The 56,863-nt window shown below is 69.9% G+C and carries 52 protein-coding genes (2 of these 52 only partly in view); 23 read left to right on the forward strand and 29 right to left on the reverse strand.

Features of this window, described 5'->3' with window-relative positions; genetic code table 11:
- A protein-coding gene (locus ASH02_RS17585) for a hypothetical protein (RefSeq protein WP_057295186.1) crosses the window boundary here: on the forward strand, positions 1–119 show its 3' end. 1,738 nt of this gene lie to the left of the window's left edge; 119 of the gene's 1,857 nt are visible here — the last part of the coding sequence; its start codon lies off the left edge, out of view; it ends in the stop codon at positions 117–119.
- A 138-nt stretch (positions 120–257) separates the two neighbouring features.
- Positions 258–551 (forward strand): hypothetical protein, encoded by a 294-nt coding sequence (locus ASH02_RS17590; protein ID WP_056678689.1) that lies wholly within the window; start codon positions 258–260, stop codon positions 549–551.
- A gap of 93 nt (positions 552–644) precedes the next feature.
- On the opposite strand, the gene sucD is transcribed toward ASH02_RS17590, so the two are convergent.
- Both sucD and sucC read right to left on the reverse strand, forming a co-directional pair.
- On the reverse strand, positions 645–1,526 hold the full coding sequence (gene sucD, locus ASH02_RS17595; protein ID WP_056678692.1) for a succinate--CoA ligase subunit alpha: 882 nt from the start codon (positions 1,524–1,526) through the stop codon (positions 645–647).
- 13 nt (positions 1,527–1,539) lie between these two features.
- Positions 1,540–2,709, reverse strand: a complete 1,170-nt coding sequence (gene sucC, locus ASH02_RS17600) for an ADP-forming succinate--CoA ligase subunit beta (RefSeq protein ID WP_200950139.1) — start codon at positions 2,707–2,709, stop codon at positions 1,540–1,542.
- 255 nt (positions 2,710–2,964) lie between these two features.
- Between sucC and ASH02_RS17605 the strand changes: the two genes are divergently transcribed.
- On the forward strand, positions 2,965–3,840 hold the full coding sequence (locus ASH02_RS17605) for a M23 family metallopeptidase (RefSeq protein ID WP_056678695.1): 876 nt from the start codon (positions 2,965–2,967) through the stop codon (positions 3,838–3,840).
- Between the two features lie 226 nt (positions 3,841–4,066).
- On the opposite strand, the gene pcrA is transcribed toward ASH02_RS17605, so the two are convergent.
- Both pcrA and ASH02_RS17615 read right to left on the reverse strand, forming a co-directional pair.
- Positions 4,067–6,505, reverse strand: a complete 2,439-nt coding sequence (gene pcrA, locus ASH02_RS17610) for a DNA helicase PcrA (protein ID WP_057295187.1) — start codon at positions 6,503–6,505, stop codon at positions 4,067–4,069.
- A 140-nt stretch (positions 6,506–6,645) separates the two neighbouring features.
- The gene (locus ASH02_RS17615; protein WP_057295400.1) at positions 6,646–7,818 is read right to left on the reverse strand and encodes a GAF domain-containing protein; all 1,173 of its coding nucleotides are present in this window, start codon (positions 7,816–7,818) and stop codon (positions 6,646–6,648) included.
- A 143-nt stretch (positions 7,819–7,961) separates the two neighbouring features.
- On the opposite strand from ASH02_RS17615, the gene ASH02_RS17620 reads away from it, so the two are divergent.
- Positions 7,962–9,785 carry a flavin-containing monooxygenase gene (locus tag ASH02_RS17620; RefSeq protein WP_056678703.1) on the forward strand — a complete coding sequence of 608 codons (1,824 nt, stop codon included), beginning with the start codon at positions 7,962–7,964 and terminating at the stop codon, positions 9,783–9,785.
- Positions 9,786–9,874: 89 nt separating this feature from the next.
- On the opposite strand, the gene lpdA is transcribed toward ASH02_RS17620, so the two are convergent.
- The gene (gene lpdA, locus ASH02_RS17625) at positions 9,875–11,284 is read right to left on the reverse strand and encodes a dihydrolipoyl dehydrogenase (protein WP_056678707.1); all 1,410 of its coding nucleotides are present in this window, start codon (positions 11,282–11,284) and stop codon (positions 9,875–9,877) included.
- A 104-nt stretch (positions 11,285–11,388) separates the two neighbouring features.
- Here lpdA and ASH02_RS17630 point away from each other — a divergent pair, with 104 nt between their 5' ends.
- On the forward strand, positions 11,389–11,841 hold the full coding sequence (locus ASH02_RS17630; RefSeq protein WP_056678711.1) for a gamma-glutamylcyclotransferase: 453 nt from the start codon (positions 11,389–11,391) through the stop codon (positions 11,839–11,841).
- A 22-nt stretch (positions 11,842–11,863) separates the two neighbouring features.
- Here ASH02_RS17630 and ASH02_RS17635 read toward each other — a convergent pair whose 3' ends face one another.
- Complete coding sequence (locus tag ASH02_RS17635; RefSeq protein WP_056678714.1) at positions 11,864–12,622, reverse strand: alpha/beta hydrolase family protein; 759 nt, start codon at positions 12,620–12,622, stop codon at positions 11,864–11,866.
- A 109-nt stretch (positions 12,623–12,731) separates the two neighbouring features.
- Between ASH02_RS17635 and ASH02_RS17640 the strand changes: the two genes are divergently transcribed.
- Genes ASH02_RS17640 through ASH02_RS17665 form a run of 6 tightly spaced genes read left to right on the forward strand, consistent with a single transcriptional unit; the run spans position 12,732 to position 17,178 of the window.
- On the forward strand, positions 12,732–13,535 hold the full coding sequence (locus ASH02_RS17640; RefSeq protein ID WP_156388834.1) for a purine-nucleoside phosphorylase: 804 nt from the start codon (positions 12,732–12,734) through the stop codon (positions 13,533–13,535).
- Between the two features lie 13 nt (positions 13,536–13,548).
- Positions 13,549–14,346, forward strand: a complete 798-nt coding sequence (locus tag ASH02_RS17645) for an NAD-dependent epimerase/dehydratase family protein (RefSeq protein ID WP_057295188.1) — start codon at positions 13,549–13,551, stop codon at positions 14,344–14,346.
- A gap of 31 nt (positions 14,347–14,377) precedes the next feature.
- Positions 14,378–15,379: an aldo/keto reductase gene (locus tag ASH02_RS17650; protein WP_057295189.1), complete on the forward strand. Its 1,002-nt coding sequence runs from the start codon at positions 14,378–14,380 to the stop codon at positions 15,377–15,379.
- Between the two features lie 15 nt (positions 15,380–15,394).
- Positions 15,395–15,901 carry a mycothiol transferase gene (locus tag ASH02_RS17655; protein ID WP_056678723.1) on the forward strand — a complete coding sequence of 169 codons (507 nt, stop codon included), beginning with the start codon at positions 15,395–15,397 and terminating at the stop codon, positions 15,899–15,901.
- Positions 15,901–16,371: a VOC family protein gene (locus tag ASH02_RS17660; RefSeq protein WP_156393534.1), complete on the forward strand. Its 471-nt coding sequence runs from the start codon at positions 15,901–15,903 to the stop codon at positions 16,369–16,371. The genes ASH02_RS17655 and ASH02_RS17660 overlap by 1 nt, the downstream gene beginning before the upstream one ends.
- 24 nt (positions 16,372–16,395) lie before the next feature.
- A complete protein-coding gene (locus tag ASH02_RS17665; protein ID WP_056678725.1) occupies positions 16,396–17,178 on the forward strand; it encodes an alpha/beta hydrolase in 783 nt (260 codons plus the stop codon).
- On the opposite strand, the gene ASH02_RS17670 is transcribed toward ASH02_RS17665, so the two are convergent.
- Together ASH02_RS17670 and ASH02_RS17675 are read right to left on the reverse strand one after the other, a co-directional pair.
- Complete coding sequence (locus tag ASH02_RS17670; RefSeq protein WP_235532525.1) at positions 17,162–17,623, reverse strand: SRPBCC family protein; 462 nt, start codon at positions 17,621–17,623, stop codon at positions 17,162–17,164. The two genes, ASH02_RS17665 and ASH02_RS17670, sit on opposite strands and share 17 nt — an antisense overlap.
- Positions 17,624–17,666: 43 nt before the next feature.
- Entirely contained in the window at positions 17,667–18,962 is a 1,296-nt protein-coding gene (locus ASH02_RS17675) for an RNA-guided endonuclease InsQ/TnpB family protein (protein ID WP_056678727.1), read from the reverse strand.
- 367 nt (positions 18,963–19,329) lie between these two features.
- On the opposite strand from ASH02_RS17675, the gene ASH02_RS17680 reads away from it, so the two are divergent.
- The 3 genes from ASH02_RS17680 to ASH02_RS17690 are packed head-to-tail and all read left to right on the forward strand — an operon-like array spanning position 19,330 to position 22,698.
- On the forward strand, positions 19,330–20,142 hold the full coding sequence (locus ASH02_RS17680; protein ID WP_056678731.1) for a crotonase/enoyl-CoA hydratase family protein: 813 nt from the start codon (positions 19,330–19,332) through the stop codon (positions 20,140–20,142).
- A 6-nt stretch (positions 20,143–20,148) separates the two neighbouring features.
- Positions 20,149–20,952: an alpha/beta fold hydrolase gene (locus tag ASH02_RS17685; RefSeq protein ID WP_056678734.1), complete on the forward strand. Its 804-nt coding sequence runs from the start codon at positions 20,149–20,151 to the stop codon at positions 20,950–20,952.
- A 39-nt stretch (positions 20,953–20,991) separates the two neighbouring features.
- Positions 20,992–22,698, forward strand: a complete 1,707-nt coding sequence (locus ASH02_RS17690) for a phospho-sugar mutase (protein ID WP_057295190.1) — start codon at positions 20,992–20,994, stop codon at positions 22,696–22,698.
- Between the two features lie 75 nt (positions 22,699–22,773).
- Here ASH02_RS17690 and ASH02_RS17695 read toward each other — a convergent pair whose 3' ends face one another.
- The gene (locus ASH02_RS17695; RefSeq protein ID WP_056678740.1) at positions 22,774–23,322 is read right to left on the reverse strand and encodes a hypothetical protein; all 549 of its coding nucleotides are present in this window, start codon (positions 23,320–23,322) and stop codon (positions 22,774–22,776) included.
- A 53-nt stretch (positions 23,323–23,375) separates the two neighbouring features.
- Between ASH02_RS17695 and deoC the strand changes: the two genes are divergently transcribed.
- Genes deoC through ASH02_RS17710 form a run of 3 tightly spaced genes read left to right on the forward strand, consistent with a single transcriptional unit; the run spans position 23,376 to position 26,711 of the window.
- On the forward strand, positions 23,376–24,356 hold the full coding sequence (gene deoC, locus ASH02_RS17700; protein ID WP_057295191.1) for a deoxyribose-phosphate aldolase: 981 nt from the start codon (positions 23,376–23,378) through the stop codon (positions 24,354–24,356).
- A 7-nt stretch (positions 24,357–24,363) separates the two neighbouring features.
- Positions 24,364–25,842 (forward strand): aldehyde dehydrogenase family protein, encoded by a 1,479-nt coding sequence (locus ASH02_RS17705; RefSeq protein ID WP_056892124.1) that lies wholly within the window; start codon positions 24,364–24,366, stop codon positions 25,840–25,842.
- The gene (locus ASH02_RS17710; RefSeq protein ID WP_056678749.1) at positions 25,842–26,711 is read left to right on the forward strand and encodes an aldehyde dehydrogenase family protein; all 870 of its coding nucleotides are present in this window, start codon (positions 25,842–25,844) and stop codon (positions 26,709–26,711) included. The genes ASH02_RS17705 and ASH02_RS17710 overlap by 1 nt, the downstream gene beginning before the upstream one ends.
- A 29-nt stretch (positions 26,712–26,740) precedes the next feature.
- On the opposite strand, the gene ASH02_RS17715 is transcribed toward ASH02_RS17710, so the two are convergent.
- Positions 26,741–28,333 carry a substrate-binding domain-containing protein gene (locus tag ASH02_RS17715; protein WP_056678752.1) on the reverse strand — a complete coding sequence of 531 codons (1,593 nt, stop codon included), beginning with the start codon at positions 28,331–28,333 and terminating at the stop codon, positions 26,741–26,743.
- Positions 28,334–28,485: 152 nt separating this feature from the next.
- On the opposite strand from ASH02_RS17715, the gene ASH02_RS17720 reads away from it, so the two are divergent.
- Both ASH02_RS17720 and ASH02_RS17725 read left to right on the forward strand, forming a co-directional pair.
- Positions 28,486–29,094, forward strand: coding sequence for a hypothetical protein (locus tag ASH02_RS17720; RefSeq protein ID WP_056678754.1), 609 nt, complete (start codon positions 28,486–28,488; stop codon positions 29,092–29,094).
- Positions 29,091–29,630: a hypothetical protein gene (locus ASH02_RS17725; protein ID WP_056678756.1), complete on the forward strand. Its 540-nt coding sequence runs from the start codon at positions 29,091–29,093 to the stop codon at positions 29,628–29,630. Before ASH02_RS17720 ends, ASH02_RS17725 begins: the two co-directional genes overlap by 4 nt.
- A gap of 10 nt (positions 29,631–29,640) precedes the next feature.
- On the opposite strand, the gene ASH02_RS17730 is transcribed toward ASH02_RS17725, so the two are convergent.
- Positions 29,641–30,717, reverse strand: coding sequence for an adenosine deaminase (locus tag ASH02_RS17730; RefSeq protein ID WP_200951080.1), 1,077 nt, complete (start codon positions 30,715–30,717; stop codon positions 29,641–29,643).
- A 91-nt stretch (positions 30,718–30,808) separates the two neighbouring features.
- Between ASH02_RS17730 and ASH02_RS17735 the strand changes: the two genes are divergently transcribed.
- On the forward strand, positions 30,809–31,261 hold the full coding sequence (locus ASH02_RS17735; protein WP_056678760.1) for a MaoC family dehydratase: 453 nt from the start codon (positions 30,809–30,811) through the stop codon (positions 31,259–31,261).
- 133 nt (positions 31,262–31,394) lie between these two features.
- Here ASH02_RS17735 and ASH02_RS17740 read toward each other — a convergent pair whose 3' ends face one another.
- The 17 genes from ASH02_RS17740 to ASH02_RS17820 form a co-directional block, all read right to left on the reverse strand.
- Positions 31,395–32,681, reverse strand: a complete 1,287-nt coding sequence (locus ASH02_RS17740) for a thymidine phosphorylase (RefSeq protein ID WP_056678763.1) — start codon at positions 32,679–32,681, stop codon at positions 31,395–31,397.
- The gene (locus ASH02_RS26695; protein WP_056678767.1) at positions 32,678–33,076 is read right to left on the reverse strand and encodes a cytidine deaminase; all 399 of its coding nucleotides are present in this window, start codon (positions 33,074–33,076) and stop codon (positions 32,678–32,680) included. The genes ASH02_RS17740 and ASH02_RS26695 overlap by 4 nt, the downstream gene beginning before the upstream one ends.
- Before the next feature lie 2 nt (positions 33,077–33,078).
- A complete protein-coding gene (locus tag ASH02_RS26700) occupies positions 33,079–34,386 on the reverse strand; it encodes an ABC transporter permease (protein ID WP_056678770.1) in 1,308 nt (435 codons plus the stop codon).
- Positions 34,383–35,549, reverse strand: a complete 1,167-nt coding sequence (locus tag ASH02_RS17755) for an ABC transporter permease (protein WP_056678773.1) — start codon at positions 35,547–35,549, stop codon at positions 34,383–34,385. Before ASH02_RS17755 ends, ASH02_RS26700 begins: the two co-directional genes overlap by 4 nt.
- Complete coding sequence (locus ASH02_RS17760; protein ID WP_056678776.1) at positions 35,546–37,054, reverse strand: ABC transporter ATP-binding protein; 1,509 nt, start codon at positions 37,052–37,054, stop codon at positions 35,546–35,548. Before ASH02_RS17760 ends, ASH02_RS17755 begins: the two co-directional genes overlap by 4 nt.
- A gap of 101 nt (positions 37,055–37,155) precedes the next feature.
- Positions 37,156–38,247: a BMP family lipoprotein gene (locus ASH02_RS17765; protein ID WP_056892116.1), complete on the reverse strand. Its 1,092-nt coding sequence runs from the start codon at positions 38,245–38,247 to the stop codon at positions 37,156–37,158.
- 132 nt (positions 38,248–38,379) lie between these two features.
- Entirely contained in the window at positions 38,380–39,555 is a 1,176-nt protein-coding gene (locus tag ASH02_RS17770) for an amidohydrolase (RefSeq protein ID WP_056678781.1), read from the reverse strand.
- 95 nt (positions 39,556–39,650) lie between these two features.
- Positions 39,651–42,419 carry a hypothetical protein gene (locus ASH02_RS17775; protein WP_156388832.1) on the reverse strand — a complete coding sequence of 923 codons (2,769 nt, stop codon included), beginning with the start codon at positions 42,417–42,419 and terminating at the stop codon, positions 39,651–39,653.
- A 26-nt stretch (positions 42,420–42,445) separates the two neighbouring features.
- Positions 42,446–42,877, reverse strand: a complete 432-nt coding sequence (locus tag ASH02_RS17780) for a TadE/TadG family type IV pilus assembly protein (protein WP_056678789.1) — start codon at positions 42,875–42,877, stop codon at positions 42,446–42,448.
- The gene (locus ASH02_RS17785) at positions 42,874–43,287 is read right to left on the reverse strand and encodes a TadE/TadG family type IV pilus assembly protein (protein ID WP_056678792.1); all 414 of its coding nucleotides are present in this window, start codon (positions 43,285–43,287) and stop codon (positions 42,874–42,876) included. The genes ASH02_RS17780 and ASH02_RS17785 overlap by 4 nt, the downstream gene beginning before the upstream one ends.
- Positions 43,284–43,679, reverse strand: a complete 396-nt coding sequence (locus ASH02_RS17790; RefSeq protein WP_056678796.1) for a TadE/TadG family type IV pilus assembly protein — start codon at positions 43,677–43,679, stop codon at positions 43,284–43,286. The genes ASH02_RS17785 and ASH02_RS17790 overlap by 4 nt, the downstream gene beginning before the upstream one ends.
- Positions 43,676–43,867 carry a Flp family type IVb pilin gene (locus tag ASH02_RS17795; protein ID WP_056678799.1) on the reverse strand — a complete coding sequence of 64 codons (192 nt, stop codon included), beginning with the start codon at positions 43,865–43,867 and terminating at the stop codon, positions 43,676–43,678. The genes ASH02_RS17790 and ASH02_RS17795 overlap by 4 nt, the downstream gene beginning before the upstream one ends.
- A 58-nt stretch (positions 43,868–43,925) precedes the next feature.
- Positions 43,926–44,843: a type II secretion system F family protein gene (locus ASH02_RS17800; protein ID WP_056678802.1), complete on the reverse strand. Its 918-nt coding sequence runs from the start codon at positions 44,841–44,843 to the stop codon at positions 43,926–43,928.
- Positions 44,843–45,712 (reverse strand): type II secretion system F family protein, encoded by an 870-nt coding sequence (locus ASH02_RS17805; protein WP_056678806.1) that lies wholly within the window; start codon positions 45,710–45,712, stop codon positions 44,843–44,845. Before ASH02_RS17805 ends, ASH02_RS17800 begins: the two co-directional genes overlap by 1 nt.
- Positions 45,709–47,025, reverse strand: coding sequence for a CpaF family protein (locus tag ASH02_RS17810; protein WP_056678808.1), 1,317 nt, complete (start codon positions 47,023–47,025; stop codon positions 45,709–45,711). The genes ASH02_RS17805 and ASH02_RS17810 overlap by 4 nt, the downstream gene beginning before the upstream one ends.
- Position 47,026: 1 nt before the next feature.
- The gene (locus ASH02_RS17815) at positions 47,027–47,806 is read right to left on the reverse strand and encodes a MinD/ParA family ATP-binding protein (RefSeq protein WP_056892115.1); all 780 of its coding nucleotides are present in this window, start codon (positions 47,804–47,806) and stop codon (positions 47,027–47,029) included.
- Positions 47,803–48,558: an SAF domain-containing protein gene (locus ASH02_RS17820; protein WP_056678814.1), complete on the reverse strand. Its 756-nt coding sequence runs from the start codon at positions 48,556–48,558 to the stop codon at positions 47,803–47,805. The genes ASH02_RS17815 and ASH02_RS17820 overlap by 4 nt, the downstream gene beginning before the upstream one ends.
- Before the next feature lie 220 nt (positions 48,559–48,778).
- Here ASH02_RS17820 and ASH02_RS17825 point away from each other — a divergent pair, with 220 nt between their 5' ends.
- Positions 48,779–49,069 carry a WXG100 family type VII secretion target gene (locus ASH02_RS17825; RefSeq protein WP_056678818.1) on the forward strand — a complete coding sequence of 97 codons (291 nt, stop codon included), beginning with the start codon at positions 48,779–48,781 and terminating at the stop codon, positions 49,067–49,069.
- Between the two features lie 106 nt (positions 49,070–49,175).
- Here ASH02_RS17825 and ASH02_RS17830 read toward each other — a convergent pair whose 3' ends face one another.
- Positions 49,176–53,561 (reverse strand): FtsK/SpoIIIE domain-containing protein, encoded by a 4,386-nt coding sequence (locus tag ASH02_RS17830; protein WP_056678821.1) that lies wholly within the window; start codon positions 53,559–53,561, stop codon positions 49,176–49,178.
- A gap of 233 nt (positions 53,562–53,794) precedes the next feature.
- On the opposite strand from ASH02_RS17830, the gene ASH02_RS17835 reads away from it, so the two are divergent.
- Both ASH02_RS17835 and ASH02_RS17840 read left to right on the forward strand, forming a co-directional pair.
- The gene (locus ASH02_RS17835) at positions 53,795–54,172 is read left to right on the forward strand and encodes a hypothetical protein (protein ID WP_156388830.1); all 378 of its coding nucleotides are present in this window, start codon (positions 53,795–53,797) and stop codon (positions 54,170–54,172) included.
- Between the two features lie 4 nt (positions 54,173–54,176).
- Positions 54,177–56,863, forward strand: the 5' portion of a protein-coding gene (locus tag ASH02_RS17840) for an alpha/beta hydrolase (RefSeq protein WP_056678828.1). The gene runs 49 nt beyond the window's last position; 2,687 of the gene's 2,736 nt are visible here — the first part of the coding sequence; its start codon is at positions 54,177–54,179; the stop codon falls past the right edge of the window.

Here is a 56,863-nt window from a genome sequence, read left to right on the forward strand (position 1 = left end):
GCGGCCAGGACGCCTACAACACCGCACCCGTCGACGGGAAGAGCTGGTTCTTCCTGACTGACGGTGGATCAGTGACCGCCTTCCAGCTCGAGCACGCAGACCAGGACTGCATGGACTGATCGCGAAGCACGCGGCGCCCCGGACCCGAGTGGGTCCGGGGCGCTCGTCGTACAGGTGGAGGCTCTCGTCGCTGGCGTCCGAGCCGGCGGCGTACCCTGACGGCAGCAACGGTGAGTCACCAACGGAGGCAGGACGCAGTGAACTTCGACGCCAGTGACCCCGACCTCCTCGACGCGGTGTGCCGCATGTGCGAGGAGCCGGCATCCTTCGCGGTCATGCTGCGCGGTGCCGCGGCGGAGGAGCTGAGCGACCGGGTGATGTTGTGCAAGGTCTGCGAGCACTACGCCTCGGGCGGGCAGGTCGACTCCCTGATCGCCAGGTCGTCGGACGCATCGGCCGAGACGGACCGGGTGGCCGAGATGATCATCCGGGACCTCGACCAGTCGGTGCCCTTCGACCTCGACCTGCCGGGTGCCGACGACTGGGGCTGACCCGTCGCCAGTTCGGCAACAAATGACACCGACCCGTCGCCAGTTGGCGACGGGTCGGTGTGTCTCCCGCCGACGAGCGGCGGGAACGGTGGATCAGAGGCTCTGCAAGATCTCCCGCATGAGCGCGGCGGTCTCGGACGGCGTCTTGCCGACCTTGACGCCCACGGCCTCGAGGGCTTCCTTCTTCGCCTGCGCGGTGCCGGAGGAACCCGACACGATCGCGCCGGCGTGGCCCATCGTCTTGCCCTCGGGGGCGGTGAAGCCCGCGACGTAGCCGACGACCGGCTTGGTGACGTTGTCCTTGATGTACGCCGCGGCACGCTCCTCGGCGTCGCCACCGATCTCGCCGATCATCACGATCGCCTTGGTCTCCGGGTCGTTCTCGAAGGCCTCGAGCGCGTCGATGTGCGTCGTGCCGATGACGGGGTCACCGCCGATGCCGATGGCGGTCGAGAAGCCGAAGTCCTTCAGCTCGTACATCATCTGGTAGGTCAGGGTGCCCGACTTGGACACGAGACCGACCGGGCCGGAGCCGGCGATGGTGTGCGGCGTGATGCCGGCCAGCGACTCACCCGGCGTGATGATGCCGGGGCAGTTCGGGCCGATCATGCGGGTCGACTTGCCGTCGAGGTAGGCGAACACCTCGGCGGAGTCCTGCACCGGCACGCCCTCGGTGATGACCACGAGCAGGCCGATGCCGGCGTCGATGGCCTCGATGCAGGCGTCCTTGGTGAAGGCCGGCGGCACGAAGACGACGGACACGTCAGCGCCGGTCTCCTTCATCGCCTCTTCGACCGAGCCGAAGACCGGGAGTTCCTTGCCGGCCAGCTCGACCGACGTACCGGCCTTGCGTGCGTTGACACCGCCGACGATGTTGGATCCCGCCTCGACCATGAGGGTGGTGTGCTTGGAGCCCATACCGCCCGTCATGCCCTGGACGATGATCTTGGAGTCCTTGTTGAGGTAGATAGACATGTCTTCGTCCTTCTCAGGCGTTCGCCAGCTCGGCGGCCTTGTCGGCCGCGCCGTCCATGGTGTCCACCTGCGTCACGAGCGGGTGGTTCAGCTCGTTGAGGATGCGGCGACCCTCGTCGACGTTGTTGCCGTCGAGGCGCACGACCAGCGGCTTGGTGGCGGCGTCGCCGAGGATCTCCAGGGCACCCTTGATGCCGTTGGCGACCTCGTCGCACGCGGTGATGCCACCGAAGACGTTCACGAACACGCTCTTGACCTGCTCGTCGTTGAGGATCACGTCGAGGCCGTCGGCCATCACCTGGGCGTTCGCGCCGCCGCCGATGTCGAGGAAGTTCGCCGGGGTGACCCCGCCGTGGTTCTCGCCGGCGTAGGCAACGACGTCGAGGGTCGACATGACCAGACCGGCGCCGTTTCCGATGATGCCGACGGAGCCGTCGAGCTTCACGTAGTTGAGGCCCTTGTCCTTGGCCTTCGCCTCGAGCGGGTCGGCCTCTTCGCGGATCTCGAAGGCCTCGTGCTCGGGGTGACGCACCTCGGAGGCGTTGTCGTCGAGCGACACCTTGCCGTCGAGGGCCTCGAGCTTGTCGCCCTCGAGGCGGGCCAGCGGGTTGACCTCGACCAGCGTGGCGTCTTCTTCGACGAAGACCTTCCACAGGTCCTGGACCATCTTGATGGCCTGGTCACGAAGCTCCGCGGGGAACGCGGCCTCGTCGACGATCGCGGTCGCCTTGGCCTCGTCGACACCGGTGAGGGCGTTGATCGGGATCTTCTTGACGGCGTCGGGGTTGGTCTTGGCGACCTCTTCGATCTCCACACCGCCCTCGACGCTGGCAATGCAGAGGTACGAGCGGTTCGAGCGGTCGAGCAGGAATGAGAAGTAGTACTCCTCCACCGGCGGGGTCGCCGGCGTGATCAGGACCCGGTTCACGGTCAGGCCCTTGATCTCCATGCCGAGGATGTTCGAGGCGTGCTCGAAGGCCTCGTCCGCGGTCTTGGCGAGCTTGACGCCGCCGGCCTTGCCGCGACCTCCAGCCTTCACCTGAGCCTTGACGACGGTCACGCCGCCCAGCTCCTCAGCGGCAGCACGTGCCTCTTCGGCGGTCTCGACGACCTTTCCGAGAGTCGTGGTGACGCCGTGCTTGGCGAAGAGTTCCTTCGCCTGGTACTCCATCAGGTCTGACATCCACCCAGTCCTTTTTCTTATTCGTTACAGTCCGGGGATTCCATTGGGCACCCTAGACCCGTTTGCGGACCTGGCCCCAACGAGGGTCTGGGGAATGGGACGTGTGACCGGTCACCATGAGCAGAAATCCTGGCGAACATCACACAGACTTGTCCGACGTTGTCCACAATGGACGACACCCTCGATTTACACGCCCCCCGGGGAGTCCGTTACAGTCTGAGGCTGCTTCATCCCCCGAGGTTTGAGGATTCTTGTATGGGCAACCACCGAGCTCCCCGTCGTGGAGCGAAGTCTGCGACCCCGGGAACCTCGGTCGGCATCCCCGCCGCCACCTCTTCCGCCGGCAAGCGCCGTGCGGTCAAGCACGCGGGATCGCGCGGCCAGCTCTTCCGCAAGCTCCCCTCCGCCCCGGTCCTGCTGGGTGTCGCCGCACTGACCGTGTCGGCCACCGGCGCCGTCGCCGCCGGTGAGGCGCCGAGCAATTCCACCGCTTCCGACAGCTTCAACGTCGCCTCCGCGGCCAACGCCCTGTCGGGCGAGAGCGTCATCTCCTCCACGAGCGCCCGCGCCGAGCGCAAGGAGACCGTCTCCCGCGATTCCCGCCGTGACGCCCTCGCCGACTCGAGCGAGGAGAAGCTGCAGGCCGCCGCCGAGGCGACCGCCGAGCAGCGCAACGTCGAGCTCCAGCGTCTCGCCCAGGACGCCGAGAAGCAGGCCAAGAAGATCGCCCTGAACCTCTGGCAGCTGCCTCTTTCGAGCTACCGCCTCACCGCCACCTTCGGCCAGTCCAGCGGCCTGTGGTCGAGCACCCACACCGGCCTCGACTTCGCGGCCCCGGTCGGCACCCCGATCATGTCGGTCACCAACGGCACGGTGACCTCCGCCGAGTACGCCGGCGCCTACGGCAACCAGATCATCGTCACCACCGATGACGGCGAAGAGCTGTGGTACTGCCACATGAACGAGTTCGCGGTCGCCGTCGGCGACACGGTCCGCGCGGGCGACGTCGTCGGCTACGTCGGCGTGACCGGCAACACCACCGGCCCGCACATGCACCTCGAGGTGCGCCCCGGCGCCGGTGACCCGGTCGACCCGTACCAGGCGCTCGTCGCCCACGGCGTCACTCCCTGACGGAGCCGCGTCAGCGGATCCTGCGCGCCCTGACGACCCGCGAGCTCGGAATCCCCGTCCCTGCGGTCGGCTCCAGTGCGTGCCATGCAAGACGGACGAGGGAAGGCGGCCTTTGAGCGGAGGCCGGCGCGCATCTCACCGGGTCTCGACACGCCGGTCGCGACTTCGTTCCTCAGTCGCGCGGCTCGCTCGACCACCATCATCCAGTCCGCTGGCGCGTCCTGGATCAGAGCTTCTCGACGGGGGCGTAGCGGAGCAGCAGCCGCTTGACACCCTCGGAGCCGAAGTCGATCGAGGCCACGGACTTGTCGGCCACGCCTTCGACGGCGACGACGGTGCCCATGCCGAAGGAGTCGTGCACGACCCGGTCGCCGGGCTCGAGGGAGGGGCTCTCGCGAGCCGGCTTGGCCTTCTTGGCCGCGTCGAGACGAGCGGCGGCACTGCCGAAGTTGCGGCGTCCGGCGGCGGTGGGCTGGCTGAAGTCGATGCCCGAGGAGCGACTCAGGTCGGGCCGGTTCCACGACGTCTGCGCCCCCGCCGTACGGCGCCAGTCGACCAGGGTCGCCGGGATCTCGTCGAGGAAGCGTGAGGCCGGGTTGTGGGACGGTGCGCCCCACGCGGAGCGCATGACGGCGCGGGAGAGGTAGAGCCGCTCGCGGGCCCGGGTCACGCCGACATAGGCGAGCCGGCGCTCCTCCTCGAGCTCGGGCTTGTCGCCGAGCGAGCGCATGTGTGGGAAGACGCCGTCCTCGAGGCCGGTCAGGAACACCACCGGGAACTCCAGCCCCTTGGCGGTGTGCAGCGTCATCAGGGTGACCACGCCCTGGGCGTCGGCCGCCTCTCCGTCGTCGCCGTCTGCCGGGGGCGGCGGGATCTGGTCGGTGTCGGCCACCAGGGCCACGCGCTCGAGGAAGTCGCCCAGGCCCGGGGTGACCGTCCCGGCGTCGACGTCGCTGGGGTCGGCGGACGGCCCGGCCACCGGGTCGTCGGAGAACTCGCGGGCCACCGCCACGAGCTCGGCGAGGTTCTCGACGCGGGTCTCGTCCTGGGGGTCGTCGGACGCCTCGAGCTCCGCCAGGTAGCCGGACTTGTCGAGCACAGACTCGAGGATCACGTCGGGGCGCTCCCCCGCGTCGACCATCGACTGGAGCTCCTCGACCATCGCGACGAACCCGCGGATCGCGTTGAGCGAACGGGTCGCGATGCCGGGCGCCTCGTCGGCACGGCGCAGCGCCTCCCAGAAGATGGTGCGCTCGCGTTCGGCGTACGCCGAGACGCAGGCCTCCGCACGGTCGCCGATGCCGCGCTTGGGAGTGTTCAGCACGCGGCGCAGCGAGATCTCGTCGGCCGGGTTGGCCAGCATGCGGAGGTAGGCGAGTGCGTCGCGCACCTCGCGACGCTCGTAGAACCGCACGCCGCCGACGACCTTGTAGGGCTGGCCGGTGCGGATGAAGACCTCTTCGAAGACCCGCGACTGGGCGTTGGTGCGGTAGAACACCGCCACGTCGCCGGGACGGGCGTCACCGGCATCGGTGAGCTTGTCGATCTCCTCGGAGACGAAGCGGGCCTCGTCGCGCTCGTCGTCGGCGACGTAGCCCACGATCGCGGCGCCGTCACCGGCCTGGCTCCACAGGCGCTTGGGCTTGCGGCCGGCGTTGTTGCCGATCACCGAGTTGGCGGCGTTGAGGATGGTCTGCGTGGAGCGGTAGTTCTGCTCGAGCAGGATCGAGGTGGCGTCGGGGAAGTCCTGCTCGAAGTCGAGGATGTTGCGGATGTTGGCGCCACGGAACGCGTAGATCGACTGGTCGGCGTCACCGACCACCATCAGCTCGGCCGGCGCGACCCGCTCGCCGCCGGACTCGGTCTCCTCCATGGAGTCGGCGCACAGCTGGTGGATGAGTGCGTACTGCGCGTGGTTGGTGTCCTGGTACTCGTCGACCAGCACGTGCCGGAACCGACGCCGGTAGACCTCCCGCACCTCGGGGAGCGACTGGAAGAGGTGCACCGTGAACATGATGATGTCGTCGAAGTCGAGGGCGTTCGCGTCGCGCAGCCGCCGTTGATAGAGGGCGTACGCCGCGGCGTAGTTCTCCTCGAACTTGTTGTGCGTGTCCTTGGCGGCGTCGTCGGGGTCCTTCAGCTCGTTCTTCTGGTTGGAGACCCAGTTGAGGACGGCGCGGGGTTGGTACTGCTTGACGTCGAGGTCGAGGTCCTGGCAGACCAGGGTCATCAGCCGCTTCGAGTCGGCCGCGTCGTAGATCGAGAACGTCGACTTGAAGCTCGAGCCCCCGAAGTCGAGCGCCGTGATCTCCTTCCGCAGGATGCGCACGCAGGCGGAGTGGAACGTGGAGACCCACATGATGCGGGCCTGCTTGCCGACGAGGTCCTCGACGCGCTCCTTCATCTCGGCGGCGGCCTTGTTGGTGAAGGTGATCGCCAGGATGGAACCGGGGTGCGCCTTGCGCTCGCGGATCAGCCAGGCGATGCGCCGGGTGAGCACCCGGGTCTTGCCGGAGCCGGCGCCGGCGACCACCAGCAACGGTCGCCCGGCGTGGATCACGGCCGCACGTTGCGGCTCGTTGAGCCCCTCCAGGAGGGCCTCGTTGGACGGGGTGCGGGCGGGCTCGACGGATTCGAGGCCGGGGATCGGAAATGAGGTGCTCATGCTGCATCCACCCTATGTCGATGCGCCGACACCGCCGACGGTGGTTGAGGAGTGAGGGGTCTCGCAGGCGGAGGGTGCCTGGTTGCGAGACGGCGCTGGCGCGCCTCCTCAACCAGCGGGTGTCTCAGCGAGCGGGTGTCTCAGCGAGCGGGGAGGACGGTGAGTTCGACCCCGTCGCCGAGCCGGTAGGGACTGGTGGCCAGGAGGGCGCCGAGCGCCCGTCGCATGCGGGAGATCTCGGCCCGCACGGTCACCTGGTGGTCGCTGTCGCCGTAGAGGCGCTGGCTCAACGCGCCGGCCGTGACACCCGAGGGGCCGGCGGCAGCCAGTGCGGACAGCACCTCGGCGTGCCGGGGCGACAGCGTGACCCGCCACGGCGAGTCGGGCCCGCGCACCTCGAGCACGGCGGGCGTCGTGCGCAGGTCGAGGGTGGCGGTGAGGACGCTCTCGCTGGCCCGCGCACGGATCAGCCACCCACCACGCAGCCGCTCGGGCAGGCACAGCCCGAGGCCCGGCACTGCCACCACACGATCGGCCCGGGGGGCCTCGACCCGGTTCTGCACGGCGACGCCCTGGTGGGCGGCGACCCAGCCGTGGTCGTCGACGACGAGCAGCGGGCTGCTGACACCGGAGAGCAACGGCTCGACCGAGCGACGGAGCTGCGTCAGCCGCTCCTCGTGGTGCCGCCACAGCCGGGCCTCGGCGAGCCGCACGGACGCGGTCACCAGCGCCTCGATCGCCGGGTGCAGGGTGAGTGCGGGGCCGCTGACGTCGACGATGCCGAGCAGCGAGCCGTCGATCGGGTCATGGATCGGGGACGCCGAGCAGTACCACGGCACCTGGGCGTTCTCGAAGTGCTCGGCCGAGAACAGCTGCACGGGCGCCGCCTCGGCCAGCGCGGTGCCGATCGCGTTCGTGCCGACGGCGCTCTCTGTCCAGGTCGCGCCCTCGGCAAAGCCGAGTACGTCGGCCTTGCGCCTGACCCGGGACGACCCGGAGCGCCAGAGGACCACGCCGTCGGCGTCGGTGACCACGACGAGGTAGTTCGACGCGTCGGCGGCACTGAGCAGGAGCTCGCGGATCTCGTCGATCACCAGCGACAGCCGGGAGTCGCGACGCCGGTCGTCGACGGCGGAGGGCGGCAGGGGTTCGCGTCCGTTGCGTCCGTCGGGATCGATGCCCAGGCTCAGCATGCGCTCCCAGGACCGCGCCACCACGGCGCGCGGGCGTTCGGGCGGGGCGGTGCCGGAGAGCACCGCGTCGTGGATCCGAACCAGGTCGCGGGCCCGCAGCGCGAGGTCGTGCGTGGCCATGAGTCCCACCATAGGTGCATGTTGTGACCGCGGCCACAGCCATCCACGGCGACGATCCCCGTTGCAACACTCTGCAACCCTGTCGCCGCCGCCCCTCCTTCCTGTGTGCTGCATCACATGCACCACCTACGAAGGAGCCCGCAATGACACAGACACTCGAACCCGACACCACGACGACCCAGAGCCCCGAGGAGCGGGTGGCCGGATGGTTCGCCGATCTCGAGGCGGCACTGCAGGCGGGTGACGCGACAGCAGCCGCCGGCCTGTTCGCCACCGAGTCCTACTGGCGCGACCTGATCGCCTTCGGCTGGAACCTCACCACCTCCGAGGGGCGGGACCAGATCGCCGAACTGGTCTCGAGCACCTCGGCCGGTGCCCGTGGCTTCGCCGCCGAGGAGCCCCCGACCGAGGCCGACGGCGTGACCACCGCGTGGTTCACCTTCGAGACGGCGGTCGGTCGCGGGCGCGGCCTGCTCCGTCTGGTCGACGAGGACGGACCGAAGGCCTACACGTTCCTGACCACGCTCTACGAGCTCAAGGGCCACGAGGAGCCCCGTGGCATCGGCCGGCCGATGGGCGCCGAGCACGGCGCCACCAAGGACCGCATCACGTGGGCCGAGAAGCGCCGCCAGGAGGACGAGTCGCTCGGCACCACCACCCAGCCCTACGTGCTCGTCATCGGCGGCGGTCAGGGCGGCATCGCCCTCGGTGCGCGGCTGCGGCAGCTCGACGTACCGGCGCTGGTGATCGACAAGTACGAGCGCCCCGGCGACCAGTGGCGCAGCCGCTACAAGTCGCTGTGCCTGCACGACCCGGTCTGGTACGACCACCTGCCCTACCTGAAGTTCCCCGACAACTGGCCGGTCTTCGCGCCCAAGGACAAGGTCGCCGACTGGCTCGAGTCCTACACCAAGGTGATGGAGGTGCCCTACTGGTCGAGCACCGAGGCCCGCGATGCGTCGTACGACGAGAGCACCGGCGAGTGGACGGTGACCGTGGTGCGCGACGGTGAGCCCTTGACGCTGCGTCCCAAGCACCTCGTGCTGGCCACCGGCATGAGCGGCAAGCCGAACGTGCCGGTCTTCCCCGGCGCCGACATCTTCGCCGGCGAGCAGCACCACTCCTCGAAGCACCCCGGCCCGGACGCCTACACCGGCAAGAAGGTCGTCGTGATCGGCAGCAACAACTCGGCCTTCGACATCTGCGGGGCGCTGTGGGAGCACGACGCCGACGTCACGATGGTGCAGCGGTCCTCGACGCACATCGTCAAGAGCGACACCCTCATGGACATCGGGCTCGGCGACCTCTATTCCGAGAAGGCACTGGCAGCGGGCGTCACCACCGAGAAGGCGGACCTGATCTTCGCCTCGCTCCCCTACCGGATCATGCACCAGTTCCAGATCCCGCTCTACGACCAGATGCGCGAGAAGGACAAGGACTTCTACGACCGCATGGAGAAGGCCGGCTTCGACCTCGACTGGGGTGACGACGGCTCCGGCCTGTTCCTGAAGTACCTGCGCCGCGGCTCCGGCTACTACATCGACGTGGGTGCCGCCGAGCTGGTCGCCGACGGGCAGGTGAAGCTGGCGCACGGCAACGTCGACCACCTCACCGAGACCTCGGTGGTGCTCGAGGACGGCACCGAGCTCGAGGCCGACCTGGTCGTCTACGCGACCGGCTACGGCTCGATGAACGGCTGGGCCGCCGACCTGATCAGCCAGGAGGTCGCCGACAAGGTCGGCAAGGTCTGGGGCCTGGGCTCCGACACGACCAAGGACCCCGGGCCCTGGGAGGGCGAGCAGCGCAACATGTGGAAGCCGACGCAGCAGGAGAACCTCTGGTTCCACGGCGGCAACCTGCACCAGTCACGGCACTACTCGCTCTACCTCGCGCTGCAGCTGAAGGCGCGGCAGGTCGGCATCGACACCCCGGTGCACAAGCTTCAGGACGTGCACCACACCAGCTGACCGGCTGGGTCGAACGGGGCCCGGCAAGCGCAGAACCCCGCCTCGCCGAGCGAGACGGGGTTCTGCGTGCTGAGTGCTGCGGGCGTCCGTCAGAAGTTGATCATGTGGCCCGCGATGCCGTGCACGGCTTCCTTGACCGCCTCGGACAGCGTCGGGTGCGCGAAGACGTTGCGCGCCACCTCGTCGGCGGTGAGGTCCCACTTCTGGGCCAGGGTCAGCACCGGCAGCATCTCGGTGACGTCGGGCCCGATCATGTGGGCGCCGAGGATCTCGTTGTGCTCGGCGTCGGCCACGATCTTCACGAAGCCGACCGGCTCGCCGAGGCCCTGGGCCTTGCCGTTGGCGCTGAACGGGAACGTCGCCGTCTTGACGTCGTACCCCTTCTCCTTGGCCTGTGCCTCGGAGTAGCCGAAGGAACCGATCTGGGGCTGGCAGTACGTCGCCCGCGGGATCATGTCGAAGTCGATCTCGATGGTCTCGGCGCCGGCGATGGTCTCGACCGCGACGATGCCCATCGCCTCGGCGGCGTGGGCCAGCATCATCTTGCCGGTGACGTCACCGATCGCGTAGACACCGGGGACGTTGGTGCGGCCGCGCTCGTCGACCGCGATCGCACCGCGCTCGGTGAGCTGCACGCCCACCGTCTCGAGGCCGTAGCCCTCGACGGTCGGGGCGAACCCGAACGCGGCCAGCATCTTGTCGGCCTCGATGACCTGCGAGTCCCCGCCTGCGGCCGGGCTGACCGTGACTCGAACGCCCGAGCCGGTGTCCTCGACCTTCTCCACCTTGGTCGAGAGCAGCACGTTCACGCCGAGCTTCTTGTAGTGCTTGAGCAGCTCCTTGGAGACGTCGGCGTCCTCGGTGGGCACCATGCGGTCGAGGAACTCCACGATCGTCACGTCGACGCCGAAGTTCTTCATCACGTAGGCGAACTCGACGCCGATCGCACCCGAGCCGCCGATCACGATCGACTTGGGGAGGGTCTCGTCGAGGATCTGCTCCTCGTAGGTGACGACGTTCTGGCTGACCTCGATGCCGGGCAGCATGCGCACCTTCGCGCCGGCGGCGATGATCAGGTTGTCGCAGGTGTACGTCGTGGCGTTGCCGTCGGCGTCCTTGACCTCGACCGTCTGCTTGCCGTCGACGGCACCGGTCAGCGTGCCGCGACCGTTGATCTCGGTGATCTTGTTCTTCTTCATCAGGAAGTGGACGCCCTTGACGATGCCCGCCGACACCTGGCGCGAGCGCTTGTGCGTCGGGCCGAAGGACATCGTGGCGTCGCCCTCGATGCCGTACTTCGCCTTCTCGTGGTTGAGCGTGTGCGCGAGCTCCGCGTTCTTCAGGAGCGCCTTGGAGGGGATGCAGCCGACGTTGAGGCACACCCCGCCCCAGTACTTCTCTTCGATGACGGCAGCGGTCTGGCCGAGCTGGGCTGCGCGGATCGCCGCGACGTAGCCACCAGGACCGGCACCAAGGACAAGGACGTTGAAGTGGGTCACGGGTGCCAGACTATCCGCCCGCGCCAGCGTGTCGAGCGGGGCGTCCGCCCTCTGCCGGGGCGTGGGTCCGCGGCCGTGTGCGGCGTACCGCTAACCTGCAGGGCGTGACGCTCTACGCCGCCTACGGGACGAACCTCGATCCCGCCCGCATGAGCGAACGCTGCCCGCACTCGATCCTGCAGACCACCGGCTGGCTCGAGGGCTGGCGGTTGACCTTCGGGGGCGAGGAGCACGGCTGGGACGGCGCCCTGAGCACGATCGTCCAGGACCATTTCGAGCGGGTCTTCGTGGCGGTCTACGACCTGACGCCCGAGGACGAGGTCGCACTCGACGGCTGGGAGGGCGCCGACACCGGGCTCTACCGCAAGACCAAGGTGCGGGTCGCCACGCTCACCGGCGAGCTGGTGGTCTGGGCCTACGTGCTCGACGCCTACGAGGGTGGCCTGCCCTCGGCGTACACCCTCGGTGTGCTGTCCGACGCGGCCGAGGCCGCCGGGGCTCCCGACGACTACGTCGCCGCGCTGCGCGCCCGGGCCTGCCGGTCGACCGGCCTCTGAACGCCGCCGCCGACAGCCCAGCTCACATCGCGAGGTACTGGTCGCACCAGGCACCGATGATCCGCGCGGCCCGACGCGCCTGGCCCTTCGCGGTGAGCAGGTGGTCGGACCCCTCGAGCGACACGAAGCTGCGCGGGTGGCGCGCGGTCCGGAAGATCTCGCTGGCGTTCTCGATGCCGACCGTGTTGTCGGTCGGTGAGTGCAGCACCAGCAGGGGCATCTTCAGGGTGCGGATCTTCTCGCGCAGGTCGGCGGTGCGTACGTCGTGGACGAAGTCGCGTTTGAGGGTCAGCGCCTTGCCGCCCAGCCGGACCGGCGCCTCACCCTCCTCGAGCACCCGGGCCAGCACCGCGTCGTAGTGGTGCTCGACGTGCGTCGTCTCGACCGGTGCTCCGATGCTGGCCACACAGCGCACCCCGTCGGCCTCGCGCGCAGCGGCGATCACCGCGGCGCCGCCCCATGAGTGTCCGACCAGCAGCTCCACCTCGCCGACACGCTCACGCAGGAAGGCCACGGCACGCACCGTGTCGGAGACCTTCACCGAGAACGACCCGTCTCCCCAGTCGCCCTCGCTGTCGCCGAGACCGAGGTTGTCGAAGCGCAGCATGCCGACGCCCTCACTGGCCAGCTGCTTGCAGATGCGTGACGCGGCCGGGCAGTCCTTGCCGAGCGTGAAGCCGTGGGAGAACACGCCCCACCCGCGTACGTCGCCCTCCGGTGGGTCTATGAGTCCCGCCAGGCGGGCACCGGTCACGCTCTCGAAGGACACCTTCTCGGCCATGGGCGCCAGCCTAGAGGTCCCTCGTGCCGGACGGCGCCGTGCTGGGTCCGGGTGAGCCCCCGGATGTCTGTCGGCGGGCGTGTCACCCGGCGGCAGGTTCGTGGTTAGAGTGCCTGTCGTGACTGAATCCAACGCGCTGGCCGCCGAGGCCGCGGACAAGCTCGCCGAACTCACCGGCGTCGCGAAGCACGACATCGCCCTGGTCCTCGGATCGGGCTGGCTGCCCGCCGTCGACGCCCTCGGCGAGGCCACCGCCGAGATCGCCACCACCGACCTGCCCGGCTTCTCCGCAGCCGCGGTCGCCGGCCACTCCGGCAAGATCCGCAGCATCCGGTCGGGCGACCGCAACCTGCTCGTCTTCCTGAGCCGCACCCACTTCTACGAGGGCAAGGGCGTCGCCGCCGTCGTCCACCCCGTGCGTACGGCGGCCGCCGCCGGGTGCCGCGCGATCGTCCTGACCAACGGGTGCGGTGGGCTCAAGGAGACGTGGCAGCCCGGCCAGCCGGTGCTGATCCGTGACCACATCAACCTGACCGCCACCTCCCCGATCGAGGGCGCCAACTTCGTCGACCTCACCGACCTCTACAGCCAGCGGCTGCGCACCATGTGCCAGCAGGTCGACGCAACCCTCGACGAAGGCGTCTACGTCCAGTTCCCCGGCCCGCACTACGAGACCCCCGCCGAGATCGGCATGGTGCGGGCGATCGGTGGCGACCTGGTCGGCATGAGCACGACGCTCGAGGCCATCGCCGCCCGCGAGGCCGGCATGGAGGTGCTCGGGATCAGCCTGGTCACCAACCTCGCCGCCGGCATCACGGGTGAGCCGCTCAACCACGAAGAGGTGCTCGAGGCCGGCAAGGCGGCGGCCACCCGCATGGGCGGGCTGCTCGGCAAGATCGTCCCGGGCATCTGATGGGCCGCCTCTGATGCGCGTCCTCGTCACCGGCGCCGCCGGCAGCATCGGGCAGGTCGTCACCCTGGGGCTCCTCGACCGCGGCCACGAGGTGATCGGCCTCGACCGGATGCCCGCCCCTGACGGCTTCGAGGGCGTCTGGCACACCGCCGACTGCGCCGATGCCGACGCCGTGCTCGACGCCTTCGCGGCCCAGCCCGTCGAGGGCGTCGTACACCTGGCCGGGCACCCCGACGAGGCCAGCCTGCCCGACTCGCTGACCTCCCACGTGGTCACGACTGCGGCGCTGCTCGACGCGATGGTCGCCCACCAGGTCCGGCGCATGGTCTACGCCTCCTCCAACCATGCCGTGGGCCGCACCCCGCGACGCGACCTGGTCTCCGACGACGCGCTGCCCCGGCCCGACACGTTCTACGGCGTCGGCAAGGTGGCCGCCGAGGCCCTGCTCGCGTTGTACGTCGACCGCTACGACCTCGACGCCGTGGCCTGCCGCATCGGTTCGTTCCTGCCGGAGCCGTCGACCACGCGACACCTCTCCACCTGGCTCTCGCACGACGACGGGGTGCGCATGATCGAGGCGGCGCTGACCGCCACGGCACCCGGGTTCGCGGTGCTCTACGGCATCTCGGCCAACACCCGCGCCTGGTGGGACCTCGCGCCCGGCCGGGCCCTGGGCTACGAGCCGCAGGACGACGCCGAGCGCTGGGCGGCACGCATCCCGAGCCGACCGGAGGACGACGCCGAGGCCGCCCACGTCGGGGGCCCGTTCGCCCTCGAGCAGTTCTACCGGCCGGCGCTCGACCGCAGGTGACGGTCTTGGGTCCGAGTAGTTGACTGGGGCCATGACCCTTCCAGAACTTGCCACGCGGACCCTCGGCACGAGTGACCCGCTGACCGTCTCCACCCTCGGCCTCGGCTGCATGGGAATGTCGGAGTTCTACGGCCGCACCGACCAGTCGCAGGGCATCGCCACGATCCATCGCGCGCTCGACCTCGGCGTCACCTTCCTCGACACGGCCGACATGTACGGCCCGTTCGTCAACGAGCACCTCGTCGGTCAGGCGATCCGCGACCGGCGTGACGACGTACAGCTCGCCACGAAGTTCGGCAACCAGCGCAACCCCGACGGCTCGTGGGTGCGCATCAACGGCACCCCCGAATACGTGGTCGAGGCCTGCCACGCGTCGCTGCACCGCCTGGGCGTCGACCACATCGACCTCTACTACCAGCACCGGGTCGACCCGACCGTCCCGATCGAGGAGACCGTCGGTGCGATGGCCGAGCTCGTCGCGGCCGGCAAGGTGCGCCACCTCGGGCTCTCCGAGGCCGCGGCCGACACCATCCGTCGCGCCCACGCGGTGCACCCGATCACCGCCCTGCAGAGCGAGTACTCCCTCTTCACCCGCGACGTCGAGGACGAGATCCTGCCGACGCTGCGCGAGCTCGGCATCGGGCTGGTCCCCTACTCTCCTCTTGGCCGCGGCATTCTGACCGGTGCGATCACTGCTGCCAGCCTCGAGGCCGGCGACTCCCGCAAGGAGGGCCGCTTCCCGCGCTTCGAGGGAGAGGCACTGCAGAGCAATCTGGCCCTGGTCGAGCGGGTCGTCGAGATTGCCACCCGGCTCGAGGTGACCCCGGGCCAGCTCGCCCTCGCGTGGGTGCTGGCGCAGGGCGACGACGTGGTCCCGATCCCCGGCACCAAGCGGATCCCCTACCTCGAGGAGAACGTCGGCGCCGCGGCCATCACGCTGACCGACGACGACCTCGCCGCACTGTCCGAGGCCGTGCCGCGCGACGCCGTGGCCGGTGACCGGTACGTCGACATGAGCAGCGTCAACCGATGACCCGATGAGGAGACCATGAACACCGCAGCCCTGCTGATCGATGCCTTCACCCGCTCCCGTGACGGCGGCCTGGCCGTCGTCGACGGACTCACCGAGGAGCAGCTCGCGCACCGCGTCGGTCCCGACGCGAACTCGATCGCGTGGCTGCTCTGGCACCTCACCCGCGTGCAGGACGACCACGTCGCCGACGTCGCCGGACTCGAGCAGGTGTGGACCGCCCAGGACTTCGTGACCCGCTTCGCCCTGCCCTTCCCGGCGGAGGACACCGGCTACGGCCACACGTCGGAGCAGGTCGCGTCGGTGCGTGCCGACGCCGACCTGCTGTCGTCGTACCTCTCGGCCGTGCACGCGCAGACCACGGCGTACGTCGAGGGGCTCGGCGACGACGACCTCGACCGTGTCGTCGACACCCGGTGGGACCCGCCGGTGACGCTCGGCGTCCGTCTGGTCAGCGTGCTCGACGACGACGCCCAGCACATCGGGCAGGCGGCGTTCGTCCGTGGACTGGTGCAGGCACCCTGATGGTGGCCTGGCAGCTGACCATCGACGCCAACGACCCCGCCCGGTTGGTGAAGTTCTGGGCTCCCCTGCTGGGCTACGAGGTGCAGCCACCGCCGGCGGGTTTTGACACCTGGAACGACTACTACCGCTCGCTCGGTGTGCCCGAGCACGAGCTGGACACCGACGGGGACGGCAGCGACCGGATCTTCGACCCGAACGGCGAAGGACCGACGATCTGGTTCCAGATCGTGCCCGAGCACAAGTCCGGGAAGAACCGGCTGCACCTCGACCTCTTCCCCACCGGCCGCGACCGGTCGCTCCCGATGGAGGAACGCGTGCGCCTCGTGGATGCCAAGGTCGCCGAGGTGGTGGCGGCCGGCGCCACCGTGCTGCGCCGCAATCCGGCCGACTTCCCCGAGGGCGAGACCCTCGAGGGCTTCTACGCGGTGACGCTGGGCGATCCGGAGGGCAACGAGTTCTGCGTGGCGTGAGTCCGGCGGGTTAGCCTGTCGGGCATGCGCCTGACCGTCCCGGCCCTGCTGGCTGCGCTCCTGCTGCTCCTGACCGGCTGCGGTGGCGACGAGTCCGACGACGGCGCCGACCCGACGACCACGGCGCTGCCGCCGACGCCCACCGGCGTCGCGGGCCGGTGCAACTCCGACGTGACCGGCCTCGAGGAGCTCACCCTCGAGGCCCGCGACGGTTCCACGGTCTCGGCGGCCACCCTCGGCACCGGCACGACGGCCGCGGTGTTCGTGCACCAGACCAACGGCCAGGGCCTGTGCGGCTGGCTGCCGTACGCCGAGCAGGCGGCGAAGAGCGGCGTGCGCGTGATCCTCGTCGACGTGTGCGGCTACGGATCCTCCGAGTGCACCGACCGGTTCAAGGCCGACGTGGCGCAGCAGCTCGGACTCGCCGTCGACCGGGCCCGCAAGGACGGCGCCACCCGGGTCACCCTGGTCGGCGCCTCGATGGGCGGCGCCATGGTGGCCGGTGCCGGCCAGCAGGCCGGGGCCGACGCCCTGGTCGACGTCTCCGGCCCGTTCGAGTGGATCGACGTGCCCTCGGTGACCGCGGCCGCGCGCAGCATCACCGTGCCGTTCCTGGTGATCGCCTCGATGGGCGACACCGCGATCCATCCGGCCGAGCTGCGCCGGGCCGTGCAGCTGTCGCCGGCCGAGCAGAAGCGCTTCATCGAGTCGCCCGACGGGCACGGCTACGACACCCTGCTCAACCTCGACGGCTCCCCCACCAGGGCCGGTCGCGCCGTGATCGACTGGATCAGGGCGCCGTCGTAGACCCGGCCAGGCGTCGTACGGCGGAGGCCATCATCCGCTCGTGGTTCCAGACCAGCAGCGGGCGCACGACGTACGCCACCAGGCCGAGCAGGCGTCCCGACACCACGACCTCCTGCTCGAACGAGAGGCGGGTGGCCCCGTCACCCGCGTCGTCGAGGCGCCAACGCACCCACCCGACCAGGTCGCCGTCGATCGAGGTCTCGAGCAGGTCGGCCCGACGGTGCACGGCGTGCAGGTGCAGCTCGAGGTCGTAGGGCAGCCTGGAACGCACCACGACCAGCGCGTCGTCGGGCCCGAGGCTGGCCACCGCCCGCACCTCGGGCCACCAGTCGGGGTAGTGCTCGAGGTCCTCGAGCAGCCGGTGCAGCTCGGCGCGTGGGCGCGGCACGACCCAGTCGCCGTCGAACCGGAAGCTCCTGCCGGCGGCGGGTGGGTCGGGGATCACTTGACATCCTCCCCGGGCTGATATCCGGGGATTCCAGGACGATTCATGCCGCGTCCTGGGTCGCTGGGATCGCTCCCTGGTCTGGTTCCTGCGGTCGTGCTGGTGCAGGCGAGCCCCCGGTGTCCCCGGGTTGTGATGCGAGTGCGCGCGCCAAGATGTTGATGGCGGCGTTGGTATCGGCGTGCGCTTGATGTCCGCAGGCTTCGCACTCGAATACCGCTTGGCTCTCGCGGTTCCCGGGTGCGCAGTGCCCGCAGGCGGCGCACGTACGACTGGTGTTCTTCGGATCCACGCGCACCACGTGGCCTTCGGGCATCTTCTGTTCGACCCGGGTCAGGAGCTTCCCCCAGCAGGAGGCAAGGATCGCCATGTTGAGCGCAGCCTTCGCGCGGGCACCGTTGGGTAGGAACACACCCGGCTCATCGGGGTCTGGTTTCGGTTTCGCGCGGCGGACCATATTCGACACCCGCAGGTCTTCCACCGCGATCAGGTCGTACGTGGATGCAAGTTCGGTGGTGGTCTTCTCCACCCAGTTCATGCGCCTGTCCTCCAGACGGCGGCGCAGCACCGCGAGTTGGTCCAGGGTCCCATTCCGGCTCCGGCATTCCCTCAACTTTCGCCCGGCCTTCTTCGCGGCAGTCGTCTGCCGTGCCAGCCGCTGCTCCAAAGCGAGGAACCGTGCCTGCTCGCCCTCGGTGAGAGCCGGAGCCTGGGCCATCTTTCCTTCGCTGGTGGCGAGGGTGTTCTTCACACCCCGGTCTATGCCGACCACACAACCCGTCCCGGCGGCGATCTTGTCGGCGGGTGGGGTGGTGAAGGAGATGTGCCAGCGCCCGTTGCGGTGGGTGATCCTCGCGGATGTCGCGGCCTCGATCTCGGCCCACAGCCGACTGACCTTGAACCGGACGAGCCCGACCTTGGGGACCGTGACAACCCCCCACTTCCGGTTCAGACGGCGCACGGTGAGGTCGCGGACGACGAACGAGCCCTCGCGGTCGGCGCGACGCTTGAACCGGGGGTACGCAGCCCTGCCTGCGAAGAAGTTGGCGAACGCTCGGTCGAGGTCCCGCAGCGCGGCCTGTTGGACACTGGAGGACCCTACCCGCAGCCAGTCCAACTCAGCACGGAGTTGAGCAAGTTCACGCATCTGCGTGGTGGTGGTGACCCGAACCGCGTCCAGTGGTCCCAGTTCGGGGTGGGTGCCCCGGTTGTGCCGATCCCGGGACCACATGGAGCGTTGCTCAAGACCGATGTTGAACACAAACCGGGCGTGATGACAGTGCTCCACCAACCCCGACGCCTGCCCGGTGTCGGGGTAGAGCCGCTGCCGAATACTCACGACACCAACGCTATGCGAGAGGACCGACAGCCTTGGTGAAGACACAGGCGGACTGCCGACGTTCCGACACCCGGTATCGCTGCTAAGCCCCACCCGGTCTTAGCAGACCCTCTACCGCAGGTGTCGTCAACAACGCCATGCTGTACCACTGCGAGGACACCCTCCGGGGGTCTGCGACGTCCTCGGAGCGAAGTTGGTCGGGTCCACCGGCGAACCTGACCACGTGCACCTGCTCGCCCGATCCGCCCGCGTTAACAACCCGCGAACTCGTGCGCCGCTTGAACGGTGCGACTGTCCGTCGCCCAGTGCGTTGCCCACGCTGCCCTCCACATGACGAACTCTCGGTGATTGCCATTAGCCTGAGAGCATGTCTGACTCCACGACCGGCCTCGTCACCTGCTCCGTCTCCGGCGGCGTCGCGCACGTCAAGCTGAACCGCCCCGACAAGCTCAACGCACTCACCCTGCAGACGCTCGACGAGCTGATCGGGACCGCCCGTGAGCTGCGCCGCGACCGCACCCTGCGCGCCGTGATCGTCTCCGGCACCGGCGACTCCTTCTGCGCCGGCCTCGACTTCGCGTCGGTGCTGAAGAAGCCGACCGGCGTGCTGCGTGCGTTCGTGCCGAACCCGTTCCTGGGCACCAACAAGTTCCAGGAGGCCTGCTGGGCCTGGCGCAGGCTGCCGGTGCCGGTGATCGCCGCGGTGCACGGCCACTGCTACGGCGGCGGCATCCAGATCGCCCTGGCCGCCGACTTCCGGATCGCCGCCCCCGACTCGCAGTGGTCGGTCCTCGAGGGCCGGTGGGGGCTGATCCCCGACATGTCCGGCGTCCGCTCGCTCTCCGAGGTGGTCGGTGTCGACACCGCCAAGAAGCTGACCATGACCGCCCAGATGCTCTCGGGCAAGGAGGCCCACGACCTCGGCCTGGTCACCGACCTGGCCGCCGACCCGGTCGCCGCCGCCGAGGACTTCGCGCGCGAGCTCGCCACCCGGTCGCCCGACGCGCTGGCCGCCGCCAAGCGGCTCTTCAACCGTGCCTCGACCGACAGCGCCCGGCGTACGTTCGCCCGCGAGCGGATCGAGCAGGCCTTCCTGCTGGCGACCGCCAACACCGCCAAGGCGCGCGAAGCCGCGTTCAAGAAGGTGGCGCCGGTCTTCGGCCCCCGCGGACGCCGCTGACCTGCCATGTCGCACGAGGGCGGCTGGGCATTCGTCGAACGACCCGATGCCCTCGTCTGGTTCCACGACACCGCGTCCGAGCTGCCCGTCGTGATCCTGCTGCACGGCCTGGCCGGGCACGCCCTCGAGTGGGCGGGCACGATCGAGGCGCTGGCGAGCAGGTTCCGGGTGGTCTCGATCGAGCAGCGCGGCCACGGCAGCAGCACCCGTCGTCCCGACGACGTGTCCCGCGAGGCGTACGTCGCCGACGTGGTGGCCGTCATCGAGGAGCTCGAGACGGACGACGTGTTCCTCATCGGCCACTCGCTGGGCGCGCACACCGCGATGCTGGTCGCCGCCCGGCACCCGAGGCTGGTCGGCCGGCTGGTGATGCTCGAGGGTGGGCTCGGTGGCGAGGGCCCCGAGAGCGTCGACGCGGTGCACGAATGGCTGGCCGGTTGGCCGGCGCCCTTCATCGACAGCGACGACTTCGTGCAGTTCTTCGGCGGCAACCCGGTCGTCGGCCGGGCCTGGGCCGAGGGCCTGGAGGAGCGCGACGACGGCCTCTGGCCCCAGTGGGACGCCGACACGCTCACCGCGGCACTGGCCCCGGTCGCGGAACGTGAGTACGTCGAGGAGTGGGCCGCGGTCACCGCACCCACGCTGCTGGTCCGCGGCGAGAACGGCATGATCCCGGGCGACCAGTTCGACCGCATGCTGATGGCCCGCCCCGAGACCCGACTGGTCACCGTGCCCCACGCCGGCCACGACGTGCACCTCGAGCAGCCGACGGCCTGGCTGGCCGCGCTCGAGGAGTTCCTCGTCGGCTGACGCGCTGACCACTGGGACGAATGCCCTAATGTCGCCCCCATGAGCGAACAGCTGCTGGAGCAGGCCCGGGCATGGGCCGCCGAGGATCCTGACGACGCGACCCGGGCCGAGCTGGAGCAGGTGATCGCGGCCGCCTCGTCGGGCGACGTCGCAGCCTCCGCCGACCTCGCCGACCGGTTCTCCGGCACCCTCGAGTTCGGCACCGCCGGCCTGCGCGGCGCACTCGGCGCCGGCCCCAACCGGATGAACCGGGTCGTGGTGATCCGTGCCGCGGCCGGGTTGGCGGCGTACCTCAATGCGAACGGCGCCGGGCCCGACGACGCGGTCGTGATCGGGTACGACGCCCGCCACAACTCCGACGTCTTCGCCCGCGACACCGCCGAGGTGATGACCGGTGCCGGGCTGCGCGCGTTGCTGCTGCCCGGCCAGCTGCCCACTCCCCTGCTCGCCTACGCGATCCGCGAGCTCGGCTGCGTGGCCGGCGTGATGGTCACCGCCAGCCACAACCCGCCGCAGGACAACGGCTACAAGGTCTACCTCGGTGACGGCAGCCAGATCGTGCCGCCGGCCGACGTCGAGATCGCCGCGCAGATCGCCGCCGTCGGCGCGCTGGGCGACGTCCCTCGTGGAACGCCGGGTGAGCAGCTCGACGGCACGATCCAGACCGACTACCTCGCCCAGGTCGGCCGCGTGGTCGACGACGCGACCGACCATGACCGGGCCGACCTCAGGCTGGTCTACACGCCGCTGCACGGCGTCGGCAACAGCTCGGTGCTGCGGGTGCTGGAGGCGGCCGGGTTCGCGGCGCCGTCCGTGGTCAGCGAGCAGCAGGATCCCGACCCCGAGTTCTCCACGGTCGCGTTCCCGAACCCCGAGGAGCCCGGCGCGATGGACCTCGCGATGGCCCTGGCCCACGAGGTCGACGCCGACCTCGTGGTCGCCAACGACCCCGACGCCGACCGGTGTGCCGCCGCCGTGTCCGGCCCGCACGGCTGGCGGATGCTGCGCGGCGACGAGGTGGGCGCACTGCTCGGCGACCACCTGCTCCGCTCCGGCAAGCAGGGCGTCTACGCGGCGTCCATCGTGTCGTCGTCGCTGCTCGGCAAGCTGGCCGCCGCGGCCGGCCAGGAGTACGTCGAGACGCTGACCGGCTTCAAGTGGATCGGCCGGCTCGAGGGGCTCGCCTTCGGCTACGAGGAGGCCCTCGGCTACTGCGTCGACCCCGCGCGCGTGAAGGACAAGGACGGCGTCTCGGCGCTCCTGCTGCTGGCCGACATCGCCGCCGAGGCGAAGGCGTCGGGCCGCACGCTGCTCGACCTGCTGGACGACATCGCTGTCCGCCACGGCCTGCACGCCACCGACCAGCTCTCGGCGCGGGTCTCCGACCTGGCCGAGATCGGCGCCGCCATGGAGCGGCTGCGTGCCACCCCGCCGACCTCGCTCGGGGGGCTGGCCGTCGAACGCTGCGACGACCTCAGCCTCGGGTCGGCGGACCTGCCGCCCACCGACGGCCTGCGCTACCTGCTCGCCGACGGGGCCCGGGTGATCGTGCGGCCGAGCGGGACCGAGCCCAAGATCAAGTGCTACCTGGAGGTCGTCGTCCCGGTGGAGACCGGCCCGGACGTGGACGCCGGCTCGGACGTGGAGACCGGCTCGGCTCGCGAGGCGGTCGACGCGGCACGCATCTCGGCGGCCGGCCGCCTCGACGCCCTGCGCAACGACATCAAGGCCGCCGCCGGCATCTGACCTGCGCGAACCGTGCATTCTTGATGCGCGAGCCTGCAGTTCTTGATGCGCGAACCGTGGGTTGTTGGTGGCGGCTCAGGTGAGGACCAGAAGTACGGCGGCGAGGACGGCGAGGCCGACGACCACGCCGATCTCGAGCCGGGCCGGCGTACGGCGGATCGGGTGCTCGGGCAGCTTCTTCGCCCGGGCGTCCTCACAGAGCTGGTTGAGCTGCTGCTCGATCAGGTCGACGTGGTCGCCGACCGGATCGGACCCGGCGCGGTCATGCTTCATCAACGCCCGACGCGAACGCCCGATCGCCGAGGTGTGGTAGGCCTTCTCGGCGGTGGCCACCACCATGAACATGCGGACAGTGACGTACTTGACCCGTACGAACGGGATCACCACGTCGGTGAACGACTGACGCAGCACCAGGTCGTCACCGCGCTGGTGGACCGACGGCCGCAGCATGATCGCCCACACGAGGGACATCACGAGAGCGACGAGAACGATCGAGGTGGCGTCTCCGAATCCGGCTCCACCGACGAAGATCAGCACGATGGCCACCACACCCACGACCATCGCGAGCCACCCGAGGATGCGCCCGTTGGTGGGCCCGAACTTGCGCACGGACTCTTCGTCCATCGATCTCTCCAAGTGATTGCTCTCCGCTACCCGTTCAACCCTATGCTGGGCGGGTGACGACCACTCCCACCACCACTGCCTCAGCGTCGAGTGCAGCCGGGAACAGCTTCTCCGACGTCACGTCGTCGGAGAGTGCGCTGCGACGGTTCCTGCACGGCCTGCCCGGAGTCGACCAGGTTGGCGCCGAAGCGCGCGCGGCCTCCCTCGGCACCCGGTCGATCAAGACCACTGCCAAGGACTACGCGATCGACCTCGCCATCAGGATGGTCGACCTGACCACCCTCGAGGGCCAGGACACCCACGGCAAGGTGCGGGCCCTGGCCAACAAGGCCATGCGACCCGACCCGGCCGACCCGACCTGCCCGCAGACCGCCGCGGTGTGCGTCTACCCCGACATGGTCGCGGTCGCCAAGGAGACGCTCGGCAACAGCGGCGTCAACGTGGCCGCGGTCGCCACCGCGTTCCCGAGCGGTCGCGCCGCCCTCGACATCAAGCTGGCCGACACCCGCGACGCGGTCGAGGCAGGCGCCGACGAGATCGACATGGTCATCGACCGTGGCGCGTTCCTCTCCGGCCGCTACCTCGAGGTGTACGACGAGATCGTGGCCGTCAAGGAAGCCTGCGGACCGGCCCACCTCAAGGTCATCTTCGAGACCGGCGAGCTGCAGACCTACGACAACGTACGACGCGCGTCGTGGCTGGCGATGATGGCCGGCGGTCACTTCATCAAGACCTCCACCGGCAAGGTGCAGCCGGCGGCCACGCTCCCCGTCACGATGATCATGCTCGAGGCGGTGCGCGACTTCCGCGAGGCCACCGGCCAGATGATCGGCGTGAAGCCCGCGGGCGGCATCCGCACCAGCAAGGACGCGATCAAGTACCTCGTGATGGTCAACGAGGTGGCCGGCCCCGACTGGCTCGACCCGGACTGGTTCCGCTTCGGCGCCTCCACGCTGCTCAACGACCTGCTGATGCAGCGCACCAAGATGACCACCGGTCGCTACTCCGGCCCCGACTACTTCACGCTGGACTGAGGCAGACATGGCAACCAAGAAGGCCACCAAGGCCCCCTCGACACAGTCGAGCCCCGTCTTCGACTACGCCCCGGCCCCCGAGTCGCGTGCGATCGTCGACATCAAGCCGTCGTACGGCCTGTTCATCAACGGCGAGTTCGTCGACGGCGGTGGCACCAGCTTCAAGACGATCAGCCCGGCCACCGAGGAGGTGCTCGCCGAGATCGCCGAGGCCGACGAGGCCGACATCGACACCGCGGTGAAGGCGGCCCGTCGCGCGCACACCCGGGTCTGGGGCCGGATGCCCGGCAAGGAGCGCGCGAAGTACCTCTACCGCATCGCGCGCATCATGCAGGAGCGCGGTCGTGAGATCGCGGTGCTCGAGTCGATCGACAACGGCAAGCCGATCAAGGAGTCCCGCGACGTCGACGTACCCGTCGCCGCGGCGCACTTCTTCTACTACGCCGGCTGGGCCGACAAGCTGGAGTACTCCGGCTACGGCACCCGGTCGCTGGGTGTCGCCGCGCAGGTCATCCCGTGGAACTTCCCGCTGCTGATGCTGGCCTGGAAGATCGCGCCCGCGCTGGCCGCCGGCAACACGGTCGTGCTCAAGCCGGCCGAGACGACGCCCCTGACCGCGCTGCTGTTCGCCGAGATCTGCCAGCAGGCAGACCTCCCGCCCGGCGTGGTCAACATCGTCACCGGCGCCGGTGACACCGGCCGCTTCCTGGTCGGTCACGACGACGTCGACAAGGTCGCGTTCACCGGCTCGACCGACGTCGGCCGCGCGATCGCCAAGGCCGTGGCCGGCACGAACAAGAAGGTCACCCTCGAGCTCGGCGGCAAGGCGGCCAACATCGTCTTCGACGACGCGCCGATCGACCAGGCCGTCGAGGGAATCGTCAACGGCATCTTCTTCAACCAGGGCCACGTCTGCTGCGCGGGCAGCCGGCTCCTCGTGCAGGAGAGCATCGCCGACGAAGTGCTCGAACGGCTCAAGAGGCGTATGGCGACGCTGCGCGTGGGCGACCCGCTCGACAAGAACACCGACGTCGGTGCGATCAACTCCGCCGAGCAGCTGGCCCGCATCAAGGAGCTGTCCGCGATCGGCGAGGAGGAAGGCGCCGGCCGCTGGTCGCCGCCGTGCGACCTGCCGAGCACCGGCTTCTGGTTCCCGCCGACACTGTTCACCGGTGTCACCCAGGCCCACCGCATCGCGCGCGAGGAGATCTTCGGCCCGGTGCTGTCGGTGCTGACCTTCCGCACCCCGGCCGAGGCGGTCGAGAAGGCCAACAACACGCCGTACGGCCTCTCCGCCGGCGTGTGGACCGACAAGGGTTCCCGCATCCTCTGGATGGCCAACCAGCTGCGCGCCGGCGTGGTGTGGGCCAACACGTTCAACAAGTTCGACCCGACCAGCCCCTTCGGTGGCTACAAGGAGTCCGGCTACGGCCGCGAAGGCGGCCGGCACGGCCTCGAGGGTTACCTGAAGGCAGAGGTCAACTGATGGCTCGCATCGACGTCCGCAAGACGTACAAGCTCTACATCGGCGGCGCGTTCCCGCGCTCGGAGTCCGGCTACTCGTACGTCGTGAACGACGCGAAGGGGAAGTTCATGGCCAACGCATCCCTGGCCTCCCGCAAGGACGCCCGCGACGCGGTCCAGGCCGCCCGCAAGGCGTTCCCGGGCTGGGCCGCGCGTACGGCGTACAACCGGGCCCAGATCGTCTACCGCATCGCCGAGGTGATGGAAGACCGTCGCCCGCAGTTCGTCGACGCCGTCCAGAGGTCCGAGGGGCGCACCGCCGCACAGGCCAACAAGGTTGTCGACGACGCCATCGACCGACTGGTCTGGTACGCCGGGTGGGCCGACAAGATCACCCAGGTCGTCGGCGGAGCGAATCCGGTCGCGGGACCGTTCTTCAACCTCTCGACCCCCGAGCCGACCGGCGTCGTGGCTGTCTTCGCTCCGCAGGAGTCCAGCCTGCTGGGCCTGGTCAGCGTCGTGGCCCCGGCCATCGTGGTCGGCAACACCGTCGTGGTGACCTCGTCCTACGAGCGGCCGTTGCCGGCGGTCACGTTCGCCGAGGTGCTGGCCACCTCCGACGTGCCGGGCGGCGTGATCAACGTGCTCACCGGCTCCGCGGCCACCACGGGTCCGTGGCTGGCCTCGCACATGGACGTCAACGCGATCGACCTCACCGGTGTGGCCGGCGACGCCGACCTGGCGAAGTCCCTCGAGGAGGCCTCGGCCGAGAACCTCAAGCGGGTACGCCGAGCGCCGTCGGCCGAGCCCGACTGGTCACTCGATCCCGGCATCGACCGGATGACCGGGGTCCTCGAGACCAAGACCGTCTGGCACCCCGTCGGCATCTGAGGCGCCGGGACTCCGGGACTCCGGGACGCTCAGCGGGCCAGCAGCGCCTGCGAGATCACCGCGAGGATGTCGCGCGGGTCGCGGGCCGGGTAGGCCGATCCCCCGGTCGCCTCGGCGATCCGGGTCAGCTCGGTCATGTCGGCGTCCTCGGAGATGCCGATCGCGATGATGCGCACAGGTCGGGCCATGTCGGCCTCGGCGCGCAGCGTCTTCACCAGGGAGGACAGCCCGATCGACCCGGGGTCGTCGTTGGCGCCGTCGCTGAGGATGACCACCGAGTTGAAGTAGCGCTCGTCGTACTTCTTGATCGCCTCGCGGTAGGCGGCCAGCGTGGTGTCATAGAGTCCGGTGCCACCGGTGGTGCGGTCGACCAGACCCTCGATCGCGCCGACCAGCCGGGCGCCCTGGTCGCCCTCGCCGAGGGCCCGCAACGGCGCCAGCTGCTTGTAGTCGACGCCGGGGCCACCCTGGTCGATCGAGAACGACCACAGGCCGACCCGCGCATTGCCGGGGAACTCCGACAGGGCGCGACGGGCTGCGTCGACGGCGAGCTCCATGCGGGTGCCGTCGCCGGTCTCGAAGTCCATCGACCCCGAGGCGTCGACCACGGCCAGCATGCTGGTGGGCACGGTGAGGACGGTCCAGCGGCGCAGGTCGGACTGGACGTCGGCGATGTTCGGCTGGGGCAGCGCGGTCACGTCGCCGAAGCCGACACCGGCGGCCAGCGCGGTGCCGTCGGCCTTGCGGAAGTCGGCCTCGCTGAGCAGGTCCTGGCCGGCGCGTCCCTCGAGGTAGGAGACGAACTCGCCCGACGCGTCGGTGGAGTCGTCGTCGACCTGGGCCATCGAGACCACGGGGTACTGGAGGAGCAACGTGCCGCTGTCGGGCACCACGAACGACAGCGCACCGTTCTGGCGCTTGGCGGCCAGGTAGTGCTGCTCGGTCACCGGCACCAGCTGCTTGGACGTCGTCGAGATCGCGGCCAGCACCTCGTCGGCCGGCTTCGCGGTGCGGGCGCCGTACTGCTGGGCCAACGGCACCATGCGGGCGGTGAGTTCGTCGGCGGAGGCGCCGGTCGCGCTGCTCTCCGCGCGAGGGGCGGCGAGGGCAGCCGCGGACGGACCGTCCTTGGTGGGGTCCTGGACGACGACTCGACCGCTCGACAACGCGTCGAACCAGGAGCCGGGTGCCGCGGCCGACGGGCCGCCGGCCAACGCCACGGGGCTGCTCGCGATCGCCTCGGAGAGCACCGTCGATCGCACGCCGGCATCGCTGAGCTGCTTGATCCACACGGGTGAGTCGGGGACCCACAGGTCGGGGGCGCTTGGGTCGCGGGCGACCAGGGCGTTGAGGGCCTCGGCCGGGACCATCGCGACGACCTGGACCTCCACGCAGTCGACCTCGTCGACCATCGCCTCGGCGGCCCGGGTGAGCGCCGGCGCGATGTCGGGGGCTGCTGCCACGGTGGTCGTCGAGGTGCTTGCGCAGGAGGAGTCCTCGCTGCGGGCGCGCCACAGCACAGCCGCCACCACACCGATGATCAGCACCAACACCAACAGGCCGATCCACAGTGGGAACCGGCTCGCCTTCTCCCGTTCGCGGGCATGAGTTCCGCTGCCCATTGCGCCTCCCTACGCATGAATGCGAGTTGCCCCGCGAGGGCAGGGTAGTGCACAAAGGACGAACCGATGTAAACAACTCAAACGTTATCCACCGAATCGATGACGCCCAGCAGGGCGGGAATCGGTGGGTGCAGGGCTGGCACAATGAGCGCGTGCATGCGCGTGTGATCGTCCTCGCCGGGCCTTCGGGCGCCGGGAAGTCCCGGCTGGCCCAGCGTACGGGGTTGCCGGTGCTGCGCCTCGACGACTTCTACAAGGACGGGTCCGACCCGACCCTCCCCCGGCTCACCGAGGGCGCCAACGCCGGCCTGGTCGACTGGGACCACCCCGACTCATGGCTGCCCGACGACGCGCTCGCGACCCTGAGCGAGCTCTGCCACAGCGGGTACGCCGAGGTGCCGGTCTACGAAATCGCGCAGAACGGTCGGTGCGGCTCGCACACCGTGCACCTCGACGGCTCGCCCCTGTTCGTCGCCGAGGGCATCTTCGCGCAGGACATCGTGGCCGCCTGCGAGGAGGCCGGGCTCCTCGCCGCGGCGTACTGCGTGACCCAGCGGCCGGTCGTGACGTTCTGGCGTCGCCTGACCCGCGACCTTCGCGAACACCGCAAGCCACCGTTGGTGCTGCTCCGACGCGGCCTGGCGTTGATGCACAACCAGCGGGCCGTGGTGGCCGACGCGGTCGCCAAGGGATGCCGCCGCTCGACGCCCGACCAGGCGTTCCACGACATCGAGCGGATGCGTGTGGAGGCGACGCGGTGAACCCCTGGGACCAGCCCCTCCGCCAGCCCAACCAGCAGACCTGCGGCGCCGCCGTCCTCGTCGTGGCCCGCATGCTCAACGACCCCGCCTACCGCGACCGGGTCGCCACGGTTGACGACTTCCGCGACGAGACGCTCGCCATGCACCGCCGTACGACGAGCGGCGTCGACGTGCTCGGCCGGTTGCAGCTGCCGTGGCCGCGGGCGTTGGGCACTCCCCCGTGGGCGGTGGCCAACCAGATGACCGGTTCCTCGGGCGCACAGGGTGCGACCTATGCGCCGCACCTGGTGACCCCGTGGCGGCGCACCGACGCCCTCGAGCAGATCAAGTCGGCGGCCGATGCGGGCCACGTCGTGCCGCTCTTCGTCGGCAGTCGCTGGCTGCCGCGTCACGTGGTGCTGGTCCTCGACGCCGACCTGACGGTCTACGACCCGGCACGCGGTGTGCGCGACCGCATCGAGCCGGACCGGTTCGTCGAGGGTGACGTGTCGGTCTCCGGCTGGTCGCGGCCGTGGTTCACGGTGCTGCCTGACTGAACGTCAGAGGCTAGGACGCCTCGGCCAGTGCGGCGTACCCCGGCTTGATCACGTCGTTGATGATCGCCAGCCGCTCGTCGAACGGCAAGAACGCCGACTTCATCGCGTTGATCGTGAACCACTGCAGGTCGTCGAGCCCGTAGCCGAACGCCTCGACCAGCGAGTGCATCTCGCGGGTCATCGACGTGCCGCTCATCAGGCGGTTGTCGGTGTTGACCGTGACCCGGAAGCGCAGCTTGGTCAGCAACCCGATCGGGTGCTCCTCGATCGAAGCGGCCGCGCCGGTCTGGATGTTCGACCACGGGCACATCTCCAGCGGGATGCGCATGTCACGGACGTACGCCGCGAGGCGGCCCAGCTCGACGGTGCCGTCGTCGCCGACCGTGATGTCGTCGATGATGCGGACACCGTGGCCGAGCCGCTCGGCGCCGCACCACTGGATCGCCTGCCAGATCGACGGCAACCCGAAGGCCTCGCCGGCGTGGATGGTGAAGTGGGCGTTCTCGCGCTGGAGGTACTCGAACGCGTCGAGGTGACGGGTCGGCGGGAAGCCGTCCTCGGCGCCGGCGATGTCGAAGCCGGCCACTCCGCGGTCGCGCCACGCGACGGCCAGCTCGGCGATCTCGCGGGAGCGGGCCTGGTGGCGCATCGCGGTCAGCAGCTGGCGTACGACGATCCGCCCGCCGGCCGCCTCCATGCCGCGGTCGAAGCCGTCACGCACGGCTTCCACCACCTCGTCGAGGCTCAGCCCGCCGTCGAGGTGCTGCTCGGGTGCGTAGCGGATCTCGGCGTACACGACCCCGTCGGCGACCAGGTCCTCGACGCACTCGCGCGCGATCCGCTCCAGCGCCGACGCGGTCTGCATCACCGCGACGGTGTGGTCGAAGGTCTCGAGGTAGCGCACCAGCGATCCGGAGTTCGCGGCATCGGCGAACCACTGTCCGAGCAAGCTGTCGTCGTCGACGGGCAGCTCGTGACCGATGGCATGGGCCAGCTCGGCCACCGTCTGCGGGCGGACACCACCGTCGAGGTGGTCGTGCAGCAACACCTTGGGGGCACGTCGTACGACGTCGGCAGTCAGGGACACCTGCCCATCATGGCAGCGAAGCGCACGGAGGGTGAGACAACACGGTTGGACGCGTCGTGGGGAACGGCGTGAACGACTACGCTCCACAGGTATGCGCGTCTTCACGACATTCGATGAACTGACCGAAGCTGCCGGCACCGACCTCGGCACCAGCGAGTGGCTGACCGTCGACCAGCGCCGGGTCAACGCCTTCGCCGACGCCACCGGTGACCACCAGTGGATCCACGTCGACCTCGAGCGGGCCAAGGACGGTCCCTTCGGCGGCACGATCGCCCACGGCTACCTGACCCTGTCGCTGATCCCGTGGCTGGGCAGCCAGATCTTCACGTTGCAGACGCCGGGGGCCAAGCTGAACTACGGCGTCAACAAGGTGCGCTTCCCGAACCCGCTCAAGGTCGGCAAGCGGATCCGCTCGCACGTCGCCATCGCGGACGTCGTCGACATCCCCGCCGGCAAGCAGCTCACCGTGCGCCACACGATCGAGATCGAGGACGAGGCCAAGCCCGCCTGCGTCGCCGAGACCGTCGTACTCCTGCTCCCCTGATCCGCCCGCGCCACCCCCACTCGAGTAACGCGGGGTTACGGTCGCTCCACACGCGTTCTGACACGGGCGAACCGTCAACAGCACCGCACAAGAGCCGCTGTGCAGGCACCGCCGTACGACGACCCGGGCGGGGTCAGGCGATGCGGTCGATCACCAACGGCTGCGGGGTGTACGCCGACCCGTCGGTGCCGATGTCGTAGCCGCCCTCGAGTGAGGCCAGCGCACGGTCGAAGCGTTCCGGCTCGTCGGTCAGCAGCGTGAACAGCGGCTGGCCCTCGGTGACCTCGTCACCGGGGCGTGCGTGCCAGACCACGCCCGCCCCGTCCTGCACGGCGTCACCGAGCTTGGCGCGTCCGGCACCGAGCCGCCACGACGCCAGCCCGACCGCCATCGCGTCGAGCCGGGTCAGCACGCCGGAGGCCGGTGCGTTCACCACGTGCGACTCGCGGGCGGTGGCCATGGGGGCGTCGGGGTCGCCGTCCTGGGCCCGGATCATCGCCTTCCAGGCGTCCATGGCGGAGCCGTCGGCCAGCTTGTCGGCCGGGTCGAGATCGGTGACTCCGGCGCCGGCCAGCATCTCGCGGGCCAGGGCCAGGGTCAGCTCGACCACGTCGGCCGGCCCGCCCCCGGCGAGCACCTCGACCGACTCGGCGACCTCGATCGCGTTGCCTGCGGTGAAGCCGAGGGGGGTGGACATGTCGGTGAGCAGGGCGACCGTGTGCACGCCGGCGTCCTTGCCGAGCGAGACCATCGTCTCGGCCAGCTCGCGGGCCTTGTCGAGGTCCTTCATGAAGGCACCGGTGCCGACCTTCACGTCGAGCACCAACGAGCCGGTGCCTTCGGCGATCTTCTTCGACATGATCGACGAGGCGATCAGCGGGATCGCCTCGACGGTGCCGGTCACGTCGCGCAGCGCGTAGAGCTTCTTGTCGGCCGGGGCCAGGCCGGTGCCGGCGGCACAGATCACCGCGCCGATGCTCTCGAGCTGGTCGAGCATCTCCTCGTTGCTCAGCGCCGCCCGCCAGCCGGGGATCGCCTCGAGCTTGTCGAGGGTGCCGCCGGTGTGGCCCAGTCCCCGGCCGGACAGCTGGGGAACCGCGACACCGCAGGCGGCCACGAGCGGGGCCAACGGCAAGGTGATCTTGTCGCCGACACCGCCGGTGGAGTGCTTGTCGGACGTCGGGCGCGACAGGGTGGAGAAGTCCATCCGCTCCCCCGACGCGATCATCGCGTTGGTCCAGCGGGAGATCTCGCGGCGGTTCATGCCGTTGAGCAGGATCGCCATCGCCAGCGCCGACATCTGCTCGTCGGCCACCACACCGTCGGTGTAGTGGGCGATCACCCAGTCGATCTGGCTGTCGGTGAGCTCCTGGCCGTCGCGCTTGGCGGAGATCACCTCGACGGCGTCGTGCTGGGTCACGTGGTCTCCTTCGTCAGGTCATCGGGTCCGAACGGGTCGGGCAGCACTTCGTCCATGCGGCGTACGCCGGACACGGTGAGCAGCAACAGCTCGCGACCGCCGTTCTCGAACAGCAGCTGACGACACCGACCACAGGGCATGATCACGTCGCCGCTGCCGTTGACGCACACGAAGTGGGTCAGCCGCCCTCCGCCGGTGGCGTGCAGCGAGCTGACCACACCGCACTCGGCGCACAGCACCACGCCGTACGCCGCGTTCTCGACGTTGCAGCCGACCACGGTGCGCCCGTCGTCGACCAGCGCCGCGGCACCCACGCGATAGTTCGAGTACGGCGCGTAGGCGCGCGCGGCGACGTCGACGGCGGCCCGGGTCAGGGCGTCCCAGTCGACCTCCACGCTCAGTCCTTCACGTAGGGCTGGCCGTCGGCGGCCGGCGGGCGGACCCGTCCGACGAAGCCGGCCACGGCGATCAGGGTGGCGAGGTAGGGCGCGATGGCGATCAGCTCGGAGGGCACCTTGGTGACCAGGCCGAAGTCGTCCTTCATGGCCGCGGTCAACGCGAAGAAGAGCGCGGCCATGGTGGCGCCGACGGGGTGCCAGCGGCCCATGATCACGGCAGCCAGCGCCATGAAGCCCTGTCCGTTGGCGGCGTTGTCGTTGAAGGACCCCGACGAGCCGACGGTGTAGAACGCGCCACCGAGACCGGCGAGGGCGCCACCGAAGAGAATCGCCTGCCAGCGCACGCGATTGACGCGGATGCCGACGGTGTCGGCGGCCTTGGGGTGCTCGCCGACCGCGCGGACCCGCAGGCCCCATCGCGTCTGGTAGAGCAGGAACCACACCAGGAACGGCGCCAGCAGGGCCAGGTAGACCAGGATCGACTGGTTGAACAGGGCACGCCCGAGCACGGGGATGCTGGAGAGGCCGGGGATCTCGATCGGCGTCAGCGGATCGGGCGAGTCGGAGAGCAGCGTGTTGAGGTGCGCGTTCTCCTGCTCGGTCGGGATCTGCCCGCGCAGGAACGTGGTCAGGCCCAGTGCCAGGGCGATCAGCACGACACCGACGACCACCTGGTCGACGTGGTAGCGCAGCGAGAACAGGCCGAGCATCAGGGCCACGACGACACCGGCCAGCGACGCGGCGATCATGCCGACGCCGTTGCTGTAGGCCAGCGCGCTGACCACGGCACCGAAGAACGCGCCCATCAGCAGCTGCGCCTCGATGGCGATGTTGATGACACCGGCACGCTCGCACACCACGCCCGCGAGGGCGCCGAGCACCAGCGGCGGGCAGTACTTCACCATGCTGGGCAGTGGATTGGTGATCCAGGCCTCGACCGCCGCCGTCTGGTCGGCGTAGTACCAGACGGTGAACGCGGCGTAGAACGACAGCCCGACTGCGACGTGGATCAGCATCGCCCAGCCGTTGCGTGGGATGCGGTTGATCACCGCGACGACCAGGGCGATCGAGACGATCGCGAAGCCGATCCAGACCAGGCGCAGGCCGTTGAACGGCTCGGGCTGGTGCTCCTTGGAGAGCTCGTCGGCGTTGAGGAACAGCACCTGGGAGTTGTCGATGCTCAGCGCCATCATCAGGACCAGCACCCACACGATGCCGAAGGCGACGACCAGCTTGATCTGGCGGAGCTTGTCGGTGCGGTCGCGGACGGGCTTCTCGCTGGCCGTCACGGTCGTGGTGGTGCTCATGCGGAGACTCCCTTCGCGGCGAACGTGCTCGTGGGTTCCTTGCGTCGCTGTCGCACGATCCACCGGACGATGGCCGGTGCGGCGACGAACAGCACGATCAAGGACTGGATGACCTGGACCACCTCGGGGGCGGTGCCCGCGCTGGTGGTCTGCATGGCGCCGCCACCCACGGCGAGGATGCCGAACAGGAAGCCGGCCAGCACGCTGCCGAGCGGGGTGCCACGGCCCAGCAGCGCGACCGTGATCGCGTCGAAGCCGACCGAGCCGACCAGGCTGGCGTTGTTGCTGGCCTGGTCGCCGTTGATCATCATCGTCGCGGCCAGGCCGCTGAGCCCTCCGGCGATGACCATGGTGAGGATGAAGACCTTCGCGGTGCTCATGCCCGCCGTGCGGGACGCGTCGGGGTTGGCGCCGACCGAGCGCAGCTCGAAGCCGAGGGTGCTGCGGGTGAGCAGCCACCAGACCACGGCCGCGGCGACGAGGGAGAGCAGCACACCCATGTGCACGCCCAGCACCTCGGGGAAGGCGGCCGCGTCGGGCACCGGCGGCGACTGGGGCAGGCCAAGGTCGTCGTCGGGGCGCTGGAACGACTTCAGCTCACCCAGCGCGTAGGCGAGCACCCCGAACGACGCGATCTGGTTGAGCATGATCGTGCTGATCACCTCGTGGGTGCCGGTGGCGGCCTTGAGCAGGCCGGCGATGCCGCCCCACAGGGCTCCGGCCAGTACGCCGGCGAGCACCGAGGTGAGCAGCAGGATCGGACCGGGGAGGTCCCAGGTGAAGCCGACGTAGCTGGCCGCCAGCGTGCCGAGGATGATCTGGCCCTGCGCACCGATGTTGAACAGCCCGGCGCGGAAGGCGAGCGAGACGCCGAGGCCGGCGCAGATCAGCGGGGCCGAGCGGTTCAGCGTGTTGGCCAGGCCCTCTCCGGAACCGAGCGAACGGTCCAGCAGTGCGCCGTACGACGTGGTGACCACGTCGAAGGAGCGGGAGAAGAAGTCCCACGGGTAGGAGAAGAAGTAGCCCATCGAGTCGATGACGGACTCGTTGCTCAGCGCCATCAGCACGGCACCGATCAGGAGTGCCAGCACGATGGCCGCGGCGGTGGTGAGGACGCCTTCGAGTGCCTTGCGGTCCAGGCGCAGGCCGGGTCGCTTGGTCACGCGGCACCTCCCTCGGCGCCACCGGCGCCGGCCATGAGCAGACCGATCTGCTCGCGTTCGATGTCAGGACTGACGGTGTCGACGATGCGTCCGTCGTACATCACCGCGATGCGGTCGGCGAGCGCGAAGATCTCGTCGAGCTCGGTGGAGACGATGATGACGGCGGTGCCGCGGTCACGCTCGGCGATGATGCGCTTGTGGATGAACTCGATGGAGCCGACGTCGACGCCGCGGGTGGGCTGTGAGGCGATCAGCACCTTGAGTGGCCGGGAGAACTCGCGGGCCACGACGACCTTCTGCTGGTTTCCTCCCGAGAGCGACCCGACGGGCGTCTCCCGCGAGGTCGTGCGGATGTCGAACTCCTGGATGCGGTCGTCGGCGTTGCGCTCGATCTCGGCGAGCTTGAGCGCCGGACCGTTGGAGAACTCGGGTGAGCGGTAGAGGTCGAGGACGAGGTTCTCGCGCACGCTGAACGAGGAGACGTAGCCGTCGTGGGAGCGGTCCTCGGGGATGTAGCCGATGCCGGCCTCGAGGCTGCGCCGGGGGCCGTAGCGGCCGATGTCGTCGCCGTCGAGCATGATCTCGCCGGCCGAGGGGCGGATCAGTCCGAGGAGCGACTTGATCAGCTCGGTCTGGCCGTTGCCCTGGACCCCGGCGATGCCGAGGACCTCACCGGCGCGGGCCTCGAACGAGACGTCCTTGACGACCTCGTGGCCGCGGGGGTCGATGATCGTGATGTTGCGGGCCTCGAGCACGGGGGCACCGACCTCGGCGGCGTCCTTGTCGACGGTCAGCTTGACCGCGCGACCCACCATCATCTCGGCCAGCTCGGCCTCGGTGGCGGTCGGCTCGGCGGTGCCCACGATCTTGCCGCGGCGGATCACGCTGATCCGGTCGCCGACAGCCTTGACCTCGCGCAGCTTGTGGGTGATGAAGATGATCGAGGTGCCCTGGGCCTTGAGCTCACGCATGATGCCCATGAGCTCGTCGATCTCCTGCGGGGTGAGCACGGCGGTCGGCTCGTCGAGAATCAGGACCTTGGCGTCGTTGGCGAGGGCCTTGAGGATCTCGACGCGCTGCTGGACACCCACGGGGATGTCCTCGACCAGCGCCTTCGGATCGACTCGCAGGCCGTAACGGTCGGAGAGGTCGCGCACCCGTTGGGCCGCGGCGCCGCGGTTGAGCACCGGGCCGCCCTCGCGACCGAGCATGACGTTCTCGGCGACGGTGAAGACCGGGACCAGCATGAAGTGCTGGTGCACCATGCCGATGCCGGCGTTGATGGCGTCCTTGGGCGAGGCGAACGTGACGGGTTCACCGTCGAGCAGGATCTGGCCCTCGCTGGGTTCCAGGAGCCCGTAGAGCATGTTCATCAGCGTCGACTTGCCGGCGCCGTTCTCGCCCAGGAGGCAGTGGATCTCGCCGGGTTCGATGGTGAGGTCGATCGCGTCGTTGGCGACGAAGTCACCGAAGCGACGGGTCAGCCCCTGGATCTGCAACTGCATGGCACTCCCTTGTGCGATGACTGGCGTCGTACGAAGGATAGAGGGAGACGGGTCGGGGCGGGAACCGTCAGTTCCCGCCCCGACCCTACGAGGAGTAGGCCTCAGGAGATGGTGATTTCTCCCGAGATGATCTTGGCCTGGAGGGCCTCGATCTCGTCCTTGGTCTCCTGGTCGATGTCACCGTCGAACTCGTGGAACGGCGCCAGGCTGACGCCGCCGTTCTCGAGGGTGCCCTCGTAGGGAGTGTTGTCGAAGGAGCCGTCGATGGAGCTCTTGATGGCGTCCTCGACCGCGACGTCCATGCCCTTCATGACCGAGGAGAGCAGGATGTCGCAGTACTCGGCGGCCGAGACGCAGCCGTCGGTGTCGACCCAGATCGCCTTCTTGTCCGCCTGCTTGACGGCCTGGAGGCCACCGAGGCCGGCGGGACCGGCGACCGGCATGACGATGTCGGCGCCCTGGCGGATCAGTGCCTCGGCGAGCGACTGGCCCTTCGACTGGTTCTCGAAGTCGTTGGTGAAGGAGCCGTCCTGCTTCTCGGCGTCCCAGCCCACGACCTTGACGTCGGCGCCCTTGTCGGTGTTGTACTGCTCGACACCCTTGACGAAGCCGTCCATGAAGATGGTGACGGTCGGGATCTTGGCGCCACCGAAGGTGCCCACGACCTGGCTCTCGGTCTGCGAGGCGGCGAGGTAGCCGGCGAGGAAGGCCGGCTGGTCGGTCTTGAAGCCGAGGCCCTTGAGGTTCTTGGCGGGCTTCTCGTAGCCGAAGTCGACGATCGAGTAGTCGATCTTCGGGTGCTTCTTGGCCGCGGCAGCGGTGGCATCACCGAGGAGGAACCCGACCGTGGTGATGTTCTTGCAGCCGGCCTTCGCGAGGTTCTCGAGGTTCGGTGCGTAGTCGGCGTCGGCCTTGGACTCGGCCTCGGCGGTCTGGATGCCGTAGTCGGTCTTGGCCTTCACCAGGCCGTCGTGCGACGTCTGGTTGAAGGACTTGTCGTCGAAGCCGCCGGAGTCGGAGACCATGCATGCCTTGAAGTCCGGGTGCTGCTCCTGCGGCGTCGTGGACTCCGACGCGCTGGGCGAAGCAGAGTCCTTGGCGTTCGAGTCGCCGTCGTCGCCGCGCTCGCCACAGCTCGTGAGGGCGAGGGCGGCCAGGCTCAGCGCAACTGCAATACGTGCCGTCTTCTTCACGGCGGTCCTCCTGGGGTCGGGGCAGGCCCCTGTCAACCGGGCCAGTCGGGTCACATTAAGCCCAACCTCGCGGAAATGAGGCGATTCGAGCCGAACTGTTACCTGCCGGTGACCGATCGTCTTCCGGACGACTCAGACGAGGGACTCGAGTGCCGCCCCGACCAGCACGGCCGCGCCGATCGCGATGGCGCGCTCATCAATGCGCAGGTCGCCCTGGTGCAGGTCGTACGTCGGACCACCCGGCGTGCGGGTGCCGAGCCGACCCATCGCTCCGGGAACTCGCTCGAGGTACCACCCGAAATCCTCACCGCCCAGGCTCTGCAACGCGGGCAGTGCACCGTCGGGGCCGAGCACGGCGGCCACCGACCGAGCCAGCGCAACAGTGGCCTCGTGGTCGTTGACGACCGGCGGCACCCCGCGCTGGTAGACGATCTCGGCGGTGACGCCGTACGGCGCAATGATCTGGGCGATCAGCTCGCGCACGAGGTCCTCGGCGCCGGCCCAGGCGACCGCGTCGAGCATGCGCACGGTGCCGGCGACCCGGCCGGTGGCGGGAATGACGTTGTGGGTGGCGCCGGCGCGGATCAGGCCCCAGACCACGCTGACCCCGGCCCGTGGGTCGAGTCGACGCGAGAGTACGGCGGGCAGCTCGGTGACCAGCTTGCCGAGCGCGAAGGTGAGGTCCTCGGTCAGGTGGGGCCGCGAGGTGTGCCCGCCCTTGCCGACCAGGTGCACGTCGAGCGAGTCGGCAGCGCCGGTGAGCGGCCCTTCCCTCAGTCCGATGTGGCCGACGTCGACGGTCGGGTCGCAGTGCAGGCAGAAGACCCGGTCGACCCCGTTGAGGGCGTCGCGGGCCAGCAGCTCGAGTGCTCCGCCCGGCATGACCTCCTCGGCCGGTTGGAACAGCAACCTGACCCGGCCCGCGAGCATCCCGCGGGAGGCGAGCTCGGCCAGGGCCAGACCGGCACCGACGAGAGCTGTGGTGTGCACGTCGTGCCCGCAGGCGTGGGCCACTCCCGCAACGGTGCTGCGCCAGGGGTCGTCGGTGCGGTCGTCGACCGGGAGCGCGTCGAGGTCGGCACGCAGCGCGACCACGGGCCCGGACTCCCCCACCTCGGCGATCAGTCCACTGCGCGGCAGGCGGCGGACGCGCAGCCCGGCCTGCTCGAGTCGCGCCGCCACCTGCTCCGTCGTCCGTGCCTCGCTCCACGACAGTTCGGGGTGGGCGTGGAGGTCGCGCCGGAACTCGAGGAGCTCGACGGCGTACTTCTCGAGGACTGTGGCGACGAGTTCGTGGGCTTCAGACATGACCCGGTGAGCATATCCGCCGCGGCACCACCCCGGGCGCAACCGACCGCTGCCCGGAACCGGCCGATTCCCCGGTCAATGCGTCGCGTGGCGGTTCACGCGAGCGCGCCGCCGGCCCGGTGCGGCCGACCCGGCAGGAGCTCCTCGAGGAGTGCCTCGGTCTCCGCGTCGAGCGGCGCACCGCACCCTCGCAGCACGTCGCGCATCTCCACGGCGACCTCCTCGAGGTCCGAGCCGTCCGGGTCCACCGAGGCGCTGCGGAGCAGGTCACGCCACAGCACCTGGGAGGTCGGCGAGAGCCGCAGCCCGGCCCGACTCGCGGCACCCGCACCGCCGGGGTCCCCCGGCAGCGACAGCTCGACCAGCCGGTGGGCGGCGTCCGTGACGACGTCGGTCACCTGGCGTTCGAGGCGCGTGCGGGCCAGCCAGCTGTAGCGCTGGGCGGGCCGCCCCTCCAGCAGCTCCCCGCGGACCAGCTGCAGGGCGCGACGCAGCAGCTCGCGCTCCTCATCGGGCCCCCGTCCCCGGGACTCCAGGGCCAGCTGGCAGAACGCGTGCCAGTCCACCGCCACGTCGTCGCTGAGGTGCAGACGGCCCTCCTCGGTCTCGCGCAACCGGTAGGAGCCGTCCTCCTCCAGCCCGAGCCAGTCGCGCACCCGGTCGATCGTGGCGTCGCGTACGTCGGGAGTCACCCCGCCCGGCCAGATCGAGGCGCCCACGACACTGCGGTGGACCGGAGCCGGCTGGACGGCCAGGAAGGTGACGATCTCGGAGGCGAGCGCGACGCGTGCGGGGTCCATCGCGTTGCTGGCCCGCAGGTCCAGGGCGCCGAGCACGCCGACCCGGACCGCAGCGACGCTGAAGTGGTCGTCCCTGCCGGAACGTGGCGGGCGGGGCACGGCGACCCGGTCACCGTCATGGATCGGGGACGGCTGCCGCGCCTTGGCGAAGAGCCCGGCCAGCTGCTCACCCGCGGCGGCGGTGAGCCGCACCGCGTCGACCTCGATGCCGAGCAACGGCACGTGCAACCGACCGGTGTCGTCGACATCCAGCTGCCAGCGGGCTCCCGGGACGGGGACACACGCCACGACTCCGACGCCGCTGTGCGGCGTGGCCACGAGGCGAGCGAGCCGGTCGACCGTGGCGGGGTCCGTCGGGGCGGCTCCCATCACGAGGTACCTGCCCGGCTCGCCCGGCGTACGTCGTGCCTGTCCGGTGAGTACGTCGGCGGCAGCGTGGCGCGGCGACGTGCCGGCCCAGTCGGTGACCAGGGCTTCCAGGTCGTCGACCGGCTCCACGTGGGTCCCGCCGATCGTGGCCAGGGTCGGTTCGAGGTGGTAGCCGCGGACGACCTGCTCGTCGGCCCAGGGCGCGACCGCCAGCTGCACCGCCCAGGCCGAGACCACCTCACGCGCGATGACGTCGGAACCACCCAGGCTGAGCAGTCCGCCGAGCGCCTCGAGGTCGAGCAGGACGTCGTTGCCGTCATCATCGCGGCCGAGGCAGACCAGTCCGGGGTACGGCGCAGGGCCGCGCTCACCGGGAAGGTCCGCGTCTGCCGGGAGCTCCCAACGGGCACCGTCGTCGTGGACCGTCCACGGGGACGGCGCCGACATGGTGGGCGGTGCCAGATGGAGGGTCACCGACGTCGTGGACACGGTGACCGCATGTGCCTGCGGCACCGCGAGCCGCTCGAGCTCACACGATGCGGCCAGGCTTCGCAGGGCGACGTCGAGGCGCTCGGCGCGATCCGTGTCGGCACCGATCCTGAGCTCCACCTCGGCCTCGAGCTCCTCCGCGGTGGCCAGCCGGCCACGCCGGCGACGCCGCTCGGCGACCAGGCCCAGCAGCAGGGCGGCAGAGAGCAGCCCTCCCCTGGCCAGTTGGGTCATGGTGCCCCGGGCGTCGCGGTCGGCGACCTCCATCGCCTGCTCGCCGGCGCCCGCTCCGGTGCGTTGGTCCTGGACGGACTGTGCCTGCGGCACGCCACCGGCCAGGAAACCGGTCTCCTGGCCCGCGGCCTGCCCGGTGTCGCTGACTCTCGGCGCACCGACGGCGTCCTCGGGCATGATCAGCACCCAACCGGGCTGGATCAGTCGCCCGAGGACCAGCTCCTGCCCGTCGGGCTGGATGCGTCCCTTGTTCAGGTCGAAGATCTCCTGCCAGCGACGGCCGTCGCCCAGCGACTTCTCCGCGATGTCCCAGAGATTGTCGTGGTAGTGCCCGTCGGGCGGTTGCACGATGACGACCTTCTTGCCGAGGACGTCCGTCATGTCCTGCGGAACACCGGGCACGTGGACGCGCGGCGACGACTCGAGGGTGCCCTGCGCGACCCCCACCACCTCGTCGTGCTCGGTGGCCGTCGGGGACTGGCCGGCGGTCGCCGTCGGCGCCGACGGCGGGCTGGCCTGGCTCGTCGTGGCGTTGCCGCTCGGCGTGGGCACGGGCATCGACGCCTGCGCGGCGCCCGTGCTGCCGAGGAAGATGCCGCCCACCAGGGCGGTCCCGACCAGTGCACGTGCGAGGGCCTGGGTGTGCCCGGACAAGGGAACCGGTCGGGGCAGGCCACCGCCTCGCACCAGGCTCGCGACCTCGGCCAGGGTGCAGACCACGAACTGGAGCCACGCCAACCACACGACTGCCCGGAACACGACGAGCAGGGCGTCGATGCCCAGGGGCTGGGTCAGGTCGCCCCGGTCGGGAAACCCTGTGGGGACCGGCGGCGGGCCGGTCAGCAGCCAGAGCGCTGCGGGTACGACGAACACCAGGACCAGTAGGGCCAGGCCGGCTCCGATCGCCTTGGCCAAGGAGGGGCGTTGCTGTTGCGGGGGCGGGGCAGCGAACCGCTCGGGTCCACGAGGCACGTGCACTCCTTGGGGGTGGGGCGTGGTCATTGAGTCACCGCTTCCGCAGTGGCCGAGGCCGAGATGCTGAAGGTGTTGTAGTTGATCAGGCTGAGCAATTTGGTGTCCACCCGGTCGCTGGCCGCCACCGTGACCGTGTCGGCAGTGACCCGGACGTCGGTGACGGTGTAGCCGCGGCTGGTCAGGAAGGCGCGGGCCCGGGCCTCGGCGGCGGCCTCGTCGAGACTCGGGTCGCCGGAACCACGCAGGCCGTCGACGTCGATCTCCTGGGCACCCGCACGTGCCGCCTGCTCGACCTCGTCGGCGAGCTTCATCCGCGCGTTCAGGGCGGTCCCGCCGTCCAGGACGAGGCCGGCACACATCAGCAAGGTGATGGCCATCCCGACCACGAAGGCCGTCGCGGTGCCACGCTCGTCGCGGGTCCGGCGGCCGTGCTGCCGCTGCTGGTTCCCGCTCATTCGTACCTCCGGTAGGGGTCCAGCGGGACCGCGCTCTCGGCATCGACGCTGGCGCTGCCGGGAACCCCGATCAGGCCGAGCCCGTCGTACGAGACACTGCATTCGAGGTGCACCACGGCGGTGCCGCCCGGACCCCACACCCCGTCCAGGGAGACGGCGCTGCAGGTGGTCTGGTCGTCGAGGGAGCTGGCCACCACCTCGCGGGCGGCGGCAAGGGCGTCGGCCCGGGAGACCTGGAGCGACGCCGCGCGGGCGGCGTCCCGAGCGGTCGCGTCCACGTCTCCACGGACGGAGACATAGCGCCCGCACATGATGATGAAGACGATGAAGGCCATCAACACCGGAGCCAGCAGCACGACCTCGACGGCCATTGAGCCTCGCTCGTTCCGGCTGCGCTTGCGGAGGCTCATTCGGTCTCCACGAACCGCTCGATGGGTCCCTCGACCGTCTGGGACACCTCGGGTACGCCGAAGGGCAGGATCTCCTGGGCGTGGCCCGTGACCGTCACCCGCACCTTGTCGTTCCCGACCGCGACGATCTGGATCTTGTAGCCCTCGAGGACTCCCTTGCCGATGTTCTCGGCGTACTCCGCGCCGTTGCGGCGGGCGTCCGCGATGTCACCGGTGGCCCGGGCCACGCGGGCGGTCTCGCGCGCCACCGCGCTGGCGGCCTGGTTGCCCAGGAACACCAGCGTGGACTGAACGGCGAGCAGGATCACCAGCAGCAGGAGTGGCATGTAGAGCGCCAGTTCCACCGCGGATGCTCCGCGCTCGTCGCGCAGGCGGCGAGACCGCACTGTCATTCGTCCAGATTGATCGAATCGGCCTTGCCGCGGATCTTGGTCAACAGGATCGTTCCGACGGCCAGGGCGATCCCGACCAGAAGTGCGGTGATCACCACCCACTCGACGGCCGACACGCCGTCGTCGTTGCGACGGACACGCTCGACCCGGCCCCCGAGAAGTGTGAGCAGGAACTCGAGTTGAATCATCGTGGCATCTCCTTAGGTAGAACAGGACTGTCATTCCCCTTGTGGTCAGGCCCAAACCTCAGGCCAGGACCCGCGCGACCGCTGGGTACATGAGGAACAAGAGGAAGCCGACACAGAGCAACAGCTGGGCCACGAGCATCGACTGGGAACGGGCCGCGGCACGACCTTCGGCATCGGCGAGCTCCTTGCTGCGCATCGAGGCGGCGCGCGCTGCCAACGACTCACGGACCTTGGCACCGTCTTCGGCGACGAGGGCGAGGGCTGCGGCCAGGTCGCGCAGCTCGTCGACGTCGATCGCGTTGCCGAGCTCGCCGAGCGCGGCCCACGGGGTGATCCCCTGCAGCCGCGCTGCTTCGAGGGTGTCGCGGATCCGCACCATGGCCCAGCCGTCGGAGATGGCCGCGGCCGACTGGAGCGCCTCGGGCACCCCGCGTCCGCCGGCCAGGTTCATCGCGACGAGGTCGAGGAAGGCGCTGAGGACGTGGCGGAATCCGCGCTTGCGTTCGTCGGCGATCTTGCGCAGCTGGAGCCAGGGCACGGCTGCTCCGACGACGGCTCCGACCAGCATCAGCCACAACGGGACCAGCGGTGGGAAGAGGCCGAGGAACGAGGCGGGGAGCAGCGCGATGACCGGGAACAGGAACCCGAGCAGGCCGGCCATCAGCGACCGGGCCAGGAACATCTCGCGGGACTGGCCGGCCAGGCCCAGCTGTGCGGAGAGCGACGCCGGCATCTTGAGGCCCCGTGAGTCGAGTGACTCGGCCACTTCAGCGCCGAGCTTGCGCATGCGGGCGGACTCGGCCTGGTGCCGACGGTCCGCGGTCAGGCCGGCATCACGACGACCACGCTTGAGCTGCTCGTCGAACCGAGCCAGGCCGACCGGGCCGGACGCCGCTGGGCTCATGAACAGCAGTGCTCCGACCAGCACGCCCGCACCGACCAGGGCTCCGGCCAGCATCACCAGGATCTGGATCATCAGTCACGCCCCTTCGCGTCCAGGCTGCGCAGGAAGCGCTCCGGTGCCTCGAAGACCGACAGGCGACGCAGCCACATGATGCCGGCCGCGAAGAAGGCCAGCACGACGAGCAGGACGAGCTGACCGACCGGCGAACCGTACGGCTCGACGTACGCCGGGTTGAACAGCGCGAGGCCGACGACGAAGGCGATGGTGACGCCGACGACGATCTGCACACTGCGCTGGGTGCTGCGGCGCCCGGCGTTCACCCGTTGCCGCATCTCCAGCTCCTGACGTGCCGAGCCGGCCAGCGACGTGAGCACTCCGCGCAGGCCGGGGCCGCGGAGCCTGGAGTTGAGGATCAGCGCGGCAATGATCAGGTCTGCGCCGGAGTCGTCCATGTCGTCGGCGAATCGCTGCAGTGCCATCGGCAGCGGCACCCGCACCCGCAACCGGTCCGAGAGCGCGAACAGGTCTGAGGCGATGGCGGGTGAGGCGGCGTGCGCCGTCGCCGGGATCGCCTGCTCCAGGCCGACTGCTCCGGCCACGGTGTCGCGCAGGGACTCGGTCCAGGCGGCGAGGGCCTCGATCCGGGCCACCCCTTCTCGGGCGGCCCGGGTGCCCCCGAAGAGCCGGTCCCAGAACAGCACGAGCGCCGCGCACGCCAGGGCCACGACGATCCATTGCGTCAGGAGCAGCACCAGGAGTCCCGCACCGATGGCGAGCGGCAGCGTCCGGCCGGCCCCCTTGAGCTGGGCAAGGAGCTGTGAGGGTGCCGCCGCAACGCGCTCGGCGGGTCGCGGCGTGAGGGCGTGGACGAGCAGGAGCACACCACCCCCGACGGCGGCGCCGATGAGGATGACCAGGAGCAGGGTCGGGCTGGTGGTCACGGCGCCGTGTCCAGCCAGGTCGGCGCTGCCCCCGGGACATACCCGACCGCGGCCAGGTCATCGAGGCAGGAGATGCCCGCGGCCGGCTCAGCGACACCGTCGCGGCCGAGGGCGAAGACCTCGCTGGAGAGCACCCGCCCGTCGACGCCGTTGACCTCCCGGACAGAGGTGACGGTACGCCGGAGCAACCCACCCGCGGCGAACGTGTTGATCCGCTCGATGAAGACGACGAAGTCGATCGCGCCGCCGATCAGCATCATCGTGGCATCGGCGGGGAGCCGTTCGGCGCTCTGGATCGCGTAGGTGCAGATGCGGTTGAACACCTCGGCCGAGGAGTTCGCGTGGATGGTCGACAGGGAACCGTCGTTGCCCTGGCTCATCGCGTTGAGCATGGTCACGATCTCGTCGCCGAGCACCTCACCCACGATGACCCGGCTGGGGTTCATGCGCAGCGACCGGCGGACGAGCTCTCCCATCACGATCGCGCCCTGTCCCTCGGTGTTGGGCAGCCGCTCCTCGAAGGAGACCACGTTGGGGTGGAGGTCGGGGAACTCGCCGAGACCGAGCTCGAGGGCTCGCTCCACGGTGATCAGTCGCTCGGCCGGTTCGATCTCGTTGGCCAGGGCGCGCAGCAGCGTGGTCTTCCCCGCGTTGGTGGCGCCGGCGATCATGATGTTCTTCCTGGCCCGCACTGCGGCGGAGAGGAAGGCAGCCAGCTCGGGCGACATGGTGCCGTAGCCGACGAGGTCGTCGAGCATGACCCGGGACAGGCGAGCGCGACGGATCGACAGTGAGGGCCTCTGGCACACGCCCATCACCGCGGAGAGCCGCGACCCGTCCGGCAAGCGGATGTCGAGCTGCGGGTTGGAGGTGTCGAAGGCGCGGCTGGTCAGGCCGCTGTAGGCGCCGAGGGTCTGGACCAGCTCGATCAGCTCTTCGTCACTGTCGGCAACAGGTGCGCCGCGTTCCTCGCGACCGTTCGAGTAGCCGAGGAAGACGTTGTCGCAGCCGTTGATGTCGATGTTCTCGATGTCGGGGTCGTCGAGAAGGGGCTGCAGCCGCCCGACGCCGAAGAGCGCGGCATGCACCGCCTCCGCGAGGTGCCCCTCTTCGCCGGGAGTCATCGGGCTGCGCCCGGCGCTCACCTCTTCGCGGGCATAGCGGTCGAGCACCCGGCTGACCACGGCCCGGGCGAACTGCCGCTCGTCCTCCGCCGACATGGGCGGCAGGTTGTTCGCGGCGTCTTCACGACGCTGCCGGGCGAGGACCTCGGCAACCTCCTCGCGGAGGTTGCGCACGAGCTGTTGTTCCATCTCAGACCATCCCGATGCGCTGCTCGACGGACGGCACGCTGACCAGCGCCTGCGCGATCACGCGGGCCGACCTCGCAAGGAGCGTGCGCCCGGGGGCACCTGCACGGGTCGAGGTGAAGATGCCCGCGCCCTTGGCGTCCTCGGCGAAGACTCCGACGACCCTGGCCGGGATGCCCTCGGAGTCGAGGAGCTGCTGGAGGTGGGTGGCCGACTGGGTGTCGCGATAGGTCGTGGCGACCGCGATCAGCACCGGCGTACCGTCGGCGTCCCCCATCCGCAGGGACTTGCCGAACTGGAAGAGGCGACTGCGCAGGTGCGCCACCCCTTCCATGTCGGGTCGTACGACGACCAGCACGGCGTCGGCCTTGTGAATCACGGGGAGCGCGGCCGACCCGGCGCTCAGCTGACCGCAGTCGACGAGCACGTCCTCGGTGTGCCGCGCCAGCAGCGAGGGAAGCTGGGTCCACACCGAGCCGAGCCCGGTCAGCTGCTCCTGCGACGAGAGCCCCACCAGCACCGACTGGCCGAGGTTGGTCTGCTGGAGATGCTCGGACAGGTTGGTCTCGTCGGCGTCACGCCGGGCCGCAGCGGCCAGCGAGAGGAGGCCGTGGTCGGGGTTGAGCGGACCACCCTGCGGAGTCCGGCACCGCCAGAGGATGTCGCCGCCTGCCGGATCGGCGTCGACCAGCGCCACCGGCCGTGGCCAGACCGAGGCCAGCACCTGGCCGGCCAGGGTGACGCCGGGTGATCCCTTGGCCGAGCAGAGTGCGATCACGCTCACCGTGCGTCTCCGGAGCCAGAGGATTCCACGCTCAGCTCCGTGTCGGTCGACGCACCGCGCTGGAGCAGGGCCAGGCCAGCCTGATCGGCGCTCGCTGCGTCGACGACAGCGGCCGCGGCGGAGTCCGGGACGAGCAGGCTCACCGAGCCGGTGGACCCGCCCCCGAGGTCGTCGGCGCTCGCTGCACTGACGGAGAGCACCACGGCTTCGGTGATCGGCCGCGGCTCCTCCGACTTGTCGGAGCCGCCGACCCGGATCACCTGCACCAGGTCGCCCCCGCGCAGGCTCTTGCTCGGGGTGATCGCGGGGTTGAGCGGGACGGCGACCACGGCACGGTCCTCGCCGACCGGCTCCTCGCGCGTCAGCATCGTCTCGTCGATCAAGGTGTCCCGGCGGATCTGCACCTGTGCGTAGGTTCCACCGTCGAGCACCTGCTCCGCGAGGTCGCTGGGAATCAGCCGGAGCCCTTCGCTGGCCACCTTGACCTCCCGCAGGTCCGCCTTCGTGATCAGGGTGCCCGGCGGGATGTCGCGCGCCGCGGCGAGAACAGGCTCGCGGGAGTCCATCCGGACGGCCAGCAGGCCCGCGATCAGGGCGCCGCCGACGATGAGCAGGATGGCCAGCGCGGCCAGCCCGGGGCGCCGCTGGCGCGGGGGGTCGACCCGCCGACCCGCCGGAGTCGTTCCTCCGGACCGTCGGAACGCCCGGTTGCGCTGCTGCTCCGCGAGCGTTGATCCGTCGCCTGAACCCATGTGCCATTCCCCTAGTCGCTTACGAACCCCGGATGCTCGCTGCAACCGAGCAGCAGCCGTCATCGTAAGGGCCAACCTGGTCAGAGACCACCCAGCCCTACGGGCGTCGGCCCATGGTCTGCCCAGTCCTCCGGGGAGAGAAACCCATCGCGTCAAGGTTTCGCGGTGACGGCCTCGTGGAACGAGTAGCCGGACCAACACCTCGGACTAAGGAGCCATCATGGCTGCAGGAGACCACCGGATCGATCCCGAAGAGATTCGGTTGACGGCCAGCACCATCACGAAGATGGTTGCCGACCTGGAGACGAGCAAGAAGACCCTGGACAAGGCGGCAACGGACCTGACGGGCGGAGGGAGCTGGAGCACGCCGAAGGCGTCCCGCAAGTTCGACGAGCAGTGGAAGATGTGGAGTGACGGGCTCGAGAAGCTGCTCCACGTCGGCCCTGACTTCGCCAAGTGGCTGAACAACTACGCCAACGACGCCGACAACTTCGACCAGCACTACTCCTGATCGAACAAGCCGGAATGGGGCGGCACCCGGTGGGTGCCGCCCCGTTCGACATTTCGGCTGACGCTCTCGCTCGGAGCACGGCGACCCATTCGCTCAGGCCACGGCGCTAGGCGCGGAACGGCACCTGGACCACGGTCGCGTTGCCACCGGAGTCCAGCACCACTCCCCGGCCGGGATGTGTCTTCGACATCACCAGGCTGCGCGCCATGCGGGCGTCGTAGATGTCCGCGTCACTTGCGCTCTGGGGCGACAGCAACAGGCCCTGCCGCGACTTGCGGGCGTCGTACACCCAACCGCTGTAGCCGCTCCCGAGGTCGTTGACGTCGCCGGCCACGACGATCCGCCAGTTCCTGGCCCTGGCCAGGGACACGACGTCATCGAGGGCCTCGCCGACGTTGCCGCTGCGCATCATGTCGCCGTCGTCGACCAGCAGCACTCCCCCGGCGGGCAGTGCCGCGATCCAGGTGTCGATCTCTTCCACGCTCATCGTGTGGTGGTCGACCAGCGCCTCCTCGCCGAGCTCGTCCGCGAGAGCGTTGCCGACGCCGAGGACTCCCTTCACCGGCACGCCCGCTGCCCGGGCCGCGGCCGCCACGAACCTCAGTGCCGCGGTCTTCCCCGACTTCGAGGGTCCGGCGATCACCGCCGTCCCGGCACCGGACAGGTCAAGGCTGACCAGGGCAAGCTCGTCGCCTCCGATGCCGAACGGCAGGAGGCCGTCACGGACCGACGCGGCCGCATCACGCAGCAGCTCTTCCGTGTCGCCGTCGTGAGCGGCCAGGTCGGGCAGCTCCCGCAGCTGGAAGGGCCTCTGTGCCGCGGGTACGTCGGCATCACGTGCCTCGTTGCGCAGCGCGATCTCTCGCAGTGCCGCGTTCTGTCCGGCGCCGCTGACCTCCGCAGAGAGCAACGCGATCTGGCGTTCGACGACCGGGTCCGGGGTGAGCGCGCGACCGTCCGGCATGTTCTCCGGCACCTGCTTGGCCTGGATGCCGGCGGAGCTGAACTCGTCCCTGTCGGCCAGCCGGAGCACCAGCTTGTCCTCCACCAGCGGCCCCATCCGGCCGCTGACCAGGGTCCGGTCGCCGGAGACCACGACGGTGACGCCGACCGAGGGTCCGTCGCGGAGCAGGTTCTGCACCTGCTCCGCCATCCGGCCTCCGTCGACCTCCCCCAGGGTCGCCATGAAGCCGTCCCAGCGGTCGAGCAGGAAGACGACGTACGGCGGCCGCTCGTCCTGCGGCATGCCTTCGCGCAGCTCGGCCAGGTCCGAGACCCCGACGCGTCCCATCAGCGCCTGTCGTTCGTCGACCAGGGCGGTGAGCCTGTCGATCAGGCGCCCGGCCCGGCTGGTCTGGGTCCGGCTGACCACCGCGCCGGTGTGGGGCAGCGCCTGCAGGCCGAGCAGCGCGCCGTTTCCGCAGTCGAGTCCGTAGATGCTCAGGTCGGCCACCGGCACCGCGTCGGCGAGTGCCCCGGCGAAGGTGCGCAACGCCGTGGACCGTCCGCTGCGCGGGCCGCCGAGGACGTAGAGGCTGCCGTTGCGCCCGAGCTGGAACACCGCCGGGCGCTGCGCCTGCTCGGCCGGGAGGTCGATCAGCCCCCAGGCCGCCGGAGGAGGCAGTCGCGGGTCGCGCTCCTCCTCCGGCAGGGACGGCAGGTCGCCCAGGGTGATCAGGTCGGGGAGCGCGTCGAGCCACGGGCGGTGGGCCGGCGGGATCGCCATCCGGTCGGTCAGGCTGCCCACTGCGTCGACCAGCGCCGAGAGGTCGGTGTCGGCCTCGTCGGTCTCCACGGACTTGTCCGTGGGACGTGCCGGCAGCGGCAGGCCGAGGTGGTCCCAGTCGACCGCCCACGCCAGGGGCTCGACGAACTCCGGTTGCTCCTGTGCCGTCGCGTCCGGGCTGCGGCCGCCGACACGACCGCTCTGGAACGGCATCAGCGTGGAGGCCCCACTGCGCACGTAGGCGCGACCCGGCTGGTGCTTGCCGATCATCGCCGCGTCCGAGGAGTCGATGACGTCCTCACTGTCGCCAGCGTCGGTGACCCGCAGCGAGATGCGCAGGTTGGTGTTGGCCTTGATGTCCGCGGACACCACGCCACTGGGTCGTTGGGTGGCGAGCACCAGGTGGATGCCGAGCGAGCGACCTCGCTGGGCGATCGAGACCAGGCCGTTCACGAAGTCCGGCAGCTCGGCGACCATGCTGGCGAACTCGTCGATCACCAGGACCAGCCGCGGGATGGGCGGCAGGTCCGGTTGCTTGCCGCGCAGGGCCCAGTAGTCCTCGAGGTCCTTGGCGCCCGGGCCGGCGAGCAGGTGCTCCCGGCGATGCAGCTCGGCACCGAGCGAGACCAGCGCCCGACCCACGAGGTGCGTGTCGAGGTCGGTCACCATGCCCACGGTGTGCGGGAGCCGGGCACAGTCCTTGAACGCCGACCCGCCCTTGTAGTCGACGAGCACGAAGGTGAGGTCGTCCGGCCGGTTGGCCACGGCGAGCGAGGCGACCAGTGTCTGCAGCAGCTCGGACTTTCCGGAGCCCGTCGTACCGGCCACCAGCGCGTGGGGGCCGTCGCGTCGCAGGTCGAGGCGGAACGGTCCGTCGTACCCGGCACCGACCACCACGTCGGTGGTCGGGCTGCCGGCCCAGCGGAGCGCGATGCCCTGCGGGGTCGGCGGGTCGAGGTCGATCTGTTCGAGGAGCCGCGCCGACGAGGGCAGGCCGGCCGAGTCCTCCTGGGGCGTGGTGTCGCGCAGCGGAGCCAGGCAGCGGGCCACCGTCTCGCACCACGTCGGCTCGACGAGGTCGGGTACGACGCCCAAGGTGTCCTCGGCGGTCGTCTCATGGATCCGCAGGCCGTCGGTCTCGATCACGGCCACGGCCTTGCACTCGGCCGGGAGCTGGCGGGCCTCCGCATCAAGGCAGATCACCCGGACGCCGACGAGGGGGCCTCGGCGGAGCAGCTCGACGACGGCCGGCAGGGCGCGGAGTCGGCGCGCGCCGTCGAGGAAGACGACGTAATCGGGTCCGACCCGATCCTTGCTCTTCGCGGCGCCGCTCGCCTCACGTTGCTCGATCACGGCGAGGATCTCGTTGAGCCGCCTGCCGACCGACTCCTGCCGGGTCCCGACCGCCGCACTCACCCCGTCGGCCTCGTCGCGGGCGTGCGGGAGCCAGCGCACCCAGTCCCACTTCTCCTCGCCGGCATGGTCGCTGATCACCACGAGCCTGACGTCGCGAGGGCTGTGCAGCAGGGCGACCTGGGCGATCAGCCAGGACGCGAGAGGTACGGCGGCCTCGGGGTTGCCGGCCACACCGATGACGCCCAGCTGGGCGAGCCCCAACCAGGTGGGCACGGCCACGAGCGGCGGCAGCTCCGGGGCCTCCTCGCTCTTGTCGTGGTGCTGCTCCACGGTCAGCTCGGGAGCCATCTCGGTCAGCCCGAGCCGCAGCCGGAGGTGGTCGCCATCGTCGGGTCGCCGCTCCCACAACCGAGGGCCCGGACCGATCGCCTGGCTGATCCAGTCTGCGGGGTCGGGAAGCTCGAAGCGCTTCTCCGTGCGTTCGAGCACCCGGGCTGCCGCGATCCGCTTCTCCAGCGCCACGACTGTGGCGTCGTACTCGACGACCTTCTGGCGATACTCCTTGCGGTTGTAGACCTTGTCGCTGATGAAGTTCGCCAGCGCGAGCAGCGGCGACATCAGGCCGAAGAGCAGGTAGCGCATGTTGTCGAGGAGCAGGGCCATCGGCACGGCCATCACGGCCGGCGCCAGCACCATGACCCACGGCAGCGGACGCCCGCGCGGCTCCTCCGGCCTCGTCGGCATGTGGAAGGCCCGCTCCCGCGGCGGCGGCATGATCCGGGGTGGGCGGTTGAACTCGATCAGGGCCTCGGCGGCGTTCATCGCCACGTCGGCGCGGCCCGAGCCGAGCGGTGCCCGGGCCAGCACGGTGTCGCCGATCAGGAGATGCCCACCCTCGGGCCACGCGGTGGCCTCGGTGATCTCGACCTCCTCGAGCGAGGCGACGACACCGTCTGCGACCTCGACCGTCACCGACCCGTCAGGGGTGGCGTCGACGCGGAGCGCGGCAGGTGGCAGGCGTACGTCGGGCAGCGACCACTCCGGCGAACCGCAGCCGATGGTGGTGTGGCCGAGTGGCAGTCGGTGAATGCGCCCGGCCCCCGGCCCGGCCACCACGCGCAGCTCCGCCACCCCGGAGGGGACCGCCCGGGTGATCCGGTCAGCCGGTTCGAACAGCGCGACCACCGATCCGGCGTGGACACCGGCCTCCCCCGTCGGGGTGGCCGGGTCGACCCGCTGGCCGTCGACCCACAAGGGGATTCGCTTCGCGAAGTCCGGATGCACCTGCTCACCGAGGAGGTCCAGGAGCGGAGGTAGCAGGGCTCCCACGGGCGCCTCGGCGTCACTGTCGACGACAGCGTTGACAGCGCGGCCGTTGCGCCCGTCCAGCAGCGTGAGCGTCAGCCGCACGTCGTACCCACCTTCCCCGAGGATGCCTGGCGGTCAGTATGCCGTCACGCGTCACATTCGCACGACAGACGTTTCGATGTGCAAGGCCGGGGAAGACGCTGAGCTCAGGACCGATCCGCGCGACGTAGGGTGCCCAGATGATTCGCAGAGCCAGCTTGGTCCTTGTTTCGTTGACCCTCGTCCTCTCCGGTTGCGGCACGGACGACGACTCGCCCTCCGGGAAGGAATCCGACATGACACCCGATGAGGCCTACGCGGCACTCGAGAAGGTCAGCCTCGACCTCCTGAACGAGGTCGCCCAGCCCGGCACCATCGAGAAGGGCGAGCAGGGCCGCCCCGTGCCCTGCGGAGGTCCGGGCGGCAACGAGCGGAACAAGATCAAGTTCAGCTACTCGGCCACGGCCTCTGCCGCCGATCCGGCCACGGTCATGGAGTCGGCACGCACGACGCTCACCGGCCGCGGTCTCGAGGTCGCCGGACCCGACTCGACCGCAGTCGGCGATCAGCTGTCCTTCAGCGGAGATGCCTTCACCGCCGGTCTGACGCTGCGCAAGAACGGGCTTCTCGAGGCCGGCGGCGAGACCGCGTGCCTGGACGACCCCGACCAGTGACCCGATGACCGACCACTTCAGCCTCGACGTCGACCCGGAGTCTCTCCGGGCCGCTGGTCGACGCCTGAAGCGGATCGTGACCATGCTCGACGAGCGGGCACCCAAGGTGGTCGCCACACCCGACCAGATCGGCGACCAGTGGACCGGCCCACCGGCCAGCAAGGTGAAGTCCGAGATGACCACGCTCGGCGAGACGCTCACCAGCGCGAGGCCCAAGGTGAAGAGCGCCATGCGGGCCGCCAACCACCTGGCCACCCTCTACGACGACGCCCTCGAGCAGCTCCCCTCGCTGAACAGGCGATGGGCGGAGACCGTCGCCGACCACAAGGCGGCACTCGCCCAGGCCAGCTCGGACCAGGCCAAGGCGGTCAAGGAGGCAACCAGGTCCGGTGAGATCGACATCGCCGACGAGGTCCGCATCCGGAAGATCAACGGCGGACAGACCCGGGCCGCCGCGTCGGCCATGTCGGCGGCACAGGCCAGGCTGACCACGGAGTTCGAGGACCTGCAGGCCGACCTCCGACGCGACACCCGCGATGCTGCCCGGGAGTTCCGCGAGAATCTCCTCGTGAAGGCGCCGGCGCTGGATCCGAACGGCCCGATCTCCAACCGGGGCAGGGTCCTGTCCCTCACCCAGTGGCGCGCGCAGGCGAAGGAAGCGCTTCTCACCGACCTGCCCCTCACCGACGGTCACTACGACGCGGTGGCCGAGGAGGAGGAGTGGCGAAACGCCCTCAAGACCCATGGCCTCGAAGTCCCCGCCGACTTCGACAAGGAGCACGGCAAGGAGCTGGTGGCGGCGCTGGACGACAAGCTCGCCGAGCTGGAGGGGCTCGACGACAAGGCCCGCTCCGAGGCAATCACCAAGTGGGCCTCGGGCCTCGACCCCACCGACCTGTCCCTCCTGGCCATCCTCGACGCCGAGCGCGTCGGCAACCTCGACGGAATTCCCAACCAGGCGCGCTACGCCGCAAACCGGGTCAACCTGACCGCCGGGATCGAGGCCGAGAAGGAGCAGCTCGCCAAGTACTGGGACCCGCCACCCGGCAAGGACGATGACGGGTGGGCCGAGTACACCCGTCTCAACGGCCGCATCGACATGCTCGAGGAGCTCCTCTCGGGCAAGGCCGACTACGTCGACCCGGACACCGGCGCCAAGGTGCAGCGGCCCTATCAGACGCTGGTCTTCGTGCCACCGACGTACGACGGCGACAAGGTCACCGACGACGGCAGGCTGGCTGCGGTGATGGGCAACCTGGACAAGGCCAAGTACGTCGGCACAGTGGTTCCCGGCATCACGAACCGGATCGACAACTTCGACGCCACGCTCGACAAGGCGATCAACACCCACGAGATGGCCCCCGACAGCGCCACCATCGCCTGGCTGGGCTACGACACTCCCGAGTTCAAGGACGCTTCGTCGACCGAGAAGGCCGAGATCGGTGGGGCGAACCTGAAGAGCTTCACCGACGGGCTGGTCCGGGCCGAGGGGTCGGAACTCTCGATCATGGCCCACAGCTACGGCACCCTGGTCACCTCGAAGGCGCTCCAGGCGGGGATGCGCCCCGACCGGGTCGTGCTCTTCGGCTCCCCCGGGCTCGGCGAGAACATCAATACCAGGGACGACCTCGGCATCCCCGACGACATCCCGATCTACGCCCTCCGTGCCCCCGGCGACCCGGTCTCCATCACTGCCGGCCACGGCACGGACCCGGTCGACATGGAAGGCATCATCCGGCTGGACACGGACTGGTCGGGTCCGGAGGACGTGACCGGTCACTCGCAGTACACCAACAGGAAGACGCAGTCCCTGATCAACATCGCCGGGGTGCTCCAGGGCTGGACGGTGCGCCCCGACGGTTACAACGGCCCGGGCAACTTCCTGGTCGAGGGCGGCAACCCGCTCGACGAGGACGGACTGGCCGGCCCCTACAACGAGAACCTCCGCGCCCTGGTCGACGAGCTCCAGGCCGAGGTCCCCAACGAGAACCTCGAGCGCTTCGTGTCGCACCTCGAGACCAGGCTGCAGAACATCGTCGAGGGCGGCACGAAGCCCGGCTTCGATGACATCCCGGAGCTGACCGACCTGATCCGGACGGCGATGAGCGACTCGCAGCTCGGCGAGCACCTCACCGAGCAGGAGCTCGAGCAGGCGCTCATCGACGCCGGGTTCGCCGACAAGACGGGAGACCTGGTCGGCGACATCGTGCGCGACAAGGTCGGTGACTTCGACCAGCTCGACGACCTCAGCATTCCGATCACCATCCCGCTCCCCGGACCCGGCCCCTTCGGCGGGCCGTTCACGTTCAACCTGAACGTGCCCGACGGTGCCAACGAGCATCTCGCCGACATCCTGGGCAACGTCACCGACAGTGGCCTGACCAAGCTGAGCGAGCTCGCCGTGAACGTTCTCCCTGGCATGGAGGGCCTCCTCGACACCGCTGACGTCATCTACACCGCGGTCGACGGCGTCAAGAAGACCATCACCCTCGTCAAGTCCACGCCGGCCATTCTCAGGACGGCCCTCCACCTCACCACGGAGAAGGCGAAGGACGAGGTGATCGAGACGATCGCCGAGCTGACCGTCGGGACCCTCACCACCGTGGACCACGTGGTCGAGGGAGGTCGCAACGTGATCGAAGGCGGACGAGAGGCGCTCGACGACGGTCGTGAAGCCCTGGAGGACGTGGG

It is taken from the genome of Nocardioides sp. Soil796 (genome assembly GCF_001429525.1).
Taxonomy (GTDB): domain Bacteria; phylum Actinomycetota; class Actinomycetes; order Propionibacteriales; family Nocardioidaceae; genus Nocardioides.

Bases quoted from the DNA above. Each gene is read 5' to 3' on its own strand.
- sucD (WP_056678692.1), bottom strand. From the start codon at position 1,526: ATGTCTATCTACCTCAACAAGGACTCCAAGATCATCGTCCAGGGCATG.
- sucC (WP_200950139.1), bottom strand. From the start codon at position 2,709: ATGTCAGACCTGATGGAGTACCAGGCGAAGGAACTCTTCGCCAAGCAC.
- ASH02_RS17605 (WP_056678695.1), top strand. From the start codon at position 2,965: ATGGGCAACCACCGAGCTCCCCGTCGTGGAGCGAAGTCTGCGACCCCG.
- pcrA (WP_057295187.1), bottom strand. From the start codon at position 6,505: ATGAGCACCTCATTTCCGATCCCCGGCCTCGAATCCGTCGAGCCCGCC.
- ASH02_RS17615 (WP_057295400.1), bottom strand. From the start codon at position 7,818: ATGGCCACGCACGACCTCGCGCTGCGGGCCCGCGACCTGGTTCGGATC.
- ASH02_RS17620 (WP_056678703.1), top strand. From the start codon at position 7,962: ATGACACAGACACTCGAACCCGACACCACGACGACCCAGAGCCCCGAG.
- ASH02_RS17635 (WP_056678714.1), bottom strand. From the start codon at position 12,622: ATGGCCGAGAAGGTGTCCTTCGAGAGCGTGACCGGTGCCCGCCTGGCG.
- ASH02_RS17645 (WP_057295188.1), top strand. From the start codon at position 13,549: ATGCGCGTCCTCGTCACCGGCGCCGCCGGCAGCATCGGGCAGGTCGTC.
- ASH02_RS17650 (WP_057295189.1), top strand. From the start codon at position 14,378: ATGACCCTTCCAGAACTTGCCACGCGGACCCTCGGCACGAGTGACCCG.
- ASH02_RS17655 (WP_056678723.1), top strand. From the start codon at position 15,395: ATGAACACCGCAGCCCTGCTGATCGATGCCTTCACCCGCTCCCGTGAC.
- ASH02_RS17660 (WP_156393534.1), top strand. From the start codon at position 15,901: ATGGTGGCCTGGCAGCTGACCATCGACGCCAACGACCCCGCCCGGTTG.
- ASH02_RS17665 (WP_056678725.1), top strand. From the start codon at position 16,396: ATGCGCCTGACCGTCCCGGCCCTGCTGGCTGCGCTCCTGCTGCTCCTG.
- ASH02_RS17680 (WP_056678731.1), top strand. From the start codon at position 19,330: ATGTCTGACTCCACGACCGGCCTCGTCACCTGCTCCGTCTCCGGCGGC.
- ASH02_RS17685 (WP_056678734.1), top strand. From the start codon at position 20,149: ATGTCGCACGAGGGCGGCTGGGCATTCGTCGAACGACCCGATGCCCTC.
- ASH02_RS17690 (WP_057295190.1), top strand. From the start codon at position 20,992: ATGAGCGAACAGCTGCTGGAGCAGGCCCGGGCATGGGCCGCCGAGGAT.
- ASH02_RS17695 (WP_056678740.1), bottom strand. From the start codon at position 23,322: ATGGACGAAGAGTCCGTGCGCAAGTTCGGGCCCACCAACGGGCGCATC.
- ASH02_RS17705 (WP_056892124.1), top strand. From the start codon at position 24,364: ATGGCAACCAAGAAGGCCACCAAGGCCCCCTCGACACAGTCGAGCCCC.
- ASH02_RS17710 (WP_056678749.1), top strand. From the start codon at position 25,842: ATGGCTCGCATCGACGTCCGCAAGACGTACAAGCTCTACATCGGCGGC.
- ASH02_RS17715 (WP_056678752.1), bottom strand. From the start codon at position 28,333: ATGGGCAGCGGAACTCATGCCCGCGAACGGGAGAAGGCGAGCCGGTTC.
- ASH02_RS17735 (WP_056678760.1), top strand. From the start codon at position 30,809: ATGCGCGTCTTCACGACATTCGATGAACTGACCGAAGCTGCCGGCACC.
- ASH02_RS26700 (WP_056678770.1), bottom strand. From the start codon at position 34,386: ATGAGCACCACCACGACCGTGACGGCCAGCGAGAAGCCCGTCCGCGAC.
- ASH02_RS17760 (WP_056678776.1), bottom strand. From the start codon at position 37,054: ATGCAGTTGCAGATCCAGGGGCTGACCCGTCGCTTCGGTGACTTCGTC.
- ASH02_RS17770 (WP_056678781.1), bottom strand. From the start codon at position 39,555: ATGTCTGAAGCCCACGAACTCGTCGCCACAGTCCTCGAGAAGTACGCC.
- ASH02_RS17780 (WP_056678789.1), bottom strand. From the start codon at position 42,877: ATGAGCGGGAACCAGCAGCGGCAGCACGGCCGCCGGACCCGCGACGAG.
- ASH02_RS17785 (WP_056678792.1), bottom strand. From the start codon at position 43,287: ATGAGCCTCCGCAAGCGCAGCCGGAACGAGCGAGGCTCAATGGCCGTC.
- ASH02_RS17790 (WP_056678796.1), bottom strand. From the start codon at position 43,679: ATGACAGTGCGGTCTCGCCGCCTGCGCGACGAGCGCGGAGCATCCGCG.
- ASH02_RS17795 (WP_056678799.1), bottom strand. From the start codon at position 43,867: ATGATTCAACTCGAGTTCCTGCTCACACTTCTCGGGGGCCGGGTCGAG.
- ASH02_RS17800 (WP_056678802.1), bottom strand. From the start codon at position 44,843: ATGATCCAGATCCTGGTGATGCTGGCCGGAGCCCTGGTCGGTGCGGGC.
- ASH02_RS17810 (WP_056678808.1), bottom strand. From the start codon at position 47,025: ATGGAACAACAGCTCGTGCGCAACCTCCGCGAGGAGGTTGCCGAGGTC.
- ASH02_RS17820 (WP_056678814.1), bottom strand. From the start codon at position 48,558: ATGGGTTCAGGCGACGGATCAACGCTCGCGGAGCAGCAGCGCAACCGG.
- ASH02_RS17825 (WP_056678818.1), top strand. From the start codon at position 48,779: ATGGCTGCAGGAGACCACCGGATCGATCCCGAAGAGATTCGGTTGACG.
- ASH02_RS17835 (WP_156388830.1), top strand. From the start codon at position 53,795: ATGACACCCGATGAGGCCTACGCGGCACTCGAGAAGGTCAGCCTCGAC.